52 protein-coding genes, 1 tRNA gene and 1 pseudogene (2 of these 54 cut by a window edge) are annotated in these 54,958 nt (G+C 68.7%); 24 read left to right on the forward strand and 30 right to left on the reverse strand.

All coding sequences use genetic code 11. The annotated features are described in order from the left end of the window. From puuE to cobU, 9 genes are all read right to left on the reverse strand, one after another. Window positions 1-1,051, reverse strand: partial view of an allantoinase PuuE gene (puuE, locus tag ICN82_RS00270; protein ID WP_193178924.1) — the 5' portion only. The gene continues 377 nt to the left of window position 1, outside the view; 1,051 of the gene's 1,428 nt are visible here — the first part of the coding sequence; it begins with the start codon at window positions 1,049-1,051; its stop codon lies off the left edge, out of view. Between the two features lie 159 nt (window positions 1,052-1,210). Then, entirely contained in the window at window positions 1,211-2,926 is a 1,716-nt protein-coding gene (gene metG / locus ICN82_RS00275) for a methionine--tRNA ligase (protein ID WP_193178818.1), read from the reverse strand. 126 nt (window positions 2,927-3,052) lie between these two features. Continuing rightward, the gene (locus tag ICN82_RS00280) at window positions 3,053-3,556 is read right to left on the reverse strand and encodes a hypothetical protein (protein ID WP_193178819.1); all 504 of its coding nucleotides are present in this window, start codon (window positions 3,554-3,556) and stop codon (window positions 3,053-3,055) included. Next, the gene (locus ICN82_RS00285) at window positions 3,553-3,903 is read right to left on the reverse strand and encodes a hypothetical protein (protein ID WP_193178820.1); all 351 of its coding nucleotides are present in this window, start codon (window positions 3,901-3,903) and stop codon (window positions 3,553-3,555) included. Before ICN82_RS00285 ends, ICN82_RS00280 begins: the two co-directional genes overlap by 4 nt. Before the next feature lie 61 nt (window positions 3,904-3,964). Continuing rightward, a complete protein-coding gene (locus tag ICN82_RS00290; protein WP_193178821.1) occupies window positions 3,965-4,408 on the reverse strand; it encodes an OsmC family protein in 444 nt (147 codons plus the stop codon). Between the two features lie 87 nt (window positions 4,409-4,495). Then, the gene (locus ICN82_RS00295; RefSeq protein WP_193178822.1) at window positions 4,496-5,077 is read right to left on the reverse strand and encodes a YceI family protein; all 582 of its coding nucleotides are present in this window, start codon (window positions 5,075-5,077) and stop codon (window positions 4,496-4,498) included. Between the two features lie 58 nt (window positions 5,078-5,135). Beyond that, complete coding sequence (locus ICN82_RS00300; protein WP_193178823.1) at window positions 5,136-5,825, reverse strand: glutathione S-transferase; 690 nt, start codon at window positions 5,823-5,825, stop codon at window positions 5,136-5,138. A 59-nt stretch (window positions 5,826-5,884) separates the two neighbouring features. Further along, window positions 5,885-6,463 carry a histidine phosphatase family protein gene (locus ICN82_RS00305; RefSeq protein WP_193178824.1) on the reverse strand — a complete coding sequence of 193 codons (579 nt, stop codon included), beginning with the start codon at window positions 6,461-6,463 and terminating at the stop codon, window positions 5,885-5,887. After that, window positions 6,460-6,981 carry a bifunctional adenosylcobinamide kinase/adenosylcobinamide-phosphate guanylyltransferase gene (gene cobU, locus ICN82_RS00310; protein ID WP_193178825.1) on the reverse strand — a complete coding sequence of 174 codons (522 nt, stop codon included), beginning with the start codon at window positions 6,979-6,981 and terminating at the stop codon, window positions 6,460-6,462. Before cobU ends, ICN82_RS00305 begins: the two co-directional genes overlap by 4 nt. Window positions 6,982-7,050: 69 nt before the next feature. Between cobU and ICN82_RS00315 the strand changes: the two genes are divergently transcribed. The 11 genes from ICN82_RS00315 to ICN82_RS00365 all read left to right on the forward strand — a co-directional run bounded on the left by ICN82_RS00315 (window position 7,051) and on the right by ICN82_RS00365 (window position 20,009). Further along, complete coding sequence (locus ICN82_RS00315) at window positions 7,051-7,929, forward strand: RNA polymerase factor sigma-32 (RefSeq protein ID WP_193178826.1); 879 nt, start codon at window positions 7,051-7,053, stop codon at window positions 7,927-7,929. A 14-nt stretch (window positions 7,930-7,943) separates the two neighbouring features. Continuing rightward, the gene (locus ICN82_RS00320) at window positions 7,944-8,741 is read left to right on the forward strand and encodes a ChaN family lipoprotein (protein WP_193178926.1); all 798 of its coding nucleotides are present in this window, start codon (window positions 7,944-7,946) and stop codon (window positions 8,739-8,741) included. A 219-nt stretch (window positions 8,742-8,960) separates the two neighbouring features. Next, a complete protein-coding gene (coaBC, locus tag ICN82_RS00325; RefSeq protein WP_193178827.1) occupies window positions 8,961-10,163 on the forward strand; it encodes a bifunctional phosphopantothenoylcysteine decarboxylase/phosphopantothenate--cysteine ligase CoaBC in 1,203 nt (400 codons plus the stop codon). Between the two features lie 120 nt (window positions 10,164-10,283). Beyond that, window positions 10,284-10,760 (forward strand): formate dehydrogenase subunit gamma, encoded by a 477-nt coding sequence (locus ICN82_RS00330; RefSeq protein ID WP_193178828.1) that lies wholly within the window; start codon window positions 10,284-10,286, stop codon window positions 10,758-10,760. Further along, window positions 10,757-12,280, forward strand: coding sequence for a formate dehydrogenase beta subunit (locus ICN82_RS00335; protein ID WP_193178829.1), 1,524 nt, complete (start codon window positions 10,757-10,759; stop codon window positions 12,278-12,280). Before ICN82_RS00330 ends, ICN82_RS00335 begins: the two co-directional genes overlap by 4 nt. Continuing rightward, window positions 12,277-15,195 (forward strand): formate dehydrogenase subunit alpha, encoded by a 2,919-nt coding sequence (gene fdhF / locus ICN82_RS00340; protein WP_193178830.1) that lies wholly within the window; start codon window positions 12,277-12,279, stop codon window positions 15,193-15,195. The genes ICN82_RS00335 and fdhF overlap by 4 nt, the downstream gene beginning before the upstream one ends. Further along, window positions 15,195-16,001, forward strand: coding sequence for a formate dehydrogenase accessory sulfurtransferase FdhD (fdhD, locus tag ICN82_RS00345; RefSeq protein WP_193178831.1), 807 nt, complete (start codon window positions 15,195-15,197; stop codon window positions 15,999-16,001). The genes fdhF and fdhD overlap by 1 nt, the downstream gene beginning before the upstream one ends. Before the next feature lies 1 nt (window position 16,002). Then, on the forward strand, window positions 16,003-16,221 hold the full coding sequence (locus ICN82_RS00350; RefSeq protein WP_193178832.1) for a formate dehydrogenase subunit delta: 219 nt from the start codon (window positions 16,003-16,005) through the stop codon (window positions 16,219-16,221). Window positions 16,222-16,382: 161 nt separating this feature from the next. Next, window positions 16,383-17,498 carry a HesA/MoeB/ThiF family protein gene (locus ICN82_RS00355; RefSeq protein ID WP_193178833.1) on the forward strand — a complete coding sequence of 372 codons (1,116 nt, stop codon included), beginning with the start codon at window positions 16,383-16,385 and terminating at the stop codon, window positions 17,496-17,498. Between the two features lie 73 nt (window positions 17,499-17,571). Then, window positions 17,572-19,602, forward strand: a complete 2,031-nt coding sequence (locus tag ICN82_RS00360) for a M3 family metallopeptidase (protein WP_193178834.1) — start codon at window positions 17,572-17,574, stop codon at window positions 19,600-19,602. Between the two features lie 155 nt (window positions 19,603-19,757). Continuing rightward, window positions 19,758-20,009 (forward strand): GlsB/YeaQ/YmgE family stress response membrane protein, encoded by a 252-nt coding sequence (locus ICN82_RS00365; RefSeq protein WP_193178835.1) that lies wholly within the window; start codon window positions 19,758-19,760, stop codon window positions 20,007-20,009. 8 nt (window positions 20,010-20,017) lie between these two features. Here ICN82_RS00365 and ICN82_RS00370 read toward each other — a convergent pair whose 3' ends face one another. Further along, a complete protein-coding gene (locus ICN82_RS00370; RefSeq protein ID WP_193178836.1) occupies window positions 20,018-20,947 on the reverse strand; it encodes a LysR substrate-binding domain-containing protein in 930 nt (309 codons plus the stop codon). A gap of 141 nt (window positions 20,948-21,088) precedes the next feature. Here ICN82_RS00370 and ICN82_RS00375 point away from each other — a divergent pair, with 141 nt between their 5' ends. The 7 genes and pseudogenes from ICN82_RS00375 to ICN82_RS00400 all read left to right on the forward strand — a co-directional run bounded on the left by ICN82_RS00375 (window position 21,089) and on the right by ICN82_RS00400 (window position 29,727). After that, window positions 21,089-22,354, forward strand: coding sequence for an NAD(P)/FAD-dependent oxidoreductase (locus ICN82_RS00375; protein ID WP_193178837.1), 1,266 nt, complete (start codon window positions 21,089-21,091; stop codon window positions 22,352-22,354). Window positions 22,355-22,435: 81 nt separating this feature from the next. After that, the gene (locus tag ICN82_RS00380; RefSeq protein ID WP_193178838.1) at window positions 22,436-24,079 is read left to right on the forward strand and encodes a flavin monoamine oxidase family protein; all 1,644 of its coding nucleotides are present in this window, start codon (window positions 22,436-22,438) and stop codon (window positions 24,077-24,079) included. 1,020 nt (window positions 24,080-25,099) lie between these two features. After that, window positions 25,100-26,068, forward strand: a complete 969-nt coding sequence (locus ICN82_RS00385) for a TRAP transporter substrate-binding protein (protein WP_193178839.1) — start codon at window positions 25,100-25,102, stop codon at window positions 26,066-26,068. 148 nt (window positions 26,069-26,216) lie between these two features. After that, window positions 26,217-26,660, forward strand: a pseudogene (locus tag ICN82_RS21205) (TRAP transporter small permease); the annotation flags it as partial. A 138-nt stretch (window positions 26,661-26,798) separates the two neighbouring features. Continuing rightward, a complete protein-coding gene (locus ICN82_RS00390) occupies window positions 26,799-28,124 on the forward strand; it encodes a TRAP transporter large permease (RefSeq protein ID WP_226898186.1) in 1,326 nt (441 codons plus the stop codon). After that, window positions 28,121-29,068, forward strand: a complete 948-nt coding sequence (locus ICN82_RS00395; protein ID WP_193178841.1) for a hypothetical protein — start codon at window positions 28,121-28,123, stop codon at window positions 29,066-29,068. The genes ICN82_RS00390 and ICN82_RS00395 overlap by 4 nt, the downstream gene beginning before the upstream one ends. Next, window positions 29,044-29,727 (forward strand): aspartate/glutamate racemase family protein, encoded by a 684-nt coding sequence (locus ICN82_RS00400; protein ID WP_193178842.1) that lies wholly within the window; start codon window positions 29,044-29,046, stop codon window positions 29,725-29,727. The genes ICN82_RS00395 and ICN82_RS00400 overlap by 25 nt, the downstream gene beginning before the upstream one ends. A 16-nt stretch (window positions 29,728-29,743) precedes the next feature. On the opposite strand, the gene ICN82_RS00405 is transcribed toward ICN82_RS00400, so the two are convergent. Further along, window positions 29,744-30,046: a hypothetical protein gene (locus ICN82_RS00405; RefSeq protein ID WP_193178843.1), complete on the reverse strand. Its 303-nt coding sequence runs from the start codon at window positions 30,044-30,046 to the stop codon at window positions 29,744-29,746. 188 nt (window positions 30,047-30,234) lie between these two features. On the opposite strand from ICN82_RS00405, the gene ICN82_RS00410 reads away from it, so the two are divergent. Then, window positions 30,235-30,969, forward strand: a complete 735-nt coding sequence (locus ICN82_RS00410; protein ID WP_193178844.1) for an NYN domain-containing protein — start codon at window positions 30,235-30,237, stop codon at window positions 30,967-30,969. A gap of 77 nt (window positions 30,970-31,046) precedes the next feature. Then, complete coding sequence (gene tspO, locus ICN82_RS00415; RefSeq protein ID WP_193178845.1) at window positions 31,047-31,520, forward strand: tryptophan-rich sensory protein TspO; 474 nt, start codon at window positions 31,047-31,049, stop codon at window positions 31,518-31,520. A gap of 9 nt (window positions 31,521-31,529) precedes the next feature. Here the strand turns inward: tspO and ICN82_RS00420 are convergent, their stop codons facing one another. Beyond that, on the reverse strand, window positions 31,530-32,336 hold the full coding sequence (locus tag ICN82_RS00420) for an LOG family protein (protein ID WP_193178846.1): 807 nt from the start codon (window positions 32,334-32,336) through the stop codon (window positions 31,530-31,532). A 92-nt stretch (window positions 32,337-32,428) separates the two neighbouring features. Here ICN82_RS00420 and dapD point away from each other — a divergent pair, with 92 nt between their 5' ends. Next, window positions 32,429-33,256 carry a 2,3,4,5-tetrahydropyridine-2,6-dicarboxylate N-succinyltransferase gene (dapD, locus tag ICN82_RS00425; RefSeq protein WP_193178847.1) on the forward strand — a complete coding sequence of 276 codons (828 nt, stop codon included), beginning with the start codon at window positions 32,429-32,431 and terminating at the stop codon, window positions 33,254-33,256. 323 nt (window positions 33,257-33,579) lie between these two features. Here dapD and ICN82_RS00430 read toward each other — a convergent pair. The 8 genes from ICN82_RS00430 to ccrA form a co-directional block, all read right to left on the reverse strand. Further along, window positions 33,580-33,654, reverse strand: a tRNA-Gln gene (locus tag ICN82_RS00430). Window positions 33,655-33,757: 103 nt separating this feature from the next. Further along, the gene (kdsA, locus tag ICN82_RS00435; RefSeq protein WP_193178848.1) at window positions 33,758-34,591 is read right to left on the reverse strand and encodes a 3-deoxy-8-phosphooctulonate synthase; all 834 of its coding nucleotides are present in this window, start codon (window positions 34,589-34,591) and stop codon (window positions 33,758-33,760) included. A 99-nt stretch (window positions 34,592-34,690) separates the two neighbouring features. After that, complete coding sequence (locus ICN82_RS00440; protein WP_193178849.1) at window positions 34,691-35,950, reverse strand: Na+/H+ antiporter NhaA; 1,260 nt, start codon at window positions 35,948-35,950, stop codon at window positions 34,691-34,693. A gap of 83 nt (window positions 35,951-36,033) precedes the next feature. Beyond that, a complete protein-coding gene (locus ICN82_RS00445; protein WP_193178850.1) occupies window positions 36,034-37,392 on the reverse strand; it encodes an FAD-binding oxidoreductase in 1,359 nt (452 codons plus the stop codon). A 74-nt stretch (window positions 37,393-37,466) separates the two neighbouring features. Beyond that, window positions 37,467-38,822: an LLM class flavin-dependent oxidoreductase gene (locus ICN82_RS00450; protein ID WP_193178851.1), complete on the reverse strand. Its 1,356-nt coding sequence runs from the start codon at window positions 38,820-38,822 to the stop codon at window positions 37,467-37,469. A gap of 99 nt (window positions 38,823-38,921) precedes the next feature. After that, window positions 38,922-40,484, reverse strand: coding sequence for an ATP-dependent DNA helicase (locus ICN82_RS00455; RefSeq protein WP_193178852.1), 1,563 nt, complete (start codon window positions 40,482-40,484; stop codon window positions 38,922-38,924). Between the two features lie 477 nt (window positions 40,485-40,961). Continuing rightward, window positions 40,962-41,174 carry a hypothetical protein gene (locus ICN82_RS00460; protein ID WP_193178853.1) on the reverse strand — a complete coding sequence of 71 codons (213 nt, stop codon included), beginning with the start codon at window positions 41,172-41,174 and terminating at the stop codon, window positions 40,962-40,964. Between the two features lie 242 nt (window positions 41,175-41,416). After that, entirely contained in the window at window positions 41,417-42,709 is a 1,293-nt protein-coding gene (ccrA, locus tag ICN82_RS00465) for a crotonyl-CoA carboxylase/reductase (RefSeq protein WP_193178854.1), read from the reverse strand. A gap of 316 nt (window positions 42,710-43,025) precedes the next feature. Here ccrA and ICN82_RS00470 point away from each other — a divergent pair, with 316 nt between their 5' ends. Continuing rightward, window positions 43,026-45,002: a protein meaA gene (locus ICN82_RS00470; RefSeq protein ID WP_193178855.1), complete on the forward strand. Its 1,977-nt coding sequence runs from the start codon at window positions 43,026-43,028 to the stop codon at window positions 45,000-45,002. A gap of 9 nt (window positions 45,003-45,011) precedes the next feature. Here ICN82_RS00470 and ICN82_RS00475 read toward each other — a convergent pair whose 3' ends face one another. Then, window positions 45,012-45,395 (reverse strand): ester cyclase, encoded by a 384-nt coding sequence (locus ICN82_RS00475; RefSeq protein WP_193178856.1) that lies wholly within the window; start codon window positions 45,393-45,395, stop codon window positions 45,012-45,014. Window positions 45,396-45,544: 149 nt separating this feature from the next. Between ICN82_RS00475 and deoD the strand changes: the two genes are divergently transcribed. Further along, complete coding sequence (gene deoD, locus ICN82_RS00480) at window positions 45,545-46,249, forward strand: purine-nucleoside phosphorylase (RefSeq protein ID WP_193178857.1); 705 nt, start codon at window positions 45,545-45,547, stop codon at window positions 46,247-46,249. A 13-nt stretch (window positions 46,250-46,262) separates the two neighbouring features. Then, window positions 46,263-47,246, forward strand: coding sequence for an aldo/keto reductase (locus ICN82_RS00485; protein ID WP_193178858.1), 984 nt, complete (start codon window positions 46,263-46,265; stop codon window positions 47,244-47,246). A 64-nt stretch (window positions 47,247-47,310) separates the two neighbouring features. On the opposite strand, the gene ICN82_RS00490 is transcribed toward ICN82_RS00485, so the two are convergent. The 9 genes from ICN82_RS00490 to ICN82_RS00530 all read right to left on the reverse strand — a co-directional run. After that, a complete protein-coding gene (locus ICN82_RS00490; protein ID WP_193178859.1) occupies window positions 47,311-47,460 on the reverse strand; it encodes a hypothetical protein in 150 nt (49 codons plus the stop codon). Window positions 47,461-47,642: 182 nt separating this feature from the next. After that, a complete protein-coding gene (locus ICN82_RS00495) occupies window positions 47,643-48,968 on the reverse strand; it encodes an esterase-like activity of phytase family protein (protein ID WP_193178860.1) in 1,326 nt (441 codons plus the stop codon). A 108-nt stretch (window positions 48,969-49,076) separates the two neighbouring features. Further along, entirely contained in the window at window positions 49,077-49,292 is a 216-nt protein-coding gene (locus ICN82_RS00500) for a hypothetical protein (protein ID WP_193178861.1), read from the reverse strand. A 50-nt stretch (window positions 49,293-49,342) separates the two neighbouring features. Continuing rightward, on the reverse strand, window positions 49,343-50,035 hold the full coding sequence (locus tag ICN82_RS00505) for a hypothetical protein (protein ID WP_193178862.1): 693 nt from the start codon (window positions 50,033-50,035) through the stop codon (window positions 49,343-49,345). Between the two features lie 3 nt (window positions 50,036-50,038). Next, window positions 50,039-50,878, reverse strand: coding sequence for an N-acetylmuramidase domain-containing protein (locus ICN82_RS00510; protein ID WP_193178863.1), 840 nt, complete (start codon window positions 50,876-50,878; stop codon window positions 50,039-50,041). A 132-nt stretch (window positions 50,879-51,010) separates the two neighbouring features. Then, window positions 51,011-51,790 (reverse strand): succinate dehydrogenase iron-sulfur subunit, encoded by a 780-nt coding sequence (locus ICN82_RS00515; RefSeq protein ID WP_193178864.1) that lies wholly within the window; start codon window positions 51,788-51,790, stop codon window positions 51,011-51,013. A 102-nt stretch (window positions 51,791-51,892) separates the two neighbouring features. Continuing rightward, window positions 51,893-52,672 (reverse strand): hypothetical protein, encoded by a 780-nt coding sequence (locus ICN82_RS00520; protein WP_193178865.1) that lies wholly within the window; start codon window positions 52,670-52,672, stop codon window positions 51,893-51,895. A gap of 140 nt (window positions 52,673-52,812) precedes the next feature. Beyond that, window positions 52,813-54,615, reverse strand: a complete 1,803-nt coding sequence (sdhA, locus tag ICN82_RS00525; RefSeq protein WP_193178866.1) for a succinate dehydrogenase flavoprotein subunit — start codon at window positions 54,613-54,615, stop codon at window positions 52,813-52,815. A 72-nt stretch (window positions 54,616-54,687) separates the two neighbouring features. After that, window positions 54,688-54,958: the 3' portion of a succinate dehydrogenase, hydrophobic membrane anchor protein gene (locus ICN82_RS00530; RefSeq protein ID WP_193178867.1), read on the reverse strand. 101 nt of this gene lie beyond the right edge of the window; 271 of the gene's 372 nt are visible here — the last part of the coding sequence; its start codon lies beyond the right edge, outside the window; its stop codon occupies window positions 54,688-54,690.

The following is a 54,958-nucleotide window of genomic DNA, read 5'->3' on the forward strand; positions in this document are numbered from 1 at the left end:
TGTGCACCCCGGCAAGGGAATCGTGGGCCGGCCCCAGTTCCAGCCCCCAGGCGCGTTCGGCGATCCAGGGGGAATGTTCGTAGATGCCGCCGAAGGCCGCGACGAAATCCTCCCGTGCCATCTCGCTGGGGCGCCGCGCGGCGACCGGGGGATGCTCTGCTGCCCAATGCGCGGCGATCTGGGCACGGGTGGCGATCCAGACATGGTCGCGGGCGCGGATGTAGTCGAGGAAGCGGCGCACCGCCTCGGCCCGGCCCGGACGTCCGGCCAGTCGGCAATGCAGGCCGACGGTCATCATCTTGGGGCTGCCCGCCACGCCTTCGGCATAGAGCCCCTCGAACGTGTCCTTCAGGTACTGGAAGAAATGCTCGCCCGTGTTGAAGCCCTGCGCCGAGGCAAAGCGCATGTCATTGGCATCCAGCGTATAGGGGATGATCAGCTGGTCGCGGTCGCCGAAGCGTTTCCAGTAGGGCAGGTCGTCGTCATAGGTGTCGGCGACATAGTCGAACCCGCCCTCCGCTGCCGCCAGGGGCACGGAATTCATCGAGGCCCGGCCGGTGTACCAGCCGCGGGGACGTTCGCCCGTCACCTCGGCATGAAGGCGGATCGCCTCCATCATCTGGGCGCGCTCCTCCTCCTCGGGCATGTCCTTGAACTCGATCCATTTCAGACCGTGGCTGGCCATTTCCCAGCCGGCTTGCTGCATCGCCATCACCTGTTCGGGGCTGCGCGCCAGCGCCGAGGCCACGCCATAGACCGTGACCGGCACCTGGTGGCGGGTGAAGATCCGGTGCAGCCGCCAGAACCCGGCACGCGCGCCGTATTCGTAGATCGACTCCATGTTCCAGTGCCGCTGCCCCGGCCAGTTGGCGGCGCCGACGATCTCGGAGAGGAAGGCCTCGGAATAGCTGTCGCCATGCAGCAGGCAGTTCTCGCCGCCTTCCTCGTAATTCACCACGAAATTGACCGCGATGCGCGCGCCGCCCGGCCAGCGGGGATCCGGCGGATTGGCCCCGTAGCCGCCCATGTTGCGTTCATAGCGCTTCGGCATCTCGGTCATTCGGTCGTCCTCGCTTGCGGCCGGGGCGCGTCCTGCCCCGTCCCGCAGCATTAGGACCTGGCCCGCGGGGCGACAAACGGTTTGTCGCCTGCGGGGCGGGCTGCCGTGGCGGCTGCCCTCATATCGGGCAGAACGGCCGCTGCGCCTGCCTTACTGGCCCGCGAACCGGGCCTGCCAGTCGTCGCGCTGGTCGTCGGTGATCTTGGCAAACAGCACGTCGGGCACGGTGAAGGCATGGCCGGGCTTCAGCGTCTCGGTCATCGTCGCGCGGACATCCTCGGGCCAGTCGATGACCTGCAGCGCGAAGGTCCCGCGCAGCGTCTCGGCGGCATCGGGGATGAAGGGTTCGGACAGGCCCGCATAGACCACGGCCAGGTTCAGCGCGAAGCGCACCTGCGCGGCGGCCTGTTCGGGGTCGGTCTTGAAGACCGACCAGGGCGCAGCGGCCTGCAGGTACTCGTTGCCCGCCACCCAGATGCCGCGCAGCTCTTGGCTGGCCTTGCGGACCTCCATCGCCTCCATCAGCGATTCATAGGTCTTCACGCGCGCCTCGATATCGGTCAGCACGGCCTCCTCGGCCTCGCCCCAGGCGCCGCCCTCGGGCACCACCTCGCCGAATTTCGAGCGGCAGAACTTGGTGACGCGGCTGACGAAATTGCCCAGCACATCGGCCAGGTCCTTGTTCACCCCGGCCTGGAAATTCTCCCAGGTGAATTCGCTGTCCGAGCTTTCCGGCGCGTGGCTCAGCAGCCACCAGCGCCAGTAATCCGACGGCAGGATTTCCAGCGCGGCATCCATGAACACGCCGCGGCCCTGGCTGGTCGAGAACTGGCCGCCATCGTAATTGAGGTAGTTGAAGGACTTGATGTAATCCACCAGCTTCCAGGGCTGGCCCGATCCCATGATCGTCGCCGGGAAGCCCAGCGTGTGGAAGGGGACGTTGTCCTTGCCCATGAACTGGACATAGCGCACGTCTTCGGCGCCCTTGTCGGTGCGCCACCAGCGCTGCCAGGCCTCGTCGTCCAGACCCTTCGCCTCGGCCCATTCGGCGGCGCAGGCGATGTATTCGATCGGCGCGTCGAACCAGACATAGAAGACCTTGCCCTCCATCCCCGGCCAGGGTTCGCGGCCCTTCTGCACCGGCACGCCCCAGTCGAGATCGCGGGTGATGCCGCGATCCTGCAGCCCGTCGCCGTCATGCAGCCATTTCTTCGCGATCGAGGTGGTCAGCACCGGCCAGCCATCCTGCCCGTCGATCCAGGCATCCAGCCGGTCCTTCATCGCCGACTGTTTCAGGAACAGGTGCTTGGTCTCGCGGACCTCCAGGTCGGTGGAGCCGGAAATCGCCGAACGCGGATCGATCAGGTCGGTGGGGTCCAGCTGCTTGGTGCAGCTTTCGCACTGGTCGCCGCGGGCCTTGTCATAGCCGCAATTCGGGCAGGTCCCCTCGATATAGCGGTCCGGCAGGAAACGCCCGTCCGCATTCGAATAGACCATCTTTTCCGAGACTTCCTCGATGAACCCGTTCGCGGCCAGGGCCCCGGCGAAATCCTGCGTCAGCTCGCGGTTCTGCACCGAGGAAGACCGGCCGTAATGGTCGAAGGACAGGCGGAACCCCTCGGCCAGCTTCGCCTGCGTGGCATGCATCTCGGCGCAATAGGCCTCGACCGGCTTGCCGACCTTGGCCGCGGCCAGTTCGGCCGGGGTGCCGTGTTCGTCGGTGGCGCAGAGAAACAGCACCTCATTGCCCCGCGCCCGGTTGTAGCGGGCATAGAGATCCGCCGGCAGCTGCGAGCCGATCAGCGTGCCGAGATGCTTGATGCCGTTGATATAGGGAAGCGCGGAAGTGATCAGGATGCGTGCCATGGGTGTCGCCTTTGTCTCGTCGCGACCGCTTTACCCGATGGCCCGCCCGAGTTCCAGAAGCCCCGCAAACGCGGAAGGCGCGGGACGGGCCCGCGCCTTCCGGCAATCCTGCGCGAAGCGGCCCGGTCAGGCCGTTTCGGATTTGCGCTTGCGCATCGCGACGGCCGCGCCGCCGACCAGGGCGAGGCCGAGCATGCCCCCGGCTGCGGGTACCGGAACCGGAGCCACATCGAAGGCCAGCGCATAGCTGGTCGACTTGGCCGCGAGGCTCGCATCCAGAATGATGCTGAAGGCCGTGGTCGTCGGAATGTCCGGCGCCGTCACGTTGCCGTAGGCCAGCGCCCCCTTCGTGGTCTGCTCGCCGTAGGCATAGCTTGCCCCGTTGATGGTGATCGCCGTCGCGTCCAGGTCCATGCCCGAATTCGACCCCACCCCCACGATGGCGATGCCCGAGATCTTCACCGGAGAAGAAGCGGTGAAGTTGTAGGTATCCACGTCGGAACCGCCGATCTTCTCGAGCGTCTCGCTCATATAGAACTCGGTCAGGCCATCGAGGCTGATATTGTATGTCGCAGCGGGTGCAGCCATCGGCACTGCGGCGAGGGCAGCGGCAACAAGAAACTTTTTCATTCGCAATCCAAACCATGTTTCTCGGACTGGCCCCAAATTTCCGGACCAACCGCGTTAACCATATGAGGTTTGGTATAGGGCAATGCCGTAACCAATTCGAATGAAAACATGTGAAGAGGAGCGTTTTCTTCGAATTTTTGAATATAAGGTAAACCTGAGAAATCTAGCTTGGTGCTCAAGTACCGCAAAATCGGCCCGGATGCCGTCTTTTTCCGCAGCAGACCCATTTTGGCTGCCGCGTTCTGCGGCCTTTGGTCAAATCCGCGCCGCTTGCCCCTGACGCCGGGGAATCGAATGGCCGCCTGCGGCACCGACCCCGGCCCGGTCGCGAAAAGGGGCGGCCACACCGTGCCGCCCCTTCCCGTCCTGCTGCGCCGGGGCCGCGCCCGGGCATCCCGCGCCTGTGGCTCAGGCCGCCGTCAGCACCGGCTTCAGCGCGGCCTCCATGGTGATCTCTGCCGAAAGGAGCTTGGAAATCGGGCAGTTCTCCTTGGCCGTCGTGGCGGCATCCCGGAACGCCTCCTCGGACGCGCCCTGCACCACCGCCTCGACATCGAGATGAACGGATTTCACGGCGAAGCCGCCGTCTTCCTTGTCCATGTTCACCGTGGCCCGGGTCCGGATCTCCTGCGCCGTGAACCCGGCCTCCCCGAGGATCATCGACAGCGCCATGGAAAAGCAGGAGGCATGGGCCGCGCCGACCAGTTCCTCGGGATTGGTGCCGGCCTGCCCCTCGAAACGGGTGTTGAAGCCGTAGGGCTGCGCCTCGAGCGCGCCGCTTTCGGTGCTGACCGTGCCGGTGCCGGATTTCAGGTCGCCCTTCCAGACGGCGGAACCGTGTTTGCGGATCATGGGGGTCTCCTTTGTTCTGTGCGATGCGTGTCTGCATGCGACATGCGATACCCCCCCAACACGGCGGCCGCGGCAGAGGTTCCGCGCTCACCCGTCCGAAGCGGCCAGGCGCGCGCGGATGTGAAGTACCACGCGATCCGACACGAGGTCGCCATAGCCGTCCGCACCGAAGGCACTGCGCGCGATTGCTCCGGTCAGCAGCACGGTCAGGCGCGACAGGTCGCCGGGCGCGCTTTCCGCGGACCGGTAGATCCGGGCCTGCAGCACCAGCGGCCGCGTGATGCCGCGGATCGTGACCTCGCCCTCGATCCGCCCGCCCTCCTGCAGCGAGCCGCTCACCCGGCGGGAGACGAAGCGGATCTCGGGATGGCGCGCCACATGCAGGACCTTCTCTCCGCGCAGCGCCCCCGTGGCCATCTGCGAGGCGGCCCGGATGCTGGCGGCATCCAGCACCACCTCGGCGCTGGAGCGTTCCACCCGGGACAGGTCGATCCGCATCCGGGCCGCCTTGATCTGCATGATGCCCTCTGTCGGCACGCCGCCGACCATGTAGGTGAACCGCACCTCCGACCCGCTGCGATCCAGTGCATAATCCCGTGGCTCCGCCCGCGCGGCACCGGCAAGGAGGGGAAGCAGGCAGGTCAGGACCAGGAACGCGCGGCGGATCATGACGCAAGGGTAACACGGAAACCGCCCGGCGCCAGCGCCCCCGCGCGCGCCGGGTTCCTCAGATCGCGCGGGGCCAGGGCTGCGCTGCGCCGGCCGTCGCATACTCCGGCAGCCGCGCCAGCGGCCAGTCCGCGCCGATCGCCCGCCACCGGGAAATCGCCAGATCCGCCAGATGCGCATTCACATAGCGCCGCCCCGCCCCCGCGACCGGCAGACCGTATCCCGCGATGCGCATCGCGACGGGCGCGAAGAAGGCATCGGCGATGGAATAGCTTCCGAACAGCCAGGGCCCGTCGTCGCAGGCCTTCTGCCGCGCCAGGGACCAGAGCGCCTCGATCCGGGCCAGATCCGCCAGCACGCCGGGCGGCGGAACGAAATCGCGCCGCTGCCGGGTGAGCACCATGGGACAGTGGCCGCGCAGGGCGGAAAACCCCGAATGCATCGCGGCCGTGATCCAGCGCGCCGTGGCACGGGCGGCAGGGTCGGCGGGCCACATCCCTGCCGCGGGATGCCGCTCGGCCAGGGTCTCGGCTATGGCCAGGCTGTCGCCCACCGCCGTGCCGTCGGGCAGGACCAGAACCGGAACCGTGTCGGCCGGATGCAGCGCCGCCAGATCGGCCGCCTTGCCACCCTCGTAGATATCCACCCGCCGCAGCCGATGCGCCAGCCCGTAGCGGTGAAGCAGCAGCCAGGCGCGCAGCGACCAGCTGGAATAGGACGCGTGTCCGACATGAAGATCATAGCTCATGGCGCCACCCTAGCGGCCCCGCCCCCTCCGGCGGAAACGCCGATTTGTGGGGGGATCCATCACGGGCGGTGATTGGCGGTCTCCTCCCGCCACCCGGCCCCGTCGCGCCGCAGCCGCGTGACCGAGAGGGGCTCGACATGCTGCGCGAGGATCTCGGGCACCGGCACCTGCCGCGCGCGCCTCAGCTGGGTGAGGATCGGGCCGAAATGCGCCACGACGATGACCTGCCCGCCCAGCGCCGCCAGCCGGTCGGCCGCCGCCGAGACCCGTGCCGCCAGCATGTCCCAGCTTTCGCCGCCCGTGGCGCGCGACGGGCCCGGCCGCTGCCAGAAGGCGGCGATGGCCTCCGGGTCCCGCGCCTCGATCTCGGCAAAGCGCGATCCTTCCCAGGCGCCGAAATGGAATTCCCGCAGATCCGGATCGTCTGGCAGCCGCGCCCGCCCCGCCCCCGCCAGCGCATCGGCCGTGGCACGGGCCCGGATCAGGTCGGAGGAGACCAGCCGCGCCTGCGCCGGCAGATGCGCCGAAAGCCGGGCGATCAGGGCCGCGTCGGACAGGTCCGCAGGCAGGTCGGTCCAGCCGGTCATCCCGCGGGCATGGGTCGGACCGTGGCGCACCCAGTGCAGCACGGCCGTCACGGCAGGCGCCCCTTCAGCGCCAGAGGCAGCCCCGCCGCGACCAGCACCGCCAGGCCGGCCTGCGCCGCCAGCCGCTGGTTCAGCCGCCCCTGCGCCTCGCGGAACCGGCGCGCCAGGGCATTCTCGGGCACGACACCCTGGCCCAGCTCGTTGGACACCACGACCACCGGGCCCGGCGCGGTTTCCAGCGCCGCCATCAGCGCGTCTTCCGCCGCCGCCGGATCCGCCCCCGACAGCATCACGTTCGACAGCCACATCGTGGCGCAATCCAGCAGGATCGCCGCCCCCGCCGGGCATCGGTGCAGGGCCTCCGCCACCCCCAGCGGCGCCTCGATCGTGGTCCAGCCCGCACCCCGCTGCTGCCGGTGTGCCGCGATTTTAAGCGACATCTCCTCGTCCCGGATTTCCGCCGTCGCCAGGTAGACCCTGTCCAAACCGCTGTTAACTATCAGACTTTCCGCGAATTTCGATTTCCCCGATGCCGCGCCGCCTAGCACGAGAGTAAGGTTTGGCAACATTTTTTCCTCCGGGGCTGAACTTTTCGCCGGTCTCGCGCGTATCCCCTAGGACAAGAGGAGACCGAGCCCATGGCCCTTGACGCTATCCCCGCCGACCAGAGCTTTTCGCGCCGCGCGATGAAAGCCGAACTACTCGATGCAGAGACGGAATTGAAGCTGGCCTATGCCTGGCGCGACATGCGCGACGAACAGGCGCTGCACCGGCTCATCACCGCGTATATGCGGCTTGCCATCTCCATGGCCTCGAAATTCCGCCGCTACGGCGCGCCGATGAGCGACCTGATCCAGGAGGCCAGCCTGGGTCTGATGAAGGCCGCCGACAAGTTCGATCCCGACCGCGGCGTGCGCTTCTCCACCTACGCGGTGTGGTGGATCAAGGCGTCGATTCAGGATTACGTGATGCGCAACTGGTCGATGGTGCGCACCGGCTCGACCTCCTCGCAGAAATCGCTGTTCTTCAACCTGCGGCGGGTGCAGGCCAGGCTGGAACGCGAGGCGGAGGCGCGCGGCGAGACGCTGGACAGCCACCAGCTGCGCCATATGATCGCCACCGAGGTGGGCGTCCCGCTGCATGACGTCGAAATGATGGAAGGGCGGCTCTCGGGATCGGATTTCTCGCTGAACGCCACCCAGTCCAGCGACGAGGACGGGCGCGAATGGATCGACACGCTGGAGGACGAGACGGGGCAGTCCTCGGCCATGGTGGAACGCGACCGCGACGCGGAGCATCTGCGCGGCTTCCTGGCGGGGGCGATGGACGCGCTCAACGACCGCGAGAAATTCATCATCCACGAACGCAAGCTGCGCGAGGATGTCCGCACGCTGGAGAGCCTGGGTCAGGAACTCGGCCTGTCCAAGGAACGGGTGCGCCAGCTCGAAGCGGCCGCCTTCACCAAGATGCGCCGCTCGCTGGAGGCCCGCAACGTCGCGCTCAGCGATTTCGTCTGACGGCCGCGCTTCTGCTGGCACTCGCCCCGGCTGCACCGGCCGGGGCGGAGGGCCCCCCGCCTGCCGCGCCCGCCGCGGCGCTCGAGGCCGCGCGCGGATCGCAGATCGTGCTGCTGGGGGAAACCCATGACAATCCGCATCATCACGCATTGCAGGCGGCCATCGTCGGCGCGCTTCGCCCCGCCGCGATCGTCTTCGAGATGCTGTCCCCGGCCCAGGCGGCCCGGCTGGAAGGGCTGACCGGGCGCACCGAACCCGCCCTGCGCGAGGCGCTTGGCTGGGATGGATCGGGATGGCCCGATTTCGCGATGTACTACCCGATCTTCGCCGCCGCACCGGGGGCCGCCGTGCTTGGCGCCGGGGTCCCGGCCGAGGCGCTTCGACGGGCGATTGCCGACGGAGCCGCCGCGGCCTTCGGCCCCGCCGCCGGGCGCTACGGCCTCGAGGATGCGCTCCCGCCGCCGGAGCTGGCCGCGCGAACGGACCTGCAGAACGAGGCTCATTGCGGCGCCCTGCCCGCCGAGATACTGCCCGGGATGGTGGAGGCGCAGCGGCTGCGCGACGCCGCCTTCGCCCGCACCGCCCTGGAGGCGCTGGATCGCCACGGCCCGCCGGTGGTGGTGATCGCCGGGCGCGGCCATGTGCGCCGCGACTGGGGCATTCCCGCTGCCCTTGCCGCCGCCGCGCCGCAGATCCCGGTCGCCGCCATCGCGTTGTCCGAAACCGTGCCGGAGGACCCCGGGGGCCGCTTCGATGCCGAGATCGTCACGCCGGCCCCCCCGCGCGAGGATCCCTGCGCCGCCTTCGACTGAACGCTGGTACACATATGATATTCACGTATATCATATCCGGTATGCATATTAAATGGATGACACCGGCGCCCCATCGTGTAGTTTACGCGGAGTAACGAGTACGGAGCGTCTTTTCGGACGCTCCGGGCGGTAACTCCGGCGGGTCCCGGAGCCGCGGCCATTGTTTCCGGCCGCAACCTGACCTTAGATGCCCCCGGAGTTTCCGGGGGCAACACTACCATGCTGGCAGGCAAGCGCATCCTTCTGATCATCGGCGGCGGCATCGCCGCCTACAAGGCGCTGGACCTGATCCGGCTGTGCCGCAAGGCGGGCGCGGCGGTGACGCCGGTGATGACCCCGGCCGCCGCGGAATTCGTCACGCCGCTTTCCGTTGCCGCGCTGGCCGGGGAGAAGGTCCATTCCCACCTGTTCGACCTGACTGCCGAGGCCGAGATGGGCCATATCCAGCTCAGCCGCGTCGCCGACCTGGTGGTGGTCGCCCCCGCCACGGCCAGCCTGATGGCGCGCATGGCCCAGGGTATCTGCGACGATCTGGCGACGACGCTGCTGCTGGCCACGGACACGCCGGTGCTGATCGCGCCGGCGATGAATGTCCGCATGTGGCAGCACCCCGCGACGCAAAGGAACCTGGCGCAGCTGCGCGCCGACGGCATCACCGTGACCGGCCCGGACGAGGGCGACATGGCCTGCGGCGAATACGGTCCCGGACGGCTTGCCGAACCCGCCGCGATCCTGCAGGCCATCGCCGCGCGGCTCGGTCCCCGGCCGCTGGCGGGGCGCAGCGTGCTGGTCACCTCGGGGCCGACGCATGAACCGATCGACCCGGTCCGCTACATCGCCAACCGCTCCTCCGGGGCGCAGGGCACGGCGATTGCCGCCGCGCTGGCGGCGCTGGGGGCGCGGGTCCGCTTCGTCACCGGCCCCGCCGAGGTTGCGCCCCCCGCCGGGGTGGAGGTGATCCGGGTGCAGACCGCGCGCGAGATGCTGGAGGCCGCCCGCGCCGCCCTGCCTGCCGATGCCGCGGTGATGGCCGCCGCCGTGGCCGACTGGCGCGTCGCGAATGCCAGCGGATCGAAGATGAAGAAGGATGGCAGCGGCCGCGCCCCGGCGCTGGACTTCGCCGAGAACCCCGACATCCTGCGCGAGATCTCCGCCCCCGGCCCGGCCCGGCCGGGGCTGGTCATCGGCTTTGCCGCCGAGACGGACGAGGTGGTCGCCCATGCCACGGCCAAGCGGCTGCGCAAGGGCTGCGACTGGATCCTGGCCAATGACGTCTCGCCCGCCACCGGCATCATGGGCGGGACCGAGAATGCCGTGACCCTGATCACCGCCGACGGCGCCGAGACCTGGCCGCGCCTGGCCAAGGACGAGGTCGCCCGCCGCCTGGCGCAGCGCATCGCCGAGGCGATCGCCGCGGGCTGACCTCCCCCCGCGGCCGGACCGGCTGATAGGGAAATCCGATCAATTGACGGAAAGCCGATATTGATCCGGCAAATTCCTTCCCCCCAAGATGGCGGCATCGCGAGCGATTGGGAGGACTGCATGCCACGGGATTTCCCGCAGCCAACGGCAGAAGAGATTGACGCGCTGATCCACGAGTCCCTGCATCTGGAAGGTCCGCTTCTGCCGATCTTCCACGCGCTGCAGGACGTGTTCGGGCATGTGCCCGAGATGGCGATCCAGCCGATCGCCGAGGCCCTGAACATCACCCGCGCCGAGGTGCATGGCGTGATGTCCTTCTACCATGATTTCCGCAAGGCCCCGGCCGGGCGTCACGTGCTGAAGATCTGCCGCGCAGAGGCCTGCCAGTCGATGGGCGCCAATGCGCTGGCCGAGGCGACGCTGGCCAGGCTGGGCCTCGACTGGCACGGCACCACAGCCAATGGCAATGTCACGGTGGAGCCGGTCTATTGCCTCGGGCTCTGCGCCTGCGCGCCCGCCGTGATGATCGGCGACAGGCTGCATGGCCGGGTCGACGGCGACCGGATGGACGCGATCCTGAAGGAGGCGGGCGCATGAGGATCTATGTCCCCCTCGACAGCGCCGCCCGCGCGCTCGGCGCCGATCAGGTCGCCGAGGCCATCGCCGCCGAGGCCGCATCGCGCGGCGTCGCGGCCGAGATCATCCGCAACGGCAGCCGCGGCATGGTCTGGCTGGAACCGCTGGTGGAGGTGGAGACGCCGGAGGGCCGCATGGGCTTCGGCCCGCTCCTGCCCTCCGAGGCGGCGCAGGTCTTCGACCGCGGCGGTCCGAAGGCGCTGGGGCCGGTCGAGGCGCTGCCCTGGATGGCGCGGCAGACCCGCCTGACCTTCGCGCGCTGCGGCATCACCGATCCGCTGAGCCTTGCCGATTACGAGGCGCATGGCGGGCTGGCCGGGCTGCGCCGCGCGCTTGGCATGTCCGGCGAAACAATCGTCGACGAGGTCAAGACCTCCGGCCTGCGCGGCCGCGGCGGCGCGGGCTTCCCCACCGGGATCAAGTGGGACACGGTGCGGCTGGCGAAGGCCGACCGGAAATACATCATCTGCAATGCCGACGAGGGCGATAGCGGCACCTTCGCCGACCGCATGATCATGGAAGGCGACCCCTTCACCCTGATCGAGGGCATGGTGATCGCCGGGCTCGCGACCGGGGCGACCCGCGGCTACATCTATTCGCGCTCGGAATACCCCCAGGCCAACGCGATCATGCGCCGGGCCATCGCGGCGGCGCAGAAGGCGGGGATTCTCGGGCCGCGCGTGCTGGGCACCGGTCCCGCCTTCGACATGGAGCTGCGCATTGGCGCCGGGGCCTATGTCTGCGGCGAGGAGACGTCGCTCCTGAATTCGCTGGAGGGCAAGCGCGGCGTGGTCCGCGCCAAGCCGCCGCTTCCGGCGCTCGAAGGCTTCATGGGCAAGCCCACCGTGGTCAACAACGTGCTGTCGCTGGCAACCGTGCCGGTGATCTTCGAGAAGGGCGCGCAGTTCTACGCCGATTTCGGGCTCGGCCGCTCCAAGGGCACGATGCCGATCCAGATCGCGGGCAATGTCAGGCGCGGCGGCCTGTTCGAGACCGCCTTCGGCATGGAGCTGGGCACGCTGGTCAATGACATCGCCGGCGGCACCGCGTCGGGCCGCCCGGTCAAGGCGGTGCAGGTCGGCGGTCCGCTCGGCGCCTATCTGGCGCCCGCGAAATTCGACACGCCCTTCGGCTACGAGGAATTCGACCGCAAGGAGGCGCTGATCGGCCATGCCGGGATCGTGGTATTCGACGACACGACCGACATGCTGGGCATGGCACGTTTCGCGATGGAGTTCTGCGCCGTGGAAAGCTGCGGGAAATGCACGCCCTGCCGCATCGGCGCCGTGCGCGGCGTCGAGACCATCGACCGGATCGCCCGCGGCGACGCCGCCGCCATCCCGCTCCTGACCGATCTGTGCGAGACCATGAAGGACGGATCGCTCTGCGCGCTCGGGGGCTTCACCCCCTTCCCCGTCATGTCCGCGCTGAAGCAATTCCCCGAAGATTTCGTCCCCGCCGCCAGGGAGGCCGCCGAATGAAGGATTTCATCATCCCGTGGGACACCGATGCCGATCTGGGCACACCCGCCCGCGACGGCAAGCCGGTCACGCTGAGCATCGACGGGGTCGAGGTCACGGTGCCGGAACATACCTCGGTGATGCGCGCCGCGATGCTGGCGGGGCTGAAGATCCCCAAGCTCTGCGCGACCGACAGCGTCGAGGCCTTCGGGTCCTGCCGTCTCTGCGTCGTGGAAATCGAGGGCCGCCGCGGCACGCCCGCCTCCTGCACCACCCCGGTCGCGCCGGGGATGAAGGTCCACACCCAGAGCGCCAAGGTGAAGAAGATCCGCAAGGGGGTGATGGAGCTCTATATCTCCGATCACCCGCTGGACTGCCTCACCTGTTCGGCGAATGGCGATTGCGAATTGCAGGACATGGCCGGCATGGTCGGGCTGCGCGACGTCCGCTATGACAGCGGGGCAAACCATTTCGACCCCACGGGGACCGGCGCGCTGTCGAAGGCCGAGGCCGACCGCCGCGCGGGGCCGGGCAACTTCCGCTACATCGCGAAGGACACATCGAACCCGTATTTCACCTATGACCCGTCCAAATGCATCGTCTGCTCGCGCTGCGTGCGCGCCTGCGAGGAGGTGCAGGGGACATTCGCCCTGACGATCGAGGGGCGCGGCTTCGACAGCCGGGTCTCGGCCGGGGCGGCGACGGACAATTTCCTGTCCTCGGATTGCGTCAGCTGCGGCGCCTGCGTGCAGGCCTGTCCGACCGCGACGCTTCAGGAAAATTCCGTGCGCGACCTGGGCACGCCGGACCGCTCGGTCGTGACGACCTGCGCCTATTGCGGCGTCGGCTGTTCCTTCAAGGCGGAGCTGAACGGCGACGACCTGGTGCGCATGGTGCCGTGGAAACACGGCAAGGCCAATCGCGGCCATAGCTGCGTCAAGGGCCGGTTCGCCTATGGCTACGCCGCGCATGCCGACCGCATCCTCAACCCGATGATCCGCGAGCGCATCGAGGATCCCTGGCGCGAGGTCGGCTGGGACGAGGCGATGCGCTTTGCCGCGGACCGCCTGAAGGGCATCCAGGAACGGCACGGCCGCCGCTCCATCGGCGTCATCACCTCCAGCCGCTGCACCAACGAGGAAACCTATCTGGTGCAGAAACTGGCCCGCGGCGTGTTCCTCAACAACAACACCGATACCTGCGCGCGGGTCTGCCATTCGCCCACCGGCTACGGGCTGGGCCAGACCTTCGGCACCTCGGCGGGCACGCAGGATTTCGACTCGGTCGAGCATACGGACGTGGTCATCGTCATCGGCGCCAACCCCACGGACGGCCACCCGGTCTTTGCCTCGCGGCTGAAGAAACGGCTGCGCCAGGGCGCCCGGCTGATCGTCATCGATCCGCGCCGCATCGACCTGGTGAAATCGGCCCATATCCGCGCCGCGCATCACCTGCCCCTGCGCCCCGGCACCAATGTCGCCGTCGTCACCAGCCTGGCCCATGTCATCGTCACCGAGGGGCTGCAGGACGCGGCCTTCATCCGCGAGCGCTGCGACGCGGAGGAGTTCCGGGATTACGCGGAATTCGTCTCGGACCCGCGCCATTCCCCCGAAGCCACCGAGATGCTGACCGGCGTCCCGGCGGCAGAGCTGCGCGCGGCGGCCCGGCTGTTCGCCACGGGCGGCAATGGCGCGATCTATTACGGGCTGGGCGTGACCGAGCACAGCCAGGGCTCCACCACCGTGATGGGCATCGCCAACCTCGCCATGCTGACCGGCAATATCGGGCGGCCGGGCGTGGGGGTGAACCCGCTGCGGGGCCAGAACAACGTCCAGGGCTCCTGCGACATGGGCAGCTTCCCGCATGAACTGCCGGGCTACCGCCATGTGAAACTGCCCGAGGTCCGCAAGATCTTCGAGGAGGCCTGGGGCGTCACCATCGACCCCGAGCCGGGGCTGCGCATTCCCAACATGCTGGATGCCGCCGTCAACGGCACGTTCCGGGGGCTCTATTGCCAGGGCGAGGACATCCTGCAATCCGACCCGGACACGAAACACGTGGCCGCGGGGCTGGCGGCGATGGACTGCGTCATCGTCCATGACCTGTTCCTGAACGAGACCGCGAATTACGCCCATGTCTTCCTGCCGGGTTCGTCCTTCCTGGAGAAGAACGGCACCTTCACCAACGCGGAACGCCGCATCAACATGGTGCGCAAGGTGATGGCGCCCCGCAACGGCCATGAGGACTGGGAGGTCACCCAGATGCTGGCCCGCGCGATGGGGGCCGACTGGAATTACCGCCATCCCTCCGAGATCATGGCGGAAATCGCGGCGACCACGCCCAGCTTCGCCAATGTCACCTACGAGATGCTGGACGAGAAGGGATCCGTCCAGTGGCCCTGCAACGAGGCCAGCCCCGAGGGCACGCCCCTGATGCATGTGGACGGGTTCGTGCGCGGCAAGGGACGGTTCATCATCACAGAATACGTGGCGACCGAGGAACGCACCGGGCCGCGCTTCCCGCTCCTGCTGACCACGGGGCGGATCCTCAGCCAGTACAATGTCGGGGCCCAGACGCGGCGCACCGGCAATACCGTCTGGCACGGGGAAGACGTGCTGGAAATCCACGCCTCGGATGCGGAAAACCGCGGGGTGAAGGATGGCGACTGGATCAGGCTGGCCTCGCGCTCGGGCGAAACCACGTTGCGCGCGCGGATCAGCGACCGCATGATGCCGGGCGTCGTCTATACCACCTTCCACCATCCCGACACGCAGGCCAACGTGATCACGACCGATTTTTCCGACTGGGCGACGAACTGCCCCGAATACAAGGTGACCGCCGTGCAGGTCCTGCCCTCCAACGGGCCCAGCGACTGGCAGGAGGAATACAGCGCCCAGGCCGCGAAATCGCGGCGCATCCTCCCGGCGGCGGAGTGATGGCCAAACCGGTCCGCAGCCTGCCCGGCTCCGCCCGTCGCGGCGGGACAAGGGCGGATATCTCCCGGTCCCTGCCCGAGGAGACGCCGGTCGCGATCACCTTCGACGGCGCCACCCAGGCGGTGATGATGGCCACCCCCGCCGATATCGAGGATTTCGCCCTGGGTTTCGCGCTCAGCGAAGGCATCCTGGGCGGGCCGCAGGATATCGCCGGGTTCGAGGTGGTGGAGCACGGGGCCGGGATCGAGGCGCGGTTCTGGCTGGCCGCCGACCGCTCCGCCGAGGTAAAGGCCCGGCGCCGCGCGATGCTGGGCCCGGTGGGCTGCGGCCTGTGCGGGATCGACAGCCTGGACCAGGCGCTGCGGCCGCTGCCGGTCCTGCGCGACCCGGCCTGGCAGGTGACGGCGGCCGAGGTGGCGGGCGCGACCGAGGCGCTGCGCCGCCACCAGCCGCTGCATGACCAGACCCGGGCGGTCCATGCCGCCGGGTTCCTGGAACCCGGGCGCGGCATCACCTGCGCGCGCGAGGATGTCGGGCGCCACAACGCGCTGGACAAGCTGATCGGCGCGCTGGTCCGGCAGGGCACCGACCCGGCCGCGGGCGCGGTGGTGCTGACCAGCCGCGTCTCGGTCGAGATGGTGCAGAAGACGGTGATGGCCGGATCGCCGGTGCTGATCGCCGTCTCGGCGCCCACGGCCACCGCGCTCGGCCTGGCGCGCGAGGCCGGGCTGAGCGTCGCCGCCTTTGCCCGCGGCGACGGCTACGACATCTACAGCCACCCCGGACGGATCGCAGGCGAGGACTGACATGACACCGGAAAAGATGGTCATGATGGCCAACCAGATCGCCGCCTTCTTCGCCACGCAGAAGGGAAACGACCAGGCGCAGCGCGTCGCCGACCATATCAGCGATTTCTGGGAACCGCGCATGCGGCTGCAGCTGGCGCGCCATGCCGAGGCCGGGGGGGCCGGGCTGGTGCCGCTGGCCCGCGAGGCGGCCGGGCTGATGCGGATTCCGGCCGGATGAGGGCGCGCTAGCGGGGCCGTGAGGGGGCCGGGCGCAATCACCCATTGAATGCGCCGCCTGCCGGGTCCAGACAGGGAACCGTCCCCGTCCCCGGTCCGGAAAGGCCCGCCCGATGACCCCGACCCGATGCCCCTGAGACGCCCCGCGCCGGAGCTGGCGCCATGATCCCCTTTGCGCTCGGCGCCGCCGCGATCTGGCTGGCCGGACGGGCCGCGGGCCTGCCGGGCAATGCCCGCTGGCTGATGATCGGGCTGCTCTACCTGCTTTGCGTCGCGCTGCTGATCCTGCTGCCGCCGGGGACCGCGCTGCGCCGGATGCTGGGCGGGCCGCCCGAAGCCTGGCTGTTCCTCGGCGCCTGCGCGCTGCTCGTGGCGGGCTATGCGAAAGGGCTGGCCCTGCTGCGCGCGCGCCATCGCCGCGACGCCGGACCGGTCCCCCGGCCGCAATCCGCCCCCATTCCCGCCCCCGCCCCGCAATCCGCCCCGGAACCGGAACCGGACAGCTTCGACCCCGAGGCGCCGATGTCGGATGCGGAACTGGACCGCTACATGCGCCATATCCTGCTGCGCGAGATCGGCGGGCCGGGGCAGACCGCCTTCCGCCGGGCCAGGGTGCTGGTGATCGGCGCGGGCGGGCTGGGGGCGCCGGCGCTGCAGTATCTCGCCGCCGCGGGCATCGGCACGATCGGGGTGATCGATGATGACGTGGTCGATGTCTCGAACCTGCACCGCCAGATCATCCATGCGACCGACCGCACCGGCATGCCCAAGGTCTTCTCGGCGCAGGCCGCGCTGCGCGCGCTCAACCCGCATATCCGCATCCGCCCCTATCACCGCCGTCTGGACACGCAGACCGCGCGGGAAGTTTTCGCGCAATACGACCTGGTGCTGGACGGGACCGACAATTTCGCCACGCGCTACCTGGTCAACCGGACCTGCACCGAACTGGCCGTGCCGCTGATCTCGGGCGCCATTACCCAGTGGGAAGGCCAGCTGAGCCTGTTCGACCCCGCCCGCGGCGGCCCCTGCTATGAATGCGTCTTCCCCGAGGCCCCCGCGCCGGGACTGGTGCCGTCCTGTGCCGAGGCCGGGGTGATCGGCCCCCTGCCCGGCGTGATCGGCACGATGATGGCGGTGGAGGCGCTGAAACACGTCGCCGGGGCGGGCCGGACCCTGCGCGGCGAGATGATCCTCTATGACGGGCTCTGGGGCGAGACCCGCACGCTGCGCCTGTCCCCCCGGCCCGACTGCCCCTGCTGCGACGGCCGGGGCGCATGAGACCGGAAATTTTCCGCCCCCCCTCGCCACCGGCGCGCGGCGGGCATAGCCTTGCCGCGAAAGGAGCCCTCCCATGACCAATGCGCTGACCGAGGACTGGACCACCGAATTCGGGCTGCCGCCCTTCGCGCGGATCACGGATGACCAGTTCCGCCCCGCCTTCGACGCGGCGCTGGCACAGTCGCGTGCGGCCATCGCCCGGATCGCGGAGAACCCCGAACCGGCCAGCTTCGCCAACACGATCGAGGCGCTGGAGCGGGCCGACCGGCTGCTGAACCGGGTGCTGGGCGTGTTCTTCAACCTCTCGGGCGCCGACAGCAACCCCGCGCGCGAGGCGCTGATGCGCGACTTCTCCCCCGAACTGGCGGCCTATTCGTCGGAAGTGTCGATGAATGCCGCGCTGTTCGCCCGGGTCGATGCGCTGTGGCAGACGCGCGGCACGCTGGATCTGGATGCCGAACAGGCGCGGCTGCTGATGCTGACGCGGCGCAGCTTCGTGCGCTCCGGCGCGCTTCTGGAAGGCGCCGACCGCGAGCGGCTGGCGGCGATCACCGCGCGGCTGGCGGTACTGGGCACGCAATTCACCCAGAACCTCCTGGCGGACGAACGCGACTGGTTCATGCCCCTGGCCGAGGCCGATCTGGAGGGGCTGCCCGATTTCGTGCAGGCCGCGGCCCGCGCGGCCGGAGAGGAAAAGGGCCGGGACGGGCCGGTCATCACGCTGTCGCGCTCGCTGATCACGCCCTTCCTGCAATTCAGCCCGCGCCGCGACCTGCGCGAAACCGCCTTCCGCGCCTGGGCCGGCCGCGGCGAGACCGGGGGGGACACCGACAACCGCGCCATTGCCGCCGAGATCCTGGCGCTGCGCGAGGAACGGGCCCGCCTGCTGGGCCATGACAGCTTTGCCGCCTTCAAGCTGGAGACCCAGATGGCCGGCACGCCGGAGGCGGTCCGCGACCTGCTGATGCAGGTCTGGGCCCCGGCCCGGGCCCAGGCCGAGGCCGATGCCGAGGTCCTGGCGCGGATGATGCGGGAGGACGGGGTGAATGGCGCGCTGGAACCCTGGGACTGGCGCTACTATGCCGAGAAGCGCCGCGCCGCCGAACATGACCTCGACGAGGCCGCGCTGAAACCCTACCTGCAGCTCGACCGGATGATCGAGGCCGCCTTTGCCTGTGCCGGCCGGCTGTTCGGGCTGGCGTTCCGCAGGCTGGACGTCCCGCTCTACCACCCCGATTGCCGCGCCTGGGAGGTGACCCGCGACGGACGCCACATGGGGGTGTTCATCGGCGACTACTTCGCCCGCGGCTCGAAACGCTCCGGCGCCTGGTGTTCGACCATCCGCGACCAGCAGAAGCTGGAGGCCGAGATCCGCCCCATCGTCGTCAATGTCTGCAACTTCGCCAAGCCGCAGGCCGGGCGCCCCGCGCTGCTGAGCTATGACGATGCGCGCACGCTGTTCCACGAATTCGGCCACGCGCTGCACCAGATCCTGTCGGACGTGACCTATCCCTCGGTCTCGGGAACCTCGGTGGCGCGCGATTTCGTGGAACTGCCCAGCCAGCTTTACGAACACTGGCTGGAAGTCCCCGAGGTGCTAACCGAATTCGCCACCCATGCCGAAACCGGCATGCCGATGCCGGCCGAGATGCTCGACCGGCTGCTGGCGGCGAAGAATTTCGACCAGGGCTTTGCCACCGTGGAATACCTCGCCTCGGCGCTCGTGGACCTGGAGTTCCATTCCGGCCCGGCCCCCGCCGACATCATGGCCCGGCAGAGGGAGATCCTCGACGGGCTGGGCCTGCCGCGGGCGATCACCATGCGTCACGCGACGCCGCATTTCGCCCATGTCTTCTCGGGCGACGGCTATTCCGCGGGCTATTACAGCTACATGTGGTCCGAGGTCATGGATGCCGATGCCTTCGACGCCTTCCTGGAAACCGGCAATGCCTTCGATCCGGAGCGGGCCCGCAGCCTGGAACGCCATATCCTCTCCGTCGGCGGAACGGCGGAGGCGGCCGATCTCTACGCCGCCTTCCGCGGCCGGATGCCCGGCCCCGAGCCGCTGCTGCGCGGGCGCGGGCTGATGGCGGAACCCGCCTGAGCGCGCCGGGGGACACGGGGGCGGCATCGCCCCCGGCCAGGCCGGGACCGACAAAATTTCGGTTCCGGCGTCATCGGCCGGGAACGCAGGACGGGGGAACGCGTTAACCCTGCGCAACCTGCCATGCGCAGGACAAACTCACCGGAGGTATCCCCATGGCCGGAATCGGCTGGCTTCTCGCTATCATCATCGGCGCCATCGCAGGCTGGATCGCCGAACAGATCATGGACGCATCCCACGGGCTGCTGACCAACATCATTCTCGGCATTCTCGGCGCGGTGATCCTGAACGCGATCTTGGGCATGATCGTCGGCTGGCAGGCCTATGGCATCATCGCCAACCTGATCGTCGGGGTGATCGGCGCCTGCATCCTGATCGCCGGCGCGCGCTTCCTGCGCCGCGCCTGACCCGCGATTCAGTCCGCAGGGGCGTGGTTGCGGCGGAAACGCCGAGCTTCCTCGCGGATCCAGCGGGCAAATCGATGAGGCGCGGGCGCATCTGCCCGCGCCTCCGGCTGTACCAGCCAATAGCTTTCGCCGGTCGGCACCGGTTCGCCCAGCGGCGTCACCAGTTCGCCGCGGGCCAGCTCCCCCTCCACCAGGGGCAGGGGCACCACCGCGACGCCGAGCCCGCCCCGCGCGGCGGCGATCAGCATTTCGCTCTGGGCAAAGCGCGGCCCGCGGATCGCGCCGCGATGGCGCCGCCCCGCCCCGCGCAGCCAGGCCAGCCACAGATCCGGGCGGCTGGCATTCTGCAGGCTCGGCAGCGCCTCGAAATCCAGGACACCCGCGCCCTGCGGCGGGATCACGCCGGCGGCGGCCACCGCGACCAGCCATTCCGGAAACAGCGCCTGCGACCGGCACCCGGCCCAGGACCCCCGGCCGCGCAGCACGGCTGCATCGATCCGTCCCGCGGACAGATCCGGTTCCGAAGTGATCGCGGCCAGTTCGATCAGCACCCCCGGATTTCCGGACAGGAACCCGCCCAGCCGCGGTGTCAGCCAGCGGGCGCCCAGCGTGGGATGGATGCCGATGGTCAGCGCCTCCTGCAGGCTCCGCCCGCGCACGCAGCTGACCGAGGCCTGTTCGATGCGGTCCAGCGCGGCGGTGATCTCGGGCAGATAGCCGCGCGCCGCGTCGGTCAGGACCAGCCGCGACCCGACCCTCTCGAACAGCTTCACCCCCAGAAGGCCCTCCAGGTTGGCGATCTGGCGGCTGACCCCGCTCTGGGTGATCGACAGATCCTCCGCCGCCTTGGTGAAGCTCATGTAGCGGGCGGCGGATTCGAAGGCCTGAAGGGCGGTATGGGAGGGCAGGAATCGGCGCATCGTCTTGGTCCCCGGCATGAGCGGATGTCATTCTGCGCTGAGATTTTCTCCAGTTCGCGGCAAAAGGCAATTCTGGCAGACTCCTTGCAGGACGGGACCGTCCCGGCCCCCGCCGCCCGAATGGCCATGCGCGGGCGTCATCGCATCGGAGAGGCGGCAATGACAGGACAGCATGTCGCGGTGATCGGCGGCGGCATCGTCGGCACCGCCACGGCGGAGGCGCTGCTGCGCGACGGGCACCGCGTGACGCTGGTGGAGCCGGGTCCGTTCGGCGGGGAACAGGCGGCCAGCTTCGGCAATGGCGCCTTCATCAGCCCGGCCTCGATCCTGCCGATGTCGATGCCGGGGCTCTGGCGCCGGGTGCCGGGATTCCTCGCCGACCCCTCCGGGCCGCTGACCGTGCGCGCGCGGCACCTGCCGCGGCTGGCGCCCTGGCTGCTGCGGTTTCTCGCCGCCGGGGCCACGCAGGCCCGCGTCACCCGCACCGCCGCCGCGCTGGCCGCGCTGCTCGGGGACGCGCCGGGACGGCATGTGGCGCTGGCCGCGCGGATCGGCCGGGCAGAGCTGGTGCGCCATGCCGGGCTGCTTTATCTCTACCCCTCCCGCGCCGACTGGCTGGCCGAGGGCTTCGGCTGGGAGCTGCGGCGCCGGCACGGGCTGGAGACCCGCGAGATCGCGGGCGATGCGCTGGCGCAGGCGGTGCCGGGGCTGGCGCCGCGCTACGGGTTCGGCGTGATCCTGCCCGGCGGCCATCACAGCACCGATCCCGGCGCCTATGTCGCCGCCATCGCCGCCGCCTGCCGCGCGCAGGGCATGATCCACATGACGGCAAGGGCCACGGGATTCGTCACCGAGGCCGGGCGGCTGGCGGCGATCCGCACCAGCGCGGGCGATCTGGCCTGCGACCGCGCGGTGATCGCCGCGGGGATCGGGGCGGCGGCGCTGGCGCGGCAGGCCGGGGACCGGGTGCCGCTGGAGGCCGAGCGCGGCTATCACGTGGCCTTCCCCGGGGCGCTGCCCGATCTGCCGATGCCCCTGATGCCGCAGGATCTGAAGGTCGCGGTGGTGCGCACTGCCGGGGCGCTGCGCGTCGCGGGACAGGTGGAATTCGCCACCGCCCGCGCCGCGCCCGACTGGCGCCGCGCCGAGATCCTGCGCCGCGCGGCGCTCTCGATGTTTCCCGCGCTCGCCGGGGATCCGGGCGGTGCGGCGATGACCCGCTGGCAGGGCAACCGCCCCTCCACCCCCGACGGGCTGCCGGTGATCGGCGCGGCAAGCCGCATCGAGGGCGTGCATCACGCTTTCGGCCACGGCCATGTCGGGCTGAATGCCGCGCCGATGACGGCCGAGCTGACCGCGGCGGGCATTGCCGGGCGCGCACCGCCGGTCGATCCCGCGCCCTTCCGCCCCGGCCGCTTCGCCTGAGCCCTGCGGCAGGCGGCGGGCTGGACGCCGCCGCCCCGCCCCGCCGATACTTGCCCCGTCCCGCAGACAGCAGGAGTCCCGATGTCCCGCCTGACCGCCTTCGGCCCCGATTTCCCCTTCGACCATACCGCCTGGGTCACGCATCCCGCGGGCACCGGCACCATCCCGCGCGACATGCTGGGCACCGAGGTGGCGGTGATCGGCGCGGGGGCGGCGGGGATCATCGCGGGGATCGAGCTGATGCGGCTGGGCCTGCGCCCGGTGATCCACGAATCCGCCGAATTCGGCGGGCGGCTGCGCAGCCGGGTCTTCGAGGGCACGGACGGGATCGTCGCCGAACTGGGCGGGATGCGCTTCCCGGTCTCCTCCAGCGGGTTCTACCACTATCTCGACCTCGCGGGCTGCCGCACGCGGCCCTTCCCCAACCCGCTGAGCGCCGCCGCCGGCTCGACCGTCATCGACCTGGAGGGCGAGACCCATTTCGCCCGGAGCCTCGCCGACCTCCCGCCGCTTTATGCCGAGATCGCCCGTGCCTATGACGCGGCGCTGGCCGGGCAGGCGCATTTCCCGGAATTGCAGGCGGCGATCCGCGCCAGGGACCGGGCGCGGATCAAGGACCTGTGGGACCCGCTGGTATCGGCCTGGGACGAGCGCACCTTCTATGATTTCGTCGCCCATTCCGAGGCCTTCCAGAGGCTGGGTTTCCGCCATCGCGAGGTGTTCGGGCAGGTGGGCTTCGGCACCGGCGGCTGGGACAGCGACTTCCCCAACTCGATGCTGGAGATCCTGCGGGTCAACCTCCTTGGCCTCGACGACGACCAGCGCTTCGTCGAGGGCGGGGTGCAGCAGATGCTGCGGCGGCTGTGGCAGGCGCCGATCCCCTCTGCCCACTGGCCCGAGGGCACGAGCCTGGCCTCGCTCAATGGCGGGGCCACCCGCAGCCGGGTGACGCGGCTGGCACGGGCCGGCGAGGCGATCCGGCTGACCGATCAATGGGGCAACGAGACCGACTATGCCGCGGTGCTGGCCACCTGCCAGACGCATCTGCTGACCACCGCGATCGAGGTCGAGGAGGCGCTGTTCGGGCAGAAGCTGTGGATGGCGCTGGACCGCACGCGCTACATGCAGGCGGCCAAGACCTTCGTGCTGGTCGACCGCCCCTTCTGGAAGGATATCGACCCGGCGACCGGGCGGCCGGTGATGTCGATGACCCTGACCGACCGGCTGACCCGCGGCACCTATTTCTTCGATAACGGTCCCGGCCGGCCGGCGGTGATCTGCCTGAGCTATTCGTGGATGACGGACGCGCTGAAGGTGCTGCCGCTGTCGGATGAACGGCGGGTCGAACTGGCGCTGCAGGCGCTGTCAAAGATCTATCCCGGCGTCGATATCGCCTCGCATATCCGCGGCCGCCCGGTCTGCGTCAGCTGGGAGGCGGACGAGAATTTCCTGGGCGCCTTCAAGGGCGCGCTGCCGGGGCATTACCGCTACAACCACCGCATCTACGGCCATTTCATGCAAGCCGGGCTGCCCGCGGCGGAACGCGGGCTGTTCCTGGCCGGGGACGGCGTCAGCTGGACCCCCGCCTGGGTGGAAGGCGCGGTGCAGACCGCGCTGAACGCCGTCTGGGGGATCATGACGCATCTGGGCGGAGCCGCCCCGGCCGCCAATCCGGGGCCGGGCGATCTCTATCCCGAATGGGGACCGCTGCGGCTGCCGGATTAGGCGCGCCCGCTGTCGAAGGCCGCGCGAAGGCGGGACGAGGATACGGGTCCCCAGGTTGCGACAGCGTGCCGTCGCAAGCAATCCCGACCCAACCGCCGAGCATGTCCGACCCAGACCGGAGCTTGGACGCGGGACAGGCGAAGGTCCGCTATGCGGACAAGGCACCAATTCGCTGTCTGCGCACGCACATCCGCTTTTGATTGTGGTGCGAGACATATACTCGTCGAGCATGCAGGGCTAGGGTCATGCGATGGAACTATGGCAACCACTCTCCATCGCGTTCTTCTACCTTGCAGCAGGCAATACAGTGATCGCGCGTGTTGCTGGCACCCGTACGCAAGGTGACGCCGATCGATTGTATGGCGTAGTTCTTTCGCTAGCGCTCTACAGCATAGCATTACTCGGTTTGTGGTTGTCGTCGAGAGCCCGCTATATCGTTTTATTCTGCCTTCCGGTTTTTCCCTTCATTTTTTGGCAGGTTTGGTTTTCTTTACACCTGACTTTTGAAATTCTTGCACGGGGTCACTCCGCATGTACCGTGCTGGAGGGACCCTTGCCTGCTTATCCCAACAGTGGCTCTGAGCTCTTCTTTGCTCTGTCATGGCCACTTATGTCATTCAGTGTCTTGTTGGGAGTGCTAGCAATTCTACGCGGCAAATACATCGAAGCTCGGGCTCTTTGAGCTGTCAGGAAAGCAGCCACTCGTGCGTTCCGCAGCATCCGGCAACATCGGGCTCCCTGCCGACCTCCGCCGCACCGGGCGCGAATGACGGCCTCCCGGTAGAAGCGATCTGGGTCAGCGGCCTGACAGGAACGTCGCTTTAGCCTGACACCCCATGCCCGCCTTCCCATGCGGCAAAGCGGCACCGCCATGACAATTGATCATGGCGAACCCATCATTGGGCCGTTCCCAAACCCGGCCGCATCTGCCAGTTTCGCCGCACCGCCGCCGCCGGGCCAGGGCCCGGGCCCGGGCCCGCGGCGAGAATGGCAAAAGCAGATGCGACAGAGAGGGAAAAGATGAAGCTCCACGCAACCGCGATCCTCGCCGCCACCGCCCTGACCGCAACGGGCGCCGCGGCCGAGACCTGGGACATGCCGGTCGCCTACCCGGCCTCCAACTACCATACCGAGAATGCGCAGGCCTTTGCCGATGCGGTCAAGGACTGCACAGGCGGCGAGCTGGAGATCGTGATCCATGCCGGCGGCTCGCTGTTCAAGGGCGACGAGATCAAGCGCGCCGTCCAGCTGGGCGAGGCGCAGATCGGCGAGCGGCTGCTGTCGGCCCATGCCAACGAGAACCCGGTCTTCGCCTATGATTCCATTCCCTTCCTCGCCACCTCCTTCGAGGCCTCCGAGGCGCTGCGCGTCGCCGCCGCGCCCACGCTGTCGAAGGTGCTGGCCGAACAGAACCTGACGCTCCTGTATTCCGTGCCATGGCCGCCGCAGGGGCTGTATTTCTCCAAGCCCGTCGCCAGCCCCGCCGACATGGAGGGCGTGAAGTTCCGCGCCTACAACTCCATCACCGCGCGGGTCGCCGAACTGGCGGGCATGGTGCCCACCCAGATCGAGGCGGCGGACCTGAAACAGGCGCTGGCCACCGGGCTGGTCTCCTCGATGATCTCCTCGGGCTCCACCGGCGTGGATGAAAGCGTCTGGGAGGACATGACCAATTTCTACGACGTGAAGGCCTGGCTGCCGCGCAACACCGTCTTCGTCAATACCGAGGCATTCGAGGCGCTGGAGGGCTCCGCCCAGGCCTGCGTCACCGAGGAGGCGGCCAAGGCCGAGGCCCGCGGCGCCCAGAAGGCCGCCGAGCTGTCCGGCGGCTTCGTCGCCACCCTGGCGGAACATGGCATGGACGTGAATCCCCCGGCCGAACCGGTCATGGGCAAGCTGGGCGAGATCGGCGAGACCATGACCGCCGAATGGCAGGAAAGCACCGGCGAGGACGGCACGGCCATCATCGAGGCCTACAAGGCGCAGTAACCGCCGGGACACCGGCCGCAGGGCGCGTCCCGGCCCCGGCCGGGGCGCGCATCCGCGTCCGTCCCTGCACGGCCTCCTGCCCGCCGCGGGCAGGGCCGCAACCAAGACAGGCCCGGCAAGGGCCGCGAAAGTGAAGGTGGGTCTCTCCATGCGTCGCCTCCTCGACGGGCTCTATGCCCTTTCCGGCATCGGCGCCGCCCTGGCGCTTCTGGCGATCCTGGGCCTGGTGGTCGCGCAGATGGTCACCCGCTGGCTGGGCGTGCTGCTGCCCGGCGGCGCCAATTACGCGGGCTACGCGATGGCGACCGCCTCCTTCCTGGCGCTGGCCGACACGTTCCGGCGCAACGAGCATATCCGCGTCGGCATGCTGGTCGAACGCGCCGGGCCCCTGCGCCGCGCGCTGGAGATCTGGTGCTATACCGTCGCCGCCGCCGTGGCGGTGTTCTTCGCCTGGTACGCGGTGAAGGCGCCGCTGCTCAGCCACCGGATCAACGATGTCAGCCAGGGCCAGGACGGCACGCCGCTGTGGATCCCGCAGCTGGCCATGGCGGCGGGCGCGGTCCTTCTGGCCATCGCCGTGATCGACGCGCTGGTCGCGCTTCTCGCCGGGCCGGGCTGGGGCGTGGATGCCCCGCGCCGCCCGGTGACGCGCGATCTGCTGGCAGGGCGCCCCGCGCGCATCGCCATGGTCGCGGGATCGGCGCTGGCGCTCTATGCCGCGATCCACCTGATGACCGGCTTCGACCGCGACGCGACGGGGCTGAAGATCGGCGTCTTCCTCTTCGTGATGTTCTTCCTGCTGGGATCGGGGCTGTGGGTCGGGCTGGCGCTGATGGGCGTGGCCTATATGGGGATGATCGGCTTCACCCCGCGCAATCCCGGCAGTTCCATGTCGATCACCGTCTGGACCTCGGCCTCGAGCTGGACGCTGACCTCGCTGCCGCTGTTCATCTGGATGGGCGAGATCCTGTACCGCACCCGCCTGTCGGAGGACATGTTCAAGGGGCTGGCCCCCTGGCTGGCGCGGTTTCCCGGCGGGCTCCTGCATTCCAACGTGGTGGGCTGCACCGTCTTCGCCGCCGTCTCGGGATCCTCGGCCGCGACGCTGACCACGGTGGGCAAGATGTCGATCCCGGAACTGCGGCGCCGCGGCTATCCGGAATTCATGATCGTGGGCACGCTGGCGGGCGCCGCGACGCTGGGGCTGATGATCCCGCCCTCGCTGACGCTGATCGTCTACGGGGTGACGGTCAAGGAATCCATCACCGGCCTGTTCATGGCAGGCGTGCTGCCGGGCCTGGTGCTGGCGGGGATGTTCATGGCCTATATCGCCGCCTGGTCGGTGATCCGCCGCGACCAGGCCCCCGAGCCCGAGCCGCGGATGGGCCTGCGCGAGAAGCTGCGCGCCTCCACCCTGCTGATCCCGGTCGTGGTGCTGATCCTGGTGGTGATCGGCTCGATGTATGCGGGCATCGCCACCGCGACCGAGGCCGCCGCCTTCGGCGTGATCGGCGCGCTGGTGCTGGCCGCGCTGCAGGGCTCGCTGAGCCGCGCCGCCTTCGTCGAAAGCCTGATGGGCGCCACGCGCACCTCCGCGATGATCGCGCTGATCCTGATGGGGGCGTCCTTCCTGACGCTGGCCATGGGCTTCACCGGGCTGCCGCGCAGCCTGGCGGCGATGATCGCGGCGATGGAGCTGTCGCCGGTGGCGCTGATCGCCGCGCTGACGGTGTTCTACATCATCATCGGCATGTTCCTCGACGGCATCTCGGCCGTCGTGCTGACCATGGCGATCATCGAGCCGATGATCCGCGCCGCCGGGATCGACCTGCTGTGGTTCGGCATCTTCATCGTCGTGGTCGTCGAGATGGCGCAGATCACGCCGCCGGTGGGGTTCAACCTCTTCGTGCTGCAGGGCATGACCCGCCATGACATCACTTATATCGCCAGGACCGCGGCGCCGATGTTCCTGATCATGGTGGCGATGGTCGGCATCCTCGTGGCCTTCCCCGGCCTCGCCACATGGCTGCCCGAGACGGTGCAGGCCGCGCCATGAGTCCCGTCGCCCTGGCGGGGCGGCATGCCGCGCTGCTGCTGCCGGCGGGATTCGCGATCGTGCCCTTCCTGCCGGTCGAGGCCGGGCTGCTGCGCCCTGCCCTGCCGGTGCTGGTGGCGCTGGCCACCGCGCTGGCCGTGGCACGCCAGCCCCTGGATCCGGCGACGCTGCTGCGGCTGCTGGCGCCTGCCGCGGCGGCGCGGCTGGCGCTGTGGCTCGCCGCCTGCCAGGTGCTGCTGGCCGGGGCGGCGGTCGCGGCGGGGCGCGCCGCCGGGCTCGACCCGCAGATCCTCATGCTGGTCGCGGTCTTCTGCGCCGCGCCGCCGCTGAGTTCCTCGCCCAACCTGTGCCTGATGCTGGGTTACGACCTGACGCTGGCGCTGCGGCTGAGCCTTCTGGGCACGCTTCTCGCCCCGCTCCTGCTGCCCGCCGCGCTGGCCGCCACGGGGCTGCCCTTCGAGATGCCCGCGGCCGGGCTGGCGCTGCGGGTGCTGGCGATCCTCGCCGCCGGGATCGCGGGCGGGCTGGCGCTGCAGCGCCTCCTGGGCCGCGCCCGGATCGAGGGGCAGGCCGACCTGTTCAACGGGCTCGCCGCGATCCTGATGATCATCTTCCTCTTCCCGCTGATGGGCGGCATGCGCGCCGCCGTCGCCGCCGATCCCGGGCGCGCCGTCCAGCTGGCGGGGCTGGCGCTGCTGGTGAACCTCGGCGGGCATCTGGCGGTGCGGGTGCTGGCGCGGCCCGTCCTGCCCGCCGCCTCGGCCCGCGCCGCCGGGCTGGTCTTCGGCAACCGCAACACGGTGCTGGTGCTGGCCTCGCTGCCGGCCGATCCGCTCCTGAGCCTCTTCGTGGCGCTGATGCAGCTGCCCATCTATGCCACGCCCTTCCTCTTTTCCCGCCTCGACCGCCGGACCGCGCCATGCCCCCGTTCATCGGAATCCTGAGCCTCGACACCCGGTTCCCGCGCATCCCCGGCGATGCCGGGCACCCGGACAGCTATCACCTGCCCGCGCGGCTGCGCGTCGTGCCGGGGGCGGGCAGCCCCGAGATCGTGCGCGACGGCCGCCCCGCCCCGGAACTGGTCGCGGCCTTCCGCACGGCCGCGCAGGCGCTGGCGGCCGACGGCGCCTGCCTGATCACCTCCACCTGCGGGTTTCTCGTCACGGTGCAGGAGGAGATCGCGCGCGCCGTGCCCGTGCCGGTGCTGCTGTCGGGGCTGAGCCTGCTGCCGGTGGTGGCCCGGATGACCGGCGCCCGGCCGGTCGGCATCCTGACCGCCTCGGCACCTGCGCTGGGGCCTGCGGCAATCGCCGCGGCAGGCGGGCGGATGGAGGATGTGCGCATCGCCGGGCTGGAGCAGGACCCGGTCTTTGCCGCCACTTTCCTTGCCCCTAAGGAACGGCAGGCAGAACAGCTGGATCCGGCGCGGATGGCCGCGGCGGCGGCGGGCGCGGCGCGGGACCTGGTCGCGCGCGCCGCCGAATGCGGGGCGATCCTGATCGAATGCGGGAACCTTCCGCCCTATGCCGGGGCCATTGCCGCCGCAGCCGGGCGGCCGGTCTTTTCCATCCTGGACGGCGCGCGCCTGGTCGCGCCGGCCTGATCCCGTCGCGGAGCCGTCAGCTGCAGATGATGCGGCCCACGGTCTCGCCGTCGGTGCTGGTCACGGTCAGGCGGTGCGGATCGAAATCCTTGGTGACGGATTGGTCGGGGCCGAGATAGCGGCGGGGCCCGGGATGGGGCAGCTGCAGCGCCGGTTCCAGCGGTCCGCCCACCAGATCCTGATAGGCCGCAGCGCCGCAATCCTCAGCATTGATCGCCGCGGCGGAGGCGGAGCTCCCGGCAGGCGAGCTGGGTCCGGCCGGGTCGCAGGCGGCGAGGGCAAGGCAGGCGGCGGGCAGAAGGATGAGGCAGGGGCGCATGTGAAACTCCGGATCGACCGGGTCGAAAATGCCGCCCCTCCGGCAGAACCGCAAGCGGCCGCGGCGCGCCCCCGCCCCGCTGTGGCCGCGCCGCAGCAGCGCGGGGCGACGCTGCGGGTGGTCAGCGCCCCTGCAAGGGGCTAGCTAGGGGCGAAGACGCCCGTCACGCGCCCGGAAGGATGACCAGGATGCCCGAAGACCGACCCAAGCTGCTTGCCGTTCTGATCGATGCCGACAATGTGCCCGCCGGCTATGCCGAGGCGATCTTCGAGGAGATCGCCTCGCTGGGCGAGGCATCGGTGCGGCGCATCTACGGCGATTTCGCCCGCGAGGGGCTGAAGACCTGGGCCAAGAAGCTGGCGCGGCTGGCCATCGTGCCGATCCATTCGCCCTCCAACACCCGCGGCAAGAACTCCTCGGACATCTCGCTGGTGATCGACGCGATGGACATCCTGCACCAGGGCCGGTTCGACGGCTTCGTCCTGGTCTCGTCGGACAGCGATTTCACCCGCCTGGCCAGCCGCGTGCGCGAACAGGGGCTCGATGTCTACGGCATGGGCGAACAGAAGACCCCCGAAGCCTTCCGGATGGCCTGCAAGCGATTCATCTACGTGGAGAACCTGGGCGACGAGGGGGCCGAGACCCAGCTGCCGGCAGAACCGGGCGAATCCGCGCCGGAACCCAAGCGCAAGCTGGCGCCGGTGGATGCGCGCGCGCTGGTGCTGCGGGCGATGGAGGCGATCGACCAGGATGACGAATGGTATTCGCTGGGCCAGATCGGGCAGCACATCACCGCCGCCAATCCCGATTTCGACCCGCGCACCTATGGCAAGAAGAAGCTGACCGAACTGATCGCGGAGATGCCGATCCTGGAACTGCGCCGCGGCGCGGGCAACCAGTGGGAGGCGCGGCGGCTGGACTGAGCCGCCGCCCGCGCTGGCCACCCGCGCCCGCGCCGCTATCTCTGCGAAGACCGCAACAGCAACGGATCGCCGCCGTCATGGACTGGACGCTTCTCGCCGCCTATCTCGCCCCCGCCGCAGCCGCCGCCGCGACCGGCATCCTGTTCAAGCCGGGCAACTGGTACGCCCATCTGGCCAAGCCGCGCTGGACGCCGCCGAACTGGATGTTCCCGACGGTCTGGACGCTGCTCTACGTGCTGATGGCGGTGGCGGCGGCGCGGGTGGCAAGCCTTGGCGGCGCGCCGCTGGCGCTGGCCCTGTGGTCGCTGCAGATCACGCTCAACGCGATCTGGTCGCCGGTCTTCTTCGGCCTGCACCACATGCGCGCGGGGCTGGTCATCATCGCGCTGCTGTGGCTCGCCGTGGCGGCCACGCTGATCGGGTTCTGGCAGGCCGATCCGCTGGCCGGGGCGCTGATGGTCCCCTATCTCGCCTGGGTCAGCGTCGCCGCCGCGCTGAACCGCGCGGTGATCGCGCTCAATCCCGGGCAATCGGCCTGGCGGCTGGGCTGAGCGCGCGGCTCAGCCCTCCAGCACGATCCGCGCCGCCTCCTCGCCGGTCTCGACGAAACGGAACAGGTCGAGGTCGTCGGCGCCGATCGTGCCCGCGGCCTCCAGCGCCTCCCAGTTGATGATCGAGCGCCAGAATTCCTCGCCGAACAGCAGGATCGGCACCGGCGCCATGCGCTGGGTCTGGATCAGCGTCATCGCCTCGAACAGCTCGTCCAGCGTGCCGAACCCGCCCGGAAAGACGGTGATCGCCTTGGCGCGCATCAGGAAATGCATCTTGCGGATGGCGAAGTAATGGAAATTGAAGGACAGCTCCGGCGTCACATAGGCGTTGGGCGTGGCCTCGAAGGGCAGCACGATGTTCAGCCCGATCGACTTGCCGCCCGCCTCGTGGGCGCCCAGGTTGCCCGCCTCCATCACGCCGGGCCCGCCGCCGGTGACGATCACGTTCTCCGTGCCGCCGGATTTCATGCTTTCCAGCGTCATGCGCCGGGCGAAATCGCGTGCCTCGTCGTAGAAATGGCTGAGCGCGCCAAGCGCCGGAGTGCGCGCCCTGTCCCGGTCCGCGGGCGCAGGGATGCGGGCGCCGCCGAACATCACCACGGTCGAGGTGATCCCCGCCTCGTCCATCAGCATCTGCGGCTTCAGCAGCTCCAGCTGCAGCCGCACCGGGCGCAGCTCCTCGCGCATCAGGAAATCGGAATCGTCGAAGGCCAGCCGGTAGGTCGGAGACAGCGTCTGCGGCGTCTCCTCCTCGATCATGCTGCGGCGCAGATCCTCGCGGGCGTCGGGGAAGGGATGAGCCTTGGGACCTGTCATCTTGGCGTCTTTCATATGGATTGCACCCTCCGACCCATAGCCGTATAGCCCGGGGAACCGCGATGCCAGAAGAAACCGCTCGGAGAGGCCCCATGTCACACGCAGATCTGGAAACCGCCATCGAGGCCGCCTGGGAGGCCCGGGACACGATCACCCCCGAAACCAAGGGCGCGACCCGCGACGCCATCGAGACGACGCTCGACGCGCTGGATTCCGGCCGGATCCGCGTGGCGGAGAAGCAGGACGACAACTCCTGGCATGTCAACCAGTGGGCCAAGAAGGCCGTTCTCCTGGGCTTCCGCCTGAAGGACATGGAAAAGCACTCGGGCGGCCCGCAGGGCGGCGACTGGTGGGACAAGGTCGACAGCAAATTCGCCGACTGGAAGAAGAAGGACTGGAAAGAGGCCGGGTTCCGCGCCGTGCCGAACTGCGTCGTGCGCAAATCGGCCTATATCGCGCCGGGCGTCGTGCTGATGCCGTCCTTCGTCAATCTCGGCGCCTATGTCGATAGCGGCACCATGGTGGACACCTGGGCGACCGTGGGATCCTGCGCGCAGATCGGCAAGAACGTGCACCTCTCGGGCGGCGTCGGCATCGGCGGCGTGCTGGAGCCGATGCAGGCGGGCCCGACCATCATCGAGGACAACTGCTTCATCGGGGCGCGCTCCGAGGTGGTCGAGGGCGTGATCGTCCGCGAAGGCTCGGTTCTGGGCATGGGCGTGTTCCTGGGGCAGTCCACGAAGATCGTCGATCGCGAGACCGGCGAGGTCAGCTATGGCGAGGTCCCCGCGGGCTCCGTCGTGGTGGCGGGCACCCTGCCCTCGAAGAACGGCGTCAACCTCTACTGCGCGGTGATCGTCAAGCGCGTGGACGAGAAGACCCGCTCCAAGACCTCGATCAACGAGCTGCTGCGCGACTGATCCGCGCCGCCTTTCGCGCCGGGACACCGGCGGCACGGGCTTCCCTGCGGGGAGGCCCGTTTTCGCTTGCGCCCCCGCCGCGGAGGCGCCGGATCGGCGGCATCCCCTCCCTGCAGGGCGCGCACCCGGCGACGGGCCATCCGCACCGCCGCCCCCGCGCCCGTCATGCCCGGGGCCGCGAACGGCATGCTCCGGCCGATGCCGGCCCGGACCCGCAAGGCAGGCCGGCGAAGGCGATGCCGATCCTGCGCCGCGCGGAAACCCGCTGCGCATCGCGCGACCGCCGATCGGCCGGTCTTCTCTTCTTAGCGAAAAAAGGAAAGTGGCTGGGGTGGTAGGATTCGAACCTACGGTACACGGTACCAAAAACCGCTGCCTTACCGCTTGGCTACACCCCAACAGTGGAGGCGGATTTACTGGGTCGGGCCGGGGGGCGCAAGGGGCGAAACGCATTTTTTTCGCGGAAACCGCCCCCGTCGCCCCCTGCCCTCGCGTCAGCGGTCAGACCCGCAGCGGATCGGCCTTGGCGAGGTCGTCGAAGGCCTTGAGCGACGCGACCAGCGCCGCCATCCGGTCCAGCGGGATCATGTTCGGACCATCCGAGGGCGCGGTATCGGGCGCCTCGTGGGTCTCGATGAAGACCGCCGCGATGCCCAGGCTGACAGCCGCGCGCGCCATCACCGGGGCGAATTCGCGCTGCCCGCCGGAGGAGCCGCCCTGCCCGCCGGGCTGCTGCACCGAATGGGTGGCATCCATCACCACCGGATAGCCGGTCTTCATCATGGTCGGCAGGCTGCGCATGTCGGCGACCAGGGTGTTGTACCCGAAGGAGGCGCCGCGTTCGGTCAGCAGGATCCGCTCATTGCCGGTGCTCTCCACCTTGGAGATGACGTTGGGCATGTCCCAGGGCGCCAGGAACTGGCCCTTCTTGATGTTGACCACCGCGCCGGTCTCGCCCGCGGCCAGCAGCAGGTCGGTCTGGCGGCACAGGAAGGCGGGGATCTGGATGATGTCGACCTGCTTGGCCGCCTGCTCGCACTGTTCCTCGTTGTGGATGTCGGTCAGGGTCGGACAGCCGATGCGCTCGCGCACTTCCGACATGATGTCCAGGCCGGCCTCCAGCCCCAGGCCGCGGCGGCCCTTCAGAGAGGTGCGGTTGGCCTTGTCGTAGGAGGCCTTGAAGACATAGCCCACGCCCGCCTCGGCGCAGGCCGCGGCCATGGACTCGGCGATCATCAGCGCGTGATCGAGGGATTCCAGCTGGCAGGGCCCGGCGATGACGGTCAGCGGCGCGTCATTGCCGATGGCCAGGTTTCCGACGGATATGGTTTTCATCAGCTTCTTACCTGTTCCTTCAGGGCGGGGACGGAATGTGAGTGCCCCCGCTAGATACCAGCAATTGCCGCGAAGGCCACGGCTGTCCTTGCCCGTGGCTCAATCGCGGCGGCGCACCCGCGTCACCCGCCCCGCGACGATGGCGAGGATCGCGGCGGCAAAGCTCAGCAGCGCCCCCATCTTGGCGGCATCCTGCACCTCGCCGCCCTCGAAGGCGACCGTGGCGATGAACAGCGACACGGTGAAGCCGATCGCCGAGACGCAGCCGATCACCGCCAGGTCGACGATGCGCATCCCCTCGGGCAGGCCCAGCCCCAGCGGCCGCGCCGCCAGCCAGCCGAAAAGCGTGACCCCCAGCGGCTTGCCGATCACCAGCCCCAGGAAGACCAGCAGCGTCGCCGGGCCGACGGCGTTGAACTCCACCCCGGCATTGACCAGTCCGAAGAAGAACAGCACGACCTCGACCGGGTATTTCAGCGCGTGTTCCAGCGCGTTGAGCTGGTCGTGCAGGTGGCACTCGGCATCCGCGAAGAACCCGAAGGCGCGGTCGGCATGCGGGATCGCGGGGATCACCGGCAGAAGTCCCAGCGCCGGATGCAGCCCGGCCTGCTGGAACCCGTACCAGCTCAGGCAGCCGGCCACCGCATAGGGCCAGAAGCCCAGCTTCAGCCGCACCCAGGTCGAATGCACCCGCAGCTGGTCGCCGCGATCCATCCGCCGGGGCAATTCGTTGAACAGGAGGAAAACCGCGGCAGCCGCGGCGATCGACAGCAGCAGCCATTCCGGCGCCAGCTCGCCCGAGGGGTAGAACACCGCCAGGATGATCAGCCCCGCCGCGTCATCGGCGATGGCCAGGAGCAGCAGGAAGCGTACCGCAGGGTGTCCCGCGCCGAAGACGATGCGTCCGACCAGGTAGGAAAAGGCGATGTCGGTGGCGGTGGGAATGGCCCAGCCGTGCGCGACCGCGTCATAGGTTTCCGATCCCATCACGGCGGCCAGGCCCAGATAGACCATGACAGGCCCCGCCATGCCGCCGGCGGTGGCGAAAAGCGGCGTCGCCGCCTTCTTGCCGCGCAGCGATCCGTCCTTGAGGATCACCGCCTCCCAGACCTCCTTGGCGGCGATGGCGAAGAACAGCGCCATCAGCACGTCATTGACGAGATAATGCAGCGTCAGCGTGCGGTGGACATGCCCCTCGGCATCCTCATGCGGATGGCCGATGAAGAAATCCCCGGCGATGACGTATTCGACGAAGTCGTGATAGCTGTGCGGATGGATGTTCACCCAGACCAGCGCGATCAGCGCGCCGCCGATCAGTAGCAGCGAATACTCGCTGATGAAGTCCCAGACCCGGTACATTGTGGTCTCCCGCCTGTGCGCGGATGAATCCTAGGGGGCGGAGGCGGGGTCGGCAAGCGGCGAGCATGCCGCCCCCTGCCCGCTCACGGGTCGAGGATCTTGCCGGGATTGAGGATGCCCTGCGGGTCCAGCGCGGCCTTGATGCGGCGCATCACGCCGAGGGCCGGGCCGTGCTCGGCCTGCATATAGGCCTTCTTTCCCAGGCCGACCCCATGTTCGCCGGTGGCGGTGCCGCCGGCCTCCAGCGCCATGGCGATCAGCCGGGCATGCAGCCCGCTCACGACCTGCTGTTCCTGCGGTCCGTCGAACAGCATCACCAGGTGGAAGTTGCCGTCGCCCACATGGCCGTGCAGCGGCGCGACGATCCCCGCGGCGGCGATCTCCGCCTGGATGGCGGCAATCACCCGCGGCAGCGCCGAGACCGGCACGCAGACATCCGTGGACAGGCTGAGCGCCCCGGGACGCAGCGCCCGCGCGGCATAAAGCGCGGAATGGCGCAGCTTCCACAGGGCGGTGGCCGCCTCGGGCGTTGCGCAGGGCACGGCCGCGGCGCCATGGCCCTCGGCCAGATCCCCGAAGATCTCCAGATCGCTTGCGACCTGGTCCGGGCTGCCGGCCATCTCGATCATCAGCGTCGCGGTCTCGGGATGGGCGGTGCCGTTATAGGCGTTGATCGCCTGCATCTGCAGCCCGTCGAGCAGCTCGATCCGGTTCAGGGCCAGCCCGCATTGCAGGGCCTCGACCACGGTTTCGGTGGCCGCGCCGATATCGGCGAAACTGTAGAGCCCGGCGGCCGTCTGCTCGGGAATGCCCGCCAGGCGCAGCGTGACCTCGGTGATGATCCCCAGCGTGCCCTCGGCCCCGGTGAACAGCCCCGTCAGGTCGTAGCCCGAGGAGGATTTGCGCGCCCGCCCGCCGGTGCGGATCACCTCGCCATCGGCGAGGACCACCGTCAGGCCCAGGATGCGGTCGCGCATCGTGCCATGGCGGACGGTCATCGTGCCCGAGGCCCGCGTCGAGGCCAGCCCTCCCATCGTGGCATGCGTGCCCACGTCGATCGGCAGGAACAGCCCCGTGTCGCGCAGATGCGCGTTGAGCTGCTGGCGGGTGCAGCCGGCCTCGACCGTGGCATCCATGTCGGGGGCCGAGACGCGCAGGATGCCGGTCATCCGCGTCAGATCCAGCGACAGCCCGCCCGCCACCGCCTGGGTCTGGCCCTCGATCGACGATCCGTGGCCGAAGGCGGTAACCGGGAAGCGATGCGCATGGCAGACCGCCAGGGCGGCCGAGACCTCTGCGGTGCTCTCGGCGAAGAACACCGCCTCGGGCGGGGCGGCGGGATGCCAGCTGTCGCCGGCCCCGTGCTGGTCGCGGATCGCGCGTCCGGTCTCGATCCGGCCGGGAAAGCGGGCGGCAAGGGCGGCGATCGCGGGATGGGACATCGGCAGGCTCCGGCAGCAGGAGGCGCCGGGTCAGGCCCGGCGCGGGACGGTGTACAGCGGCAGCGGCGGAAAGGCTACTCCGCCGCCCGGCGGGCCGCGGCGTAGCGGTTGACCGGCCAGGACAGCCCCAGATTGCCGCGCAACGTATCCGCCTCGTATTCGGTCCGGAAGAGCCCGCGGCGCTGCAGCTCGGGCACCACCAGGCGGGTGAAGTCCCGCAGCGAGGCCGGGAGCGTCGGGCACATCAGGATGAAGCCGTCCGCGGCCTCCGCCTCGAACCATTCCTGCATGAAATCGGCAACCTCCAGATAGCTGCCGGTCAGCCCGTTGCCGGTATGCTGGCGCGCGTAATGCGTCACCAGCTCGCGCAGCGTATGGCCCTGTTCGACGAATTCCTTCACCTCCTGGAACATCGCGACCGAGCCCTTGGCCTTCCGGGGCATGCGCTCCATCGGGAAGGGGGCGTCCAGATCGGCCCCGTGCAGGTCGGTTTCCAGGAATTCCTGCAGCATCAGCAGCCCCACCTCGGGATGCATCAGATCGACCATCTCCTGCGCGCGGGCCTCGGCCTCGGCGCGGGTCTCGCCGGTATTGATGACGATGCCCGGCATGATCTTCAGGTCGTTCGGATCGCGGCCGTATCTGGCCATCCGCCCCTTCACGTCCTTGTAGAAGGCGGCGTTCTTGTCGATGTTCGAGGCCAGCGAGAACACGATCTCGGCGGTGCGCGCGGCCAGTTCGCGGCCCCTCTCGGATCCGCCGGCCTGGGCGATGACCGGGCGGCCCTGCGGCGTGCGGGCGATGTTCAGGGGGCCGCGCACCTGGAAATGGTCGCCCGCATGATCCAGCTGATGCAGCTTCCCGGGGTCGTGATACATGCCGCTGGCCCGGTCGAGCAGCAGCGCGTCATCCTCCCAGCTGTCCCACAGGCCGAAGACCACGTCGAGGAATTCCTCGCCGCGCGCATAGCGGTCCGCATGCGGGTCCAGACCCTGGCGGTTGTAGTTGTAGCCGGTCTCGTCATGATCCGAGGTGACGACGTTCCAGCAGATCCGCCCCTTCGAGATATGGTCGGCCGAGGCATAGAGCCGGGCGATGTTGTAGGGTTCGTAATAGCTGGTGGAGGCGGTGGCGACGAAGCCCAGCTTCTGGGTCACCATCGAGAGCGCGGTGATCGCGGTGATCGGCTCGAAACGGTTCATCTTGGTGGGCTGCCGGGCCAGCGCCTCGGGATGGCCCACCGCCGCGGCGGGACTGTCGGCGAAGAACATGAAATCGAGCTTGGCCGCCTCGGAGATCCGCGCCACCTCGGCCAGATGCGAGATGTCGTTGGCGCCGTTGACATCCGAGTCGGGGTGCAGCCAGGCCGCCGGATGGAAGCCGAAGGTATAGACGAAAGTGCCGAGGTGAAGCCTGTCGCTGCGTGCCATCGGGGATCTCCTGCGCGGCCGGGGAAGCAATCGGCACCGAGTATGCCGCGCCGGGCCGCGCGGACAAGCCGTGCCGCGCTGCAATCCGGTTCAGTTTTTCTAAAGCATGCTCTGCTGGGCGGGCTCTTCCTCGGCGGCGGTGGCCGGGGACAGCGCCATCGGCGGCGGCGGCGCCTTCAGGTCGGCGATGGACAGCCCGTCCTTCGGCTTGGCCAGCCGGTAGCGCGTGACCCAATGAAGCCGGTCCTCGGCGCGGGTGATGGCAACATAGGCCAGGCGTTTCCACAGGGGCAGCCCCGCCTCGCTGCGCCCGGCCCGCGCCGCGGCATAGATATCGGGCGAGAAGACCTGCACCTCGGGCCATTGCGAGCCCTGCGCCTTGTGGATCGTCACCGCCGCCCCGTGCAGGAAACTGGCCCCCATCCGCGCGGCGGAGGCGATCAGCGGCTCGTCTTCCTCGGGCTGTTCGATCTTGATGATCGAGGCGGCCGAGACCTGCGGATCGGGCGCACCCAGGACATGCAGCCGGGCAAAGCCGGGCTTCTGCCCCTGCCCCAGGAAGATCACCTGCGCCCCCTTGATCAGGCCCCGCGCCTCGAGGTCCAGGCGCTTCTTGCGGTGCTTCAGCGGCAATTCGATCCCGTCGCAGATCAGCGGTTCGCCGGGCAAAAGCCCCGCCTCGGGCACGCCATGGGCGCCGCGGAAGGCGGTGATCAGCCGGACGCGGGTATTGTTGCGCCAGCACAGCACCGGCGAACGGGCCATCAGGTCGCAATCGACGCGCTCGGCCACCACGACGCGGTCGTCGCGCCGCGCCGCCTGTTCGATCATCCGCTCGAATTCGTCGAATCCCAGATCGGGCTCGCCCAGCGCATGCGCGAGATCGAGGATCGGGCTGTCGCCCTCCTGGCGGTGGATGCGGCTGAGCGTGACGCGGGCAGGCGCGGGCAGCCGGTCGAAGACCATCTCGCCCGACAGGCCCACCGGGGCCAGCTGCGCGGGATCGCCGAACAGAACCAGGGTCGGGAAGATTTCCTTGAGATCCTCGAACTGGCGTTCATCCAGCATGGAGCTTTCGTCGACGAAACCGATATCCAGCGGGTCCTCGCGGCGTTTCCAGCCCGAGATGAAGTCCGAACCGCGCAATCCCACCGCCGCCATCGCCCCGGGGATGGACTGATGCAGGTCGAAGAAGGCCTTGGCCCGGTCCAGCGCCTCGGGCGTGATGCCTTCCAGCTCGGGCTTGGTCCGGCTCTGCCCGGCCAGCCATTCGGCGATCTGTTCGTATTCGGGGTTGTAGACCGGGGTATACAGGATGCGGTGGATCGTGGTGGCGGGCACGCCGCGCAGCCGCAGGACCGAAGCCGCCTTGTTCGTCGGGGCCAGGATCGCCAGGGTGCGGCGGTCCTTGCTGCGCTTGGGCTCGTAATCGCCGCTGACGATATCGACGCCGCTTTCCTTGAGCTTCCGGTAGATCTGCGACAGCAGCAGGGTCTTGCCCGACCCGGCCTTGCCCAGCACCGCGATGGCGGTGGTTTCATCGGTCGGCAGGCCCGCCTGCCCGGCCTCCAGGTCGATGCCCGCGCCGTCGAGCGCGGCGGCGACATGGGCAAGGGCGGCTTCCTGATCGGAAGAGAGCGTCGGGGAGGGGGTCGGCTGCATGGCCGGACCCTATCCGCGGCGTCGCGGATTTTCCAGCAGCTTCGAAGCGCGGCCCGCGCGGGAGGGTCCGCCGGAAGGGCCCGGCGGGCGGGCTGCCGGGATCGGGAGGAAACCAGCCGCCCCTGCGCATCGGCTTGCGGCCGGATCCCGCCCCGGCACCTGCGCATCCGTGCGGGGGAGGAGGGCAGGAAAGCCGCCGGCAGGGGTTGCCGACATAGCGGCGTGCGGCACAGGCGCGGCATCGCCCCGGGAACCGGACGGCGCCTCCCGGGGCACCGCGCCCCGTCGGCCGCCCGCGTCATCCCGCAGCCCGGATGGCGTCCGAAACAGAAGGGCGCAGGGGACGCGCCGCAGCACGCCCGGCCCCGCCCTCCGGTCCTGCCCGTCCTGCGCAGCCGCGGCGCAGGACGCCCGGAGCCGGGCGGTTCCGGCGAACCGCCGCCATCGGCGGGACGGGTCGCGAGGGATCGCCGCGGTTCAGCCGGGCGATCTTCCGCCCGCGACCTGGCGATCGGATGCGCAGCCGCGGCGTCGCGACCCGGATCCGGCATCGCGCCCCCAATGCGCCGCGAGTTCCCCGGCGGCGACCATCAGGCTGTCATCCAGATGCTCGGCCAGCGCGAACATGCCGTTCTGCTGGGCAAAGCTTTTCAGGTCCGCCAGGACGTCCAGCATCCAGTCTTGCTGCATTTGAGAATTCCCGTTGAGTGGTTGAGAGCCTACGAACACGATCCTGTCACGACACTGTCCCGGCCCCGGCATCGACGGAACCGCCCTGTCCGATCCGGCAGGGCGGTCCCCCGCCTGCCCCGGGGCGGCCGGGCCACCCGGGACGATGACGGCCGGTCCGGCAGGCCATCGCCACCTCCGGTCTCGCATGGCCGGGTTAACAAGCCGCAAAGGCGGATCCGTCGGCAGGACCGGCCGGTTCCTCAGCCCTGGCGGCGCGCCTCCAGCGCATCCTCCAGCGTGCGCAGCCCGGTGCGGGGCGCCTGCACCAGCACCGACATGTTGCCCGGCTTGTGCTCGTTTCGGTACATCTTCATATGCGCGCCGGGGATCTCTTCCCAGGGGAAGACCTCGGACATGACCGGATCGAGGCGGCGCTCGATCATCAGCTTGTTCGCCGCTGCCGCCTGTTTCAGATGGGCGAAATGCGACCCCTGGAGGCGTTTCTGATGCATCCACATGTAGCGCACGTCGAAGGTGCAGTTGAACCCCGTCGTGCCCGCGCAGATCACCACCATGCCGCCCTTCTTGCACACGAATGTGGAGACCGGGAAGGTCTGCTCGCCGGGATGCTCGAAGACGATATCGACATTGTTGCCCTTGCCGGTGATGTCCCAGATCGCCTTGCCGAACTTGCGCACCTCGTTGAACCAGGTCTTGTATTCCGGCGTATTGACCACCGGAAGCTGCCCCCAGCAATCGAAGTCGCGCCGGTTCAGCACGCCCTTGGCCCCCAGCGCCATCACGAAATCGCGCTTGTCCTCGTCCGAGATCACCGCGATCGCATTCGCCCCGGCCGTGTTGATCAGCTGGATCGCATAGGATCCCAGCCCCCCCGACGCGCCCCAGACCAGCACGTTCATCCCCGGCTTCAGTTCGTGCGGCTCGTGGCCGAACAGCATCCGGTAGGCCGTGGCGAGGGTCAGGGTGTAGCAGGCCGATTCCTCCCAGGTCAGGTGCCTGGGCCGGTGCATCAGCTGCTGGGCCTGCACGCGGGTGAATTGCGCGAAGGACCCGTCCGGCGTCTCGTAGCCCCAGATCCGCTGGGTCGGCGAGAACATGGGATCGCCGCCATTGCATTCCTCGTCATCGCCATCGTCCTGGTTGCAGTGGATCACGACCTCGTCGCCGACCTTCCAGCGGTTGACCTTGTCGCCCACCGCCCAGACGATGCCCGAAGCGTCGGACCCCGCGATGTGATAGGGCGCGCCATGCCCGTCGAAGGGCGAGATCGGGACGCCAAGTCCGGCCCAGATGCCGTTGTAATTCACCCCCGCGGCCATCACCAGCACCAGCACCTCGTGGCTGTCCAGCACCGGGACATCGACCACTTCCACCTGGAAGGACGTGTCGGGCGTGCCATGCCGCTCGCGACGGATCGCCCAGGCATACATCTGCCGGGGCACGTAGCCCATCGGGGGCATCTCGCCGATCTCGTAGAGGTCCTTCTCGGGCGCTTCATACGCCGCAGTCGCCGTATTGGTGTCGAGAGCCATCAGAGCCTCCTTGATCGGACAGTCGCGCCGCGGTGCGGAAAACCGGGCTGATCGCTGTGTACCGACCGACGCGCAACTAAGCAATCATAATGTTATCTTTTTTGAAATTTTATATCCCCGTCGCGGGCCGCACGGAAAGGATCGGGCCCCGCCGCGCACCATCCCTCAGGGAGACGCGTGCAGGGAAGATCGCCCCCGGAGGGCCGCAGCCCGCGACCCTCCCGGCACCGCCGCGACGCAGCAAGTTGACGGAGATATTTTATTCCGTATATGAATTTCCCAGCGCACGATTATTGCAAACCGATTGCGAGGCCCCATGACCGACGCGCAGAATGACCGGAAAGACCCGCCCTGGCTGTTCCGCACCTATGCCGGGCATTCGACGGCCCGGGCCTCGAACGCGCTCTACCGCACCAACCTGGCCAAGGGACAGACCGGCCTGTCGGTGGCCTTCGACCTGCCCACCCAGACCGGCTATGACAGCGATCACGAACTGGCGCGCGGCGAGGTGGGCAAGGTGGGCGTGCCGGTGGCGCATCTGGGCGACATGCGCGCGCTGTTCGACGGCATCCCGCTGGACCGGATGAACACCTCGATGACGATCAATGCCACCGCGCCCTGGCTGCTCGCGCTCTATGTGGCGGTCGCCGGGGAACAGGGCGCGGATGTCGCGGCGCTTCAGGGCACGGTGCAGAACGACCTGATCAAGGAATACCTGTCGCGCGGCACCTATGTCTGTCCGCCGAAACCCTCGATCGGGATGATCACCGACGTGGCGGCCTATTGCTATCGCCACATCCCGAAATGGAACCCGATGAACGTGTGTTCCTATCACCTGCAGGAGGCGGGGGCGACGCCGGAACAGGAACTGGCCTTCGCGCTGGCCACGGCCTGCGCCGTGCTGGACGACGTGCGCGCCAAGGTGCCCGAGGCGGATTTCCCGCAGGTGGTCGGGCGGATCAGCTTCTTCGTCAATGCGGGCATCCGCTTCGTGACCGAGATGTGCAAGATGCGCGCCTTCACCGAGCTGTGGGACGATCTGTGCGCGGAACGCTACGGCGTGACCGATCCGACCTATCGCCGGTTCCGCTACGGGGTGCAGGTCAATTCGCTGGGCCTGACCGAACAGCAGCCCGAGAACAACATCCACCGCATCCTGATCGAGATGCTGGCCGTGACCCTGTCGAAACGCGCCCGCGCCCGCGCCGTGCAGCTGCCGGCCTGGAACGAGGCGCTCGGCCTGCCGCGGCCCTGGGACCAGCAATGGTCGCTGAGGATGCAGCAGATCATGGCCTACGAGACCGACCTGCTGGAATATGGCGACCTGTTCGACGGCAACCCGGCGGTGGAGGCGAAGGTCGGCGCGCTGAAGCACGGGGCGCGCGCGGAGCTGGCCAATATCGACGCGATGGGCGGCGCCATCGCCGCGATCGACTACATGAAGGGGCGGCTGGTCGAATCCAACGCCGCGCGGATCGGCCGGATCGAGACCGGCGAAACCGTGGTGGTGGGCGTCAACCGCTGGACCGACGCGGCCGACTCGCCGCTGCTGGGAGAGGATGGCGGCATCATGACCGTCGATCCGGCCGTGGAGGCCGAGCAGATCGCCCGGCTGCAGGAGTGGCGGGCCGGGCGCGACCCCGGGGCGGTGCGCACCGCGCTGGAAGGACTGCGCCGCGCGGCGGAACGCGGCGACAACATCATGCCGCCCTCCATCGCCGCGGCGAAGGCGGGGGTGACCACCGGCGAATGGGCGGGGGTGATGCGGGCGGTGCACGGGCAGTATCGCGGCCCGACCGGGGTGGCGGCGGCCGTGTCGAACCGCACCGAGGGGCTGGAGGAGATCCGCGCCGCGGTCGATGCCGCCTCCGACCGGCTGGGACGGCGGCTGCGTTTCCTGATGGGCAAACCGGGGCTGGACGGGCATTCCAACGGCGCCGAGCAGATCGTGTTCCGCGCGCGCGATTGCGGGATGGAGATCGACTATGCCGGGATCCGCCTGACCCCGGCAGAGATCGTCGCCGCCGCCCGGGCCGAGGCGCCGCATGTCATCGGCCTGTCGATCCTCTCGGGCAGCCACCTGCCGCTGGTGCGCGAGGTGATGGACCGCCTGCCCGACGCCGGGCTGGCGCATATCCCCGTGCTGGTCGGCGGGATCATTCCCGAGGAGGATGCCGCCCGGCTGCGCGCGATGGGCGTCGCGCGGGTCTATACGCCGAAGGATTTCGAGCTGAACCGCATCATGGCCGATATCGTGGCGCTGGCCCGGCCGGAACCGGCGCCGGCGCAATAGCCCCCGGCGCTAGAGCTGCGCGGCGATGGCCGCCTTGTCGATCACCGACCAGACCTCGCGGATCAGCCCGTCGCGCGTCTCGTAGAACACGTTTTCGGCAAAGCGGACCCGCCGCCCGTCGACCGCAATCCCGAAAAGCCGGCCCGCGGGGTGGCAGTCGAATTCCAGCCGCGCGGCGATGACCGGCGGCTCGCAGACCAGCTGCACGACGGCGAAGCGCAGATCCGGGATGGCGCGGAAATCCGCCTCCAGCATCGCGCGATAGCCCGCCAGCCCCAGATCGCGGCCGTCATGGCGCACATCCGGGCCGACGAACTGCCCCAGCCGCGCCCAGTCCTGACGGTTCAGGCAGTCGATATATCCACTGTAGAGGGCGCGCATCGCGTCCTGCATCCTGCCTGTCTCCCCGCCTCTGCCCCGCCGAGCCTGCACAGGCCGTCGCGGCGCGTCCACCCCCTGCGCGGTTGCGCCGCCGCGCGGCGGGGGGCAGTGTGGCGCCAGGACGGCCCGCCGCCGGGCCGGAACGAAGCAAGGAGCCCCCCATGACCATCCATATCGGCGCCAAGCCCGGCGACATCGCCGAGACCGTCCTGATGCCCGGCGATCCGCTGCGGGCGAAATGGGCGGCCGAGACCTTCCTCGACGATCCGGTCTGCGTCAACGAGGTGCGCGGCATGCTGGGCTTCACCGGCACATGGCGCGGCAACCGCGTGACCATCCAGGGATCGGGCATGGGCATGCCGTCGCTGTCGATCTATGCCAATGAACTGATCCGCGACTACGGGGCGAAGACGCTGATCCGCATCGGCTCCTGCGGCGCGATGCAGGAAAAGGTAGCGCTGCGCGACATCGTCATCGGCATGAGCTGCACCAGCATGTCCACCCCGTCCCGGGGCTTCTTCCGGGAACTGAACTTCGCCCCCTGCGCCGATTACGGCCTGCTGGCCGCCGCCGTCGCCGCGGCCGGGGCGAAGGGCACGCCGACCCATTGCGGCAACATCTACTCGGCCGATGTCTTCTATGACGAACGCCCCGACCTGAACGAGCAGATGACCCGCCACGGCGTCCTGGCCGTCGAGATGGAGGCGGCCGAGCTTTATACCGTCGCCGCGCGCTTCGGCTGTCGCGCGCTTGCCATCCTGACGGTCAGCGATCACCTGCTGCGCGGCGAGGCCCTGCCCTCCGCCGACCGGCAGTCGAGCTTTGGCGACATGGTCGAGATCGCGCTCGAATCCGCATTCACGTAAGGGGTACCATCGCATGAAGACACGCAAGCTGGGGGCCAACGGCCCCGAGGTCGGGGCGATCGGACTGGGCTGCATGAGCTTTGCCGGCTTTTTCGGCGCCGCCGATGACGAGGTGTCGCTGGCCTGTCTCGATGCCGCCGTCGAGGCCGGGATCGACTTCTGGGACACGTCCAACATCTATGGCATGGGCCGGTCGGAACGGGTAATCGGGCGCTACCTGGCCGAGCGGAAGCCCAAGGTCGTGCTGGCCACCAAGGTCGGCATCGTCCCCGGCCCGCCGCGCCGGTTCGACAATGCCGAGGATCACATCCGCGCCGAGCTGGAGGGGTCGCTGACCCGGCTGGGCCGCTCGAAGGTGGAGCTGTACTATATCCACCGCCGCGAGGCGGAGCGCCCTGTCGAGGAGGTCGCCGAGACCATGGGCAAGCTGATCCAGGAAGGGCTGATCGATGGCTGGGGCCTCAGCGAAATCGCCCCCGCCACGCTGCGCCGCGCCCATGCGACCGTGCCGGTGACGGCGGTGCAGAACGAGTATTCGCTGTGGAGCCGCCAGCCCGAACTGGGCATGATCCGCGCCTGCCGCGACCTCGGCGTGGCCTTCGTGCCCTTCTCGCCGCTGGCGCGCGGGATGCTGGGCGAGACCTCGGTCGATCCCGCGAGGATGGAGGCGACTGACTGGCGCGCCACCAGTCCGCGTTTCGTGGCGCCCAATTACGGCTATAACCTCGCCGCGATCGACGGGTTCCGCGACTTCTGCCGCAGCCGCGGCTGGAGCGTGTCCGCGGCCGCGCTGGCCTGGGTGCTGGAGAAGGGCGACCACCTGATCCCGATCCCCGGCACGCGCACGGCCGCGCATCTGCAGGAATGGCTGGGGGCCGACGAGATCGTCTTCACCGATGCGGACCGGGCCGAGATCGACCGGCTGCTGCCGCCGGGCTTCGCCCATGGCGACCGCTATGGCGATGCGCAGACGATCGGGGTCGAACGCTATTGCTGAGATCCCGTCAGGCGGGACGGAACGCGGCGGGCCGCATCAGGCCCGCGCGCAGCCGCGGAACCGCTCAGGCGGCTTCGGAATACTCGACCAGCGCATCGTCCGCCTCGGCGGCGGCGGCGGCGGTGTCCTGCGGCACGAAATAGGACAGCGCATCCTCGTAGATGGCGACGGCTTCGTCTGCGTCGAACTGGCGGGTCTGGGCAATTGCGGTCATGGAACCTCTCCGGGGCTGGGATGGACAACCTCCCGTTGCCAGACATCTAGGCCCTCGGGGCGCCGATGACCTCCCCCAAGATTGCAAGATCGCCATGCATATGCCGCAGCGCAGCAGAAACCTGGTTTCGCTTGTGAAACAGGGCGAATGGGCGGCCCCCGGCGGGACCGCCCGGCGATGGCTCATTCCGTGCCGGCCTTCAGGAACTCGGCCACGTCCAGCAGCACCAGCTCGTTATCGTCGCGCGCGACCAGGTCGCGGCCCTTCGAGAAGGGGAAGTTGTTGTCATTGCCGACGATGATATGGCTGTCATCGACGATATCGACATTCTCGATGGTCACGAAGGGCATCGTATAGACGCCGTCCTTGCCGCCCTGGCGCGCGACGCCCTCGGGATCGCGGATGTCCAGCAGGTCGATATGGCCCAGTTTCCTCACCGGCTGGCCATCCTCGATCCCCGCCATGTCGATCAGGTAGACGCGCTTGAACAGGGCGGGTTTCTCGAAGCAATCCGCGCTCTCGCCCTCGGCGCAGGCCAGAGCGGCATCGCCCTGGCCGTTGTCGCGCTCGATCACCAGGCCGCGGGTCTCGTCGATCATGTTGAAATCGCCGATCGCATGGCCGTCCGCCTCCAGCGGGTAGAGGAAGGACCGCCCCGTCCAGCCGCGCGCGGCCACGTCGAATTCGACGATGCGCAGCGCCTCGGTGCCGTCGACCGTCTCGTAGCTGCCGCTCTCGGCATCCCAGACCGGGCCTTCCAGCAGGCCGTAGATCATCGACCCGTCCGGCGCCGCGGCGAATCCCTCGAACCCCTTGGAGCGGTTCAGGTTGGCCCCCGCATCGGGCTTGTCGGGATTGCCCGCGACCAGCGCGGGATTGTCGGGCGAGCGGATGGTCACGCCATTGACGGTGGTCTCGAAGATCTCCTCGACCACGCCGGTTTCCGCATCCGCGACGATCACGAAGGGGCCGAATTCCTCGCCGATGAAGATCTTGCCGTCGATCACCTGGAATCCCTCCAGGTCCAGGTCCGAGCCGGTCAGGTAACGGGTCTCGGTGCCTTCCATGGCGATCGGGTACCAGATCACCCGGTCGGGATCCGACAGGAAGGTGGTCTTCTCGACCGCGACCTCGCCGGTGTCCCAGTCGGGCCGGACGACATGGAAGAACAGCATCGTGTCGGGCGAGGTCTTCTTCGAGCCGAAGCCATTGTCGGTCAGCACGTAGTAGCTGCCATCGCCGATCGCCTGGATGCCGGAGAAGCCCTGGACGGGCTGACCCGCGAAGGGCAGTTCCGCGCCATCGGTCGGCGCGGCGGTCAGGCGCGGCAGCGACGTGTATTTGCCCGAGACCTGCAGCGCGGCGGGCGCATCTTCGGGCGCCGGGATCAGCGTCTGCGCGGGCAGGATCGCATGGCCTTCGAGGATCGCCGGAAAGGCATCGTCATCGGCCAGGGCGGGAACGGCGAGAAACAGGGTCGCAAGCGCGGTGAGGGCGGTGCGGGTCATCGTGAACTCCTTGGGACGCCGCGCGAACGGGCGCGGCCGGCGTCCGCCAGCTAGCGCCGCGATGCGACACTGCCCTGACAGGAGCTTGAAGCCTTTGCGACAGCGACCTCAGCCGCGCCCGCCCGGCATCAGGCAGTGCTCCGGCGCGGTGCCGTCGCGGCGGCGCGTCTCGGCCCCGCAATTCATGCAGATGAAATAGCGCCCCTCCGCGCTGTCGAGGGTGCGGTTCTCGCGCCAGCGGCAATCCTTCACCGCGCGGCGCGACCGGAAGGTCACGGCCATCCAGGCCAGCACGCCGATCAGAAGAAGAAGGAAGATGAACATCGCAAATCCGGCAAGTCAGCTCCGGCGCCCCCGGCACCGGGATGTCCCGCTCAGGTAAGGCGCTGGCGCAGCTCGTCAACGAAGTCCCGCGATGTCGGCCGTTCCGGTGCCGCCTCGGGGGCAGCTGCGGCGGGGGCCATCACGACGGGCGCCCGCGAGACCGCCTTTTCGGCGGTCTCGGCCGTGCGCCGGATGCTTTCCGATCCGAATTGCAGCATCGCCTGCTTGAACTCGGTGATCTGCGCATCCTTTTCCTTGGACCCGCGCGAACTGCCGAATTCGAAGGCGAAGGCATCGGACAGCATCTTCAGCAGCGCGCCCGCGATCGTGGTGATCAGCGCCAGCGCCCCGGTTTCCGTGATCCGGCCGGTGGCCACGGCGACCAGGCAGGCCAGGAGACCCAGGGTCACCCCGCCCAGCATCCAGTTGCCGCGCGCCGATCCCCGCGCCTCCTGGCTGCGCCGCGCGCTGGCGCGGTCCTCGATCTCGGCCTTGTATTCCTCGTATTCGATCTGCGCGAGACTCAGCTGAAGCTGTTCGGCCGCCAGGCTGTCCCCGGCCAGCCGCTCCATGATCTCCTCGGTGCCGGCGGATTTCGGCAGGCCCAGAAGGCCGGTGGCCAGGTCGACGACCTTCTCGGCCGTCGCCTCGCCCTTTTCGCCGAAAAGCCGCCCGGTCAGCTGCGGTAGATAGCGCTTGGCGATGGAAAAGGCGGTCCAGATGACCGGAGCGGGAAGCGCCATGGCTCAGGCCTCCGTTGCGTGGGCGAGATAGGCATCGCAATCGATGCCCAGGAATTCCAGCGTGGCGCGGTCGGGCTTTCCGGTCGGCGTCAGCGACGCCTCCCTCTCCTGCAGCTGCAGGATCGCGTTGCGGGTATTCGGGCCCATCCAGCCGTCGATGGCCAGCGTCATCTGCAGGTGCCAGTTCAGCGCCGCCTGAAGCTCCACCACGTCGCCGCGTTCCAGCGACCAGCCCGCCTCCCCGGCATTGTCATGCTCCAGCGTGGCCTTGCGCACGGCGGTGGCCAGCTTCACGTCATACTTGTTGCTGCGGTAATCGGCGCCGTTATAGGCGGCGGCGAACTCGGCCCATTTCTCGCCGCGCAGCGCGTCGGCCAGCCCGCGCGCCTCGATATAGGCCAGGAAGGCGGCCAGCTGCCGGTCCTCGCCCAGGGCCATGTCGTTGACGAAGCCCTCGACCGTGTCGTGACCGGCTAGGGCATGGTTGAACCCCATGATCTGGAACTTGCCCCAGGACGCGGAGGACAGCGCCGGCCCGACCTTGTTGCCATCGGCGCGGATCGCCTTGAGCAGCCGGTCATACTCGCCGCGCCCGCCCTTGTAATGGCTGCGGGACTGCGCATAGGGATGCGAGATGTCGGGATGGCTGCGGTCGTATTTCTCGGCGGTGCGCCGACGGAACTGATGGCCCTCGAACAGGATCACGGGCAGGTCGGTCCCGGCGATGAACCCCCCCCGCCCGCCCTCGATCCGGGCGATGGCGGTGATGACCGCGACCGGCACCTTCAGCCGCTCCGCCCCGGCCAGGAGATGCTCGCGCTTGAGATAGGTCACCGGAAACATGGGCCGCCCCCCGCCTGATCGAAATTACCACGATCTTAACGCAAGGGAAGCTTTCCAGACAGGAAAAACCCCGCGCGCAGGCGCAGGGTTTCCCATACTTCCGTTCCGGTCGCGGGCTGCGCCGCGGCAAGGTCAGACTTGGCGTTCGACCATCATCTGCTTGATCGACGCGATCGCCTTGGCCGGGTTCAGCCCCTTCGGGCAGGTCTGGGCGCAGTTCATGATCGTGTGGCAGCGGTACAGCTTGAACGGGTCTTCCAGATCGTCCAGGCGCTCGCCCGTGGCCTCGTCGCGGCTGTCGATGATCCAGCGATAGGCATGCAGCAGCGCCGCCGGGCCGAGATAGCGGTCGCCGTTCCACCAGTAGCTGGGGCAGGAGGTGGAGCAGCTGGCGCACATCACGCATTCATAGAGGCCGTCGAGCTTCTTGCGGTCCTCGATGGACTGCTTCCATTCCTGCGCGGGGCGGTTGGTCTTGGTTTCCAGCCAGGGCATGATCGAGGCATGCTGCGCGTAGAAATGGGTCAGGTCGGGGATCAGGTCCTTGACCACCGGCATGTGCGGCAGCGGATAGATGCGCACATCGCCCTTGATCTCGTCCAGCCCGTAGATGCAGGCCAGCGTGTTGATCCCGTCGATATTCATCGCGCAGGATCCGCAGATCCCCTCGCGGCAGGACCGGCGGAAGGTCAGGGTCGGGTCGACCTCGTTCTTGATCTTGATCAGCGCGTCCAGGACCATCGGACCGCATTTGTCCATGTCGAGGAAATAGGTGTCGACCCGCGGATTCTGCCCGTCATCGGGGTTCCAGCGGTAGATCTGGAACTTGCGGACATTGGTCGCGCCCGCGGGCTTCGGCCACGTCTTGCCCGTGGTGATCTTGGAGTTCTTGGGCAGGGTGAACTGTACCATCGTATTTCCCCTATCTGGCTAGGCTCTGGGCGCATTGGCGAAGTGGTCGGCGGGGCCGCCCGGCGGACCGGGCAGCATCAAAGTATGTCATTCCGGCGCTGATCAACGGAAAACGTCCTGCTGACCGATGACAAGGGCACGGACCGTCCTTAGGCTCTCGAGTGAGAGATCACTTCGATTGGCTTGAAGCATGAAGTCCAAGGCACCGGGCGACAGGCTCTCATTCTCCCGCTCGGGCAGTTCCATCGCCGACACGACATCCGACGGGACACCAGCATATCGAAGCAAGCCTGCGCCCGGAAACGGATCCGATTGTGCATCATCTTCAATCGCGTCGAAACGTATCGGAGCAGTAGTCGCTTCCCTGATCAGGGCAATGTTCACGTCCCAACCATGGTCAAAATTCTGCAGACGGCTCCATTCATCGAAACCGAAACGGCACCGCACCTGTTTCACTTCCTGGTTGTATGCGCTTAACAACCAGTTGTCGAAATTGCGGGTGAAAAAGGAAAATCTGCACTCCGCGTCATGAGAAACCCGCTCCAGCAAATGGATAAGCTCCGCAGTCCGAGTGAACAGATTACCCGTTTTCGGCGAAAGGCGAAAACCGATCAGATTCTCGTCCGAGACGAGCATCCGGCTCTGCCCCCGGCCCCGGGCCTCCCCAATCATCTGATCCACGGCCGTGGCCATGTCTGCCTCTGCCTGTCCGCGATCCTTCCCGGACCAGTACCGATTGCAGGCATGTCGCAGCCGCCGTGTCGTCTTGCCCTTCGGGAAAACTCCCAGGAACGGCTCCAAGCGCTCGGAGTTCCGCGCGAGCAGCGTCTGGAAAGACGTGGTGCCGGTTTTCTGAAAACCGAGATGCCAATAGATAAGCACGTGGTACCCTCAGCTTTCGAAGGCCGCCAGAGATGGCGACCCTGATCGTGTCCCGTCCGGCCGAAGCGCAACGAGTGACTTGCAAGGCGCACAGACCTCGGCATCCACTCGTCCGCACAGGGCCATCGGACGTCGGCTCATCAGAACGTCCGGGCCTTCGGCGCGATGCGCTTGAGGCTGATGCCGCCCTCGGTCTCGGCGGTCAGCGGATCGGTGATGACCGGACGATAGGACAGGTCGACCGCGTTTCCGTCGACGCGCATGATCGAATGCACGCGCCAGTTCTCGTCGTCGCGCTCCGGGTAATCCTCATGCGCATGCGCGCCACGGCTTTCGTGGCGGGCCTCGGCGCCGATGATCGTCGCCAGGGCGTTCGGCATGAGGTTGGTCAGCTCCAGCGTCTCCATCAGGTCCGAATTCCAGACCAGCGAGGTGTCGGTCACCTTCAGGTCGCCGATCTTGGCGGCGATGGCGGTCATCTTCTCGACCCCGTCCTTCAGGCTCTCGGAGGCGCGGAACACGGCCGCATCCGCCTGCATCGTGCGCTGCATCTCCAGGCGCAGATCCGCGGTGGGGAGGCCGCCCTGCGCATGGCGCAGCCCGTCGAACCGGTCGAAGGCCTTGTCGATCTGCGACTTGGGCGCGAGCGGTATCGCGGCCTCGCGATCGACCACCTCGCCCGCGCGGATCGCGGCGGCGCGGCCGAAGACCACGAGGTCGATCAGCGAGTTGGACCCCAGACGGTTGGCCCCGTGCACGGAGGCGCAGCCGGCCTCGCCCACGGCCATCAGGCCCGGAACGATCGCGGTCGGATCATCGGCGGTCGGGTTCAGCACCTCGCCCCAGTAGTTCGTGGGGATGCCGCCCATGTTGTAATGGACCGTCGGCAGGACCGGGATCGGTTCCTTGTTCAGGTCCACGCCGGCGAAGATCTTGGCGCTTTCCGAGATGCCCGGCAGGCGTTCGGCCAGGGTTTCCGGCGGCAGGTGGTTGAGATGCAGGAAGATGTGGTCCTTGTGCTCGCCCACGCCGCGGCCCTCGCGGATCTCCATGGTCATCGAGCGGCTGACATAGTCGCGCGGCGCCAGGTCCTTGTAGGTCGGCGCGTAGCGTTCCATGAACCGCTCGCCCTCGGAGTTCGTCAGATAGCCGCCCTCGCCGCGGGCGCCCTCGGTGATCAGGCAGCCCGAGCCGTAGATGCCGGTCGGGTGGAACTGCACGAATTCCATGTCCTGCAGCGCCAGCCCGGCGCGCGCCACCATGCCGCCGCCATCGCCGGTGCAGGTATGGGCGGAGGTCGCCGAGAAATACGCGCGGCCATAGCCGCCGGTGGCCAGCACGACCATCTTGGCGTTGAACACGTGCATCGTGCCGTCATCGAGCTTCCAGCACAGCACGCCCTTGCAGACGCCGTCCTCCATCAGCAGGTCGATGGCGAAATACTCGATGTAGAATTCCGCGTTGTTCTTCAGCGACTGGCCATAGAGCGTGTGCAGGATCGCGTGGCCGGTGCGGTCGGCCGCGGCGCAGGTGCGCTGCACGGGCGGGCCCTCGCCGAATTCGGTCGTGTGGCCGCCGAAGGGACGCTGGTAGATCTTGCCTTCCTCGGTCCGCGAGAAGGGCACGCCGTAATGCTCCAGCTCGTAGACCGCTGCCGGGGCCGAGCGCGCCAGGTATTCCATCGCGTCGGTATCGCCCAGCCAGTCCGACCCCTTGACGGTGTCGTACATGTGCCACTGCCAGTTGTCGGGGCCCATGTTCGACAGCGAGGCGGCGATCCCGCCCTGCGCCGCCACAGTGTGCGACCGGGTGGGGAAGACCTTGGTGACGCAGGCGGTCCTCAGACCCTGCTCGGCCATGCCCAGCGTCGCGCGGAGCCCAGCCCCGCCCGCGCCGACCACCACCACGTCGTAATTGTGGGATTCGTATTCGTAGGAAGCCATTGGATCAGTCCCGTATGCAGGAGGCCGGGGGACGGGGCATGCACGCTGCCCCGCCCGCGCCCGGCAATGTCATTAGAGCGCCAGACGGGCGACCGCGAACAGACCGACGAGGATCAGCAGGTAGGCAAAGCAGCGCACCGCCACCAGCGCCAGCTTCTGCGCGGTGCCGTGCACGTAATCCTCGACTGCCTCGACGGCCTCGTTCATCGTGTGGTTCACGACCACCAGCAGCGTGATCGCCATCACCAGCGCCGGGAAGGGACGGCTGTAATAGGCCATGACCTCCTCGTGGCTTCCGCCGAGGCCGATGCCGAAGGTGATGATGAAGACCGGCAGGACGATG

The organism is Mangrovicoccus algicola (genome assembly GCF_014903745.1).
GTDB classification, from domain to species: Bacteria; Pseudomonadota; Alphaproteobacteria; order Rhodobacterales; family Rhodobacteraceae; genus Mangrovicoccus; species Mangrovicoccus algicola.

What these genes read in the sequence shown, in the direction of transcription:
- ICN82_RS00410 (WP_193178844.1), top strand. Translation starts at nt 30,235, where the DNA reads ATGCCCGAAGACCGACCCAAGCTGCTTGCCGTTCTGATCGATGCCGAC.
- dapD (WP_193178847.1), top strand. Translation starts at nt 32,429, where the DNA reads ATGTCACACGCAGATCTGGAAACCGCCATCGAGGCCGCCTGGGAGGCC.
- ICN82_RS00355 (WP_193178833.1), top strand. Translation starts at nt 16,383, where the DNA reads ATGATCCCCTTTGCGCTCGGCGCCGCCGCGATCTGGCTGGCCGGACGG.
- ICN82_RS00475 (WP_193178856.1), bottom strand. Translation starts at nt 45,395, where the DNA reads ATGCAGGACGCGATGCGCGCCCTCTACAGTGGATATATCGACTGCCTG.
- ICN82_RS00315 (WP_193178826.1), top strand. Translation starts at nt 7,051, where the DNA reads ATGGCCCTTGACGCTATCCCCGCCGACCAGAGCTTTTCGCGCCGCGCG.
- ICN82_RS00365 (WP_193178835.1), top strand. Translation starts at nt 19,758, where the DNA reads ATGGCCGGAATCGGCTGGCTTCTCGCTATCATCATCGGCGCCATCGCA.
- ccrA (WP_193178854.1), bottom strand. Translation starts at nt 42,709, where the DNA reads ATGGCTCTCGACACCAATACGGCGACTGCGGCGTATGAAGCGCCCGAG.
- ICN82_RS00485 (WP_193178858.1), top strand. Translation starts at nt 46,263, where the DNA reads ATGAAGACACGCAAGCTGGGGGCCAACGGCCCCGAGGTCGGGGCGATC.
- ICN82_RS00470 (WP_193178855.1), top strand. Translation starts at nt 43,026, where the DNA reads ATGACCGACGCGCAGAATGACCGGAAAGACCCGCCCTGGCTGTTCCGC.
- ICN82_RS00460 (WP_193178853.1), bottom strand. Translation starts at nt 41,174, where the DNA reads ATGCAGCAAGACTGGATGCTGGACGTCCTGGCGGACCTGAAAAGCTTT.
- ICN82_RS00455 (WP_193178852.1), bottom strand. Translation starts at nt 40,484, where the DNA reads ATGCAGCCGACCCCCTCCCCGACGCTCTCTTCCGATCAGGAAGCCGCC.
- ICN82_RS00300 (WP_193178823.1), bottom strand. Translation starts at nt 5,825, where the DNA reads ATGAGCTATGATCTTCATGTCGGACACGCGTCCTATTCCAGCTGGTCG.
- ICN82_RS00280 (WP_193178819.1), bottom strand. Translation starts at nt 3,556, where the DNA reads ATGAAAAAGTTTCTTGTTGCCGCTGCCCTCGCCGCAGTGCCGATGGCT.
- ICN82_RS00400 (WP_193178842.1), top strand. Translation starts at nt 29,044, where the DNA reads ATGCCCCCGTTCATCGGAATCCTGAGCCTCGACACCCGGTTCCCGCGC.
- sdhA (WP_193178866.1), bottom strand. Translation starts at nt 54,615, where the DNA reads ATGGCTTCCTACGAATACGAATCCCACAATTACGACGTGGTGGTGGTC.
- ICN82_RS00515 (WP_193178864.1), bottom strand. Translation starts at nt 51,790, where the DNA reads ATGGTACAGTTCACCCTGCCCAAGAACTCCAAGATCACCACGGGCAAG.
- ICN82_RS00360 (WP_193178834.1), top strand. Translation starts at nt 17,572, where the DNA reads ATGACCAATGCGCTGACCGAGGACTGGACCACCGAATTCGGGCTGCCG.
- ICN82_RS00295 (WP_193178822.1), bottom strand. Translation starts at nt 5,077, where the DNA reads ATGATCCGCCGCGCGTTCCTGGTCCTGACCTGCCTGCTTCCCCTCCTT.
- ICN82_RS00500 (WP_193178861.1), bottom strand. Translation starts at nt 49,292, where the DNA reads ATGTTCATCTTCCTTCTTCTTCTGATCGGCGTGCTGGCCTGGATGGCC.
- ICN82_RS00380 (WP_193178838.1), top strand. Translation starts at nt 22,436, where the DNA reads ATGTCCCGCCTGACCGCCTTCGGCCCCGATTTCCCCTTCGACCATACC.
- ICN82_RS00405 (WP_193178843.1), bottom strand. Translation starts at nt 30,046, where the DNA reads ATGCGCCCCTGCCTCATCCTTCTGCCCGCCGCCTGCCTTGCCCTCGCC.
- ICN82_RS00505 (WP_193178862.1), bottom strand. Translation starts at nt 50,035, where the DNA reads ATGGCGCTTCCCGCTCCGGTCATCTGGACCGCCTTTTCCATCGCCAAG.
- metG (WP_193178818.1), bottom strand. Translation starts at nt 2,926, where the DNA reads ATGGCACGCATCCTGATCACTTCCGCGCTTCCCTATATCAACGGCATC.
- fdhD (WP_193178831.1), top strand. Translation starts at nt 15,195, where the DNA reads ATGGCCAAACCGGTCCGCAGCCTGCCCGGCTCCGCCCGTCGCGGCGGG.
- cobU (WP_193178825.1), bottom strand. Translation starts at nt 6,981, where the DNA reads ATGTTGCCAAACCTTACTCTCGTGCTAGGCGGCGCGGCATCGGGGAAA.
- fdhF (WP_193178830.1), top strand. Translation starts at nt 12,277, where the DNA reads ATGAAGGATTTCATCATCCCGTGGGACACCGATGCCGATCTGGGCACA.
- deoD (WP_193178857.1), top strand. Translation starts at nt 45,545, where the DNA reads ATGACCATCCATATCGGCGCCAAGCCCGGCGACATCGCCGAGACCGTC.
- kdsA (WP_193178848.1), bottom strand. Translation starts at nt 34,591, where the DNA reads ATGAAAACCATATCCGTCGGAAACCTGGCCATCGGCAATGACGCGCCG.
- ICN82_RS00510 (WP_193178863.1), bottom strand. Translation starts at nt 50,878, where the DNA reads ATGTTTCCGGTGACCTATCTCAAGCGCGAGCATCTCCTGGCCGGGGCG.
- ICN82_RS00335 (WP_193178829.1), top strand. Translation starts at nt 10,757, where the DNA reads ATGAGGATCTATGTCCCCCTCGACAGCGCCGCCCGCGCGCTCGGCGCC.
- ICN82_RS00330 (WP_193178828.1), top strand. Translation starts at nt 10,284, where the DNA reads ATGCCACGGGATTTCCCGCAGCCAACGGCAGAAGAGATTGACGCGCTG.
- ICN82_RS00390 (WP_226898186.1), top strand. Translation starts at nt 26,799, where the DNA reads ATGACCGGCTTCGACCGCGACGCGACGGGGCTGAAGATCGGCGTCTTC.
- ICN82_RS00385 (WP_193178839.1), top strand. Translation starts at nt 25,100, where the DNA reads ATGAAGCTCCACGCAACCGCGATCCTCGCCGCCACCGCCCTGACCGCA.
- ICN82_RS00445 (WP_193178850.1), bottom strand. Translation starts at nt 37,392, where the DNA reads ATGTCCCATCCCGCGATCGCCGCCCTTGCCGCCCGCTTTCCCGGCCGG.
- ICN82_RS00290 (WP_193178821.1), bottom strand. Translation starts at nt 4,408, where the DNA reads ATGATCCGCAAACACGGTTCCGCCGTCTGGAAGGGCGACCTGAAATCC.
- ICN82_RS00490 (WP_193178859.1), bottom strand. Translation starts at nt 47,460, where the DNA reads ATGACCGCAATTGCCCAGACCCGCCAGTTCGACGCAGACGAAGCCGTC.
- ICN82_RS00395 (WP_193178841.1), top strand. Translation starts at nt 28,121, where the DNA reads ATGAGTCCCGTCGCCCTGGCGGGGCGGCATGCCGCGCTGCTGCTGCCG.
- ICN82_RS00350 (WP_193178832.1), top strand. Translation starts at nt 16,003, where the DNA reads ATGACACCGGAAAAGATGGTCATGATGGCCAACCAGATCGCCGCCTTC.
- coaBC (WP_193178827.1), top strand. Translation starts at nt 8,961, where the DNA reads ATGCTGGCAGGCAAGCGCATCCTTCTGATCATCGGCGGCGGCATCGCC.
- ICN82_RS00370 (WP_193178836.1), bottom strand. Translation starts at nt 20,947, where the DNA reads ATGCCGGGGACCAAGACGATGCGCCGATTCCTGCCCTCCCATACCGCC.
- ICN82_RS00495 (WP_193178860.1), bottom strand. Translation starts at nt 48,968, where the DNA reads ATGACCCGCACCGCCCTCACCGCGCTTGCGACCCTGTTTCTCGCCGTT.
- tspO (WP_193178845.1), top strand. Translation starts at nt 31,047, where the DNA reads ATGGACTGGACGCTTCTCGCCGCCTATCTCGCCCCCGCCGCAGCCGCC.
- ICN82_RS00450 (WP_193178851.1), bottom strand. Translation starts at nt 38,822, where the DNA reads ATGGCACGCAGCGACAGGCTTCACCTCGGCACTTTCGTCTATACCTTC.
- ICN82_RS00440 (WP_193178849.1), bottom strand. Translation starts at nt 35,950, where the DNA reads ATGTACCGGGTCTGGGACTTCATCAGCGAGTATTCGCTGCTACTGATC.
- ICN82_RS00420 (WP_193178846.1), bottom strand. Translation starts at nt 32,336, where the DNA reads ATGACAGGTCCCAAGGCTCATCCCTTCCCCGACGCCCGCGAGGATCTG.
- ICN82_RS00375 (WP_193178837.1), top strand. Translation starts at nt 21,089, where the DNA reads ATGACAGGACAGCATGTCGCGGTGATCGGCGGCGGCATCGTCGGCACC.